This window comes from Shewanella fidelis ATCC BAA-318 (genome assembly GCF_000518605.1).
Classification (GTDB): Bacteria; Pseudomonadota; Gammaproteobacteria; order Enterobacterales; family Shewanellaceae; genus Shewanella; species Shewanella fidelis.
The window spans coordinates 230685-271737 of the sequence record NZ_JADX01000011.1 but is presented as its reverse complement, the minus strand read 5'-3'; the positions used below and the strand labels follow the sequence as shown (position 1 = coordinate 271737).

Sequence of the window (41053 nt, the reverse complement as noted above, 5' to 3'; positions counted from 1 at the left end):
CCTATTGATAACGCTGCAGTAGCAAACTATTACTGCCCAATGCACCCTGAAGTAACCAGCCATGAGCCCGGTCGCTGCCCTGAGTGCAAAATGTTCTTGGTAAAAGAAGAGGAAGAGGAAACTGCTAATAATCAAGCACAAGCCCTTTCTGCTCACTCCACTGATGAACATGCAGGCCACAATCATGGCGTTCAATCAGCAAGCAGCGATACTGCGGATAGCATCTTAAGCCAACCTAAGCCGGAGCTCATGCCTACGGCTAAGAACACTGACGATGGCGGTGTCAAATACGTCTGCCCTATGCATCCACATGTGGTATCTGACGTACCAAGCTCTTGCCCAATCTGCGGCATGGATCTTGAAAAAGTGGTTGTTGGTGGTGCCGCCGAAGAAGTGGTTGTCGGCGTATCTGGGGGAATGCAACAAGCGCTAGGCATGCGCAGTGAACAAGTCAACAAAGGTACCTTATGGAAACTGGTCAAAACCATAGGCACGGTTGAGTACAATGAAAACAATATCGGCCACAATCACACCCGTGTTAACGGTTGGATCGAAACCTTAATGGTGCATAACGTCGGCCAACGGGTGAAAAAAGGCCAACTGCTTTATGAGCTGTACTCGCCAGAACTTATCAATGCACAAGACGACTACATGCAAGCCATGGACTATCTCAGCCAAGATAAAGGTCGGGGTAAAGATCTGCTGCGCAAAGCACGCTTGCGTCTAGAGTTATTAGGTGTCGACTCTGCCACCATCAAACAACTAGAGCGCACCGGCAAAACCATTTACCGAGTGCCTTTTTATGCTGAACAAGATGGCTTTGTCAGCAAGCTTACCGTACGTCATGGTATGTATGTGCAACCCGGCGACACCCTGTTTGAAATCGTCGATTTAACTAGTGTTTGGGTTATTGCTGACGTATTTGAAAATGAGCAAAGTTGGTTAGAAGTTGGTCGTCCCGTTGAAGTCACCTCTGCCGCTCAAGGCCTGTTTGATTTAGAGTCAAATATTGACTACATCTATCCGGAGCTCGATCCGGTAACCCGTGCCATGCGAGTGCGTATCAAACTTGATAACCCAGGTAAACTACTTAAGCCTGGCACCTTGGTCGATGTAAAACTGTTTGGCGGCCCTAAACGTGACGTGCTCTCAGTTCCAACTGAGGCGCTTATTTTAACCGGCCGCGAAAATCGCGTGGTTGTACAACGGGACAACAATCAGTTTGCCTCTGTACCTGTTAAAGTTGGCATGATAGCCCAAGGTAAAGCTGAAATTATTGAAGGCTTAAACCAAGGCGATAAAGTTATCGTATCGGGTCAGTTCCTACTGGATTCAGAAGCGAGTATCCAAGGCAGCTTACAACGCCTCAGCGGCAGTAACAGCAGTGATGATTCAAGCAACGATCCACACGCGCATCACTAAACGGAGGTCGTTATGTTAGCAAAAATTATTAGCGCCTCTATTAGACAGCGCGCTATGGTGTTAGTGCTCACTGCCGTGATCGCCCTAATCGGTTATCAGGCAATGCGCATGACGCCACTGGATGCATTACCCGATCTATCTGACGTACAAGTTATCGTTAAAACCTCTTATCCGGGGCAAGCGCCGCAACTTGTAGAAGATCAGATCACCTATCCACTATCAACGGCAATGCTCGCGGTTCCCGGTGCGAAAACCGTACGCGGCTTTTCGATGTTTGGTGACTCATACGTCTATATCATTTTTGAAGATGGTACCGATATATATTGGGCGCGTTCACGAGTTTTAGAGTACCTTTCGCAAACTCAAGGTCAGCTACCTGAAGGCGTCACCCCAACACTTGGGCCTGATGCTTCAGGTGTTGGTTGGGTATTCCAATATGCTTTAGTCGATCGTAAAGGCCAGCATGACTTAGCCCAGCTTCGTTCGCTACAAGACTGGTTCCTCAAGCTTGAACTGCAAAGTGTTTCAGGGGTGTCAGAGGTTGCCACAATCGGCGGCATGGAGCAGTCGTATCAGATCATTGTCGATCCCCACAAATTGGCACTGTACCAAATTGATTTGATGACGGTGAAAAATGCCCTAGATAACTCCAATAGCTCTACCGGCGGTTCAGTCATTGAGATGGCTGAAGCAGAATACATGATCACCTCAACGGGTTACCGGCAAACCTTAGCGGATTTTGAAGAGATCCCACTAGGTATAGTGTCTGAAGCTGGCACGCCAGTACTAATGAAAGATGTAGCACAGCTGCGCACAGGCCCTAGCGCACGCCGCGGTATCGCCGAGCTCAATGGCGAAGGTGAAGTCGTTGGTGGCATTGTGGTTATGCGCTACGGTGAAAACGCCCTTGCCACCATTAACAATGTAAAACAAAAACTAAGCGAAATCGAAAACGGCTTACCTGACGGTGTAGAGTTAGTGATCACTTACGATCGCTCGCAGCTGATCCTTAATTCTGTCGACAACCTCAAGCACAAGGTGCTTGAAGAGATGCTGGTTGTCGGCGTGATTTGTCTGATTTTCTTGCTGCATGCACGCTCGACACTCGTCGCGATTATCTCGCTACCGATCTCAATTTTAATCAGCTTTATTATCATGAACCTGATTGGGGTTAACGCAAACATCATGAGTTTGGGCGGGATTGCCATTGCCATAGGCGCAGTCGTCGATGCCGCAATTGTGATGGTAGAAAACACCCACAAACACTTGGAGCATTATCGTGAACAGCACAACGGCGCAACACCTACTGGAGAGGCGCACTGGGACTTAGTTCGTAAAGCATCGATTGAGGTGGGGCCGGCACTGTTTTTCAGTTTGCTGATTATCACCTTAAGTTTTGTACCCGTTTTTGCCCTAGAAGCACAAGAGGGACGGTTATTCCATCCTCTGGCCTACACTAAAACCTTTGCAATGGCAGCCAGTGCCATATTAGCAATCACCCTTATTCCGGTGTTATTAGGCTATTTTGTTCGTGGCAAAATCCCTGATGAACGTAAAAATCCAATCAGCCGTTTATTGATTGCTATTTATGAGCCGACACTACGCATGGTGCTGCGCTTCCCTAAAATCACTATCTTGTTGGCGATGGTGACGTTAGCAAGTGCTATATACCCTATGAGCAAAATGGGTAGTGAGTTTATGCCAGAGCTTGAAGAGGGGGACTTACTGTATATGCCAACGACGTTACCAAGCGTCAGTGCCGGTAAAGCCGCTGAGATTTTGCAGCAAACCGACAGGCTAATTAAGACTATTCCCGAGGTAAAACGGGTTTTCGGTAAGGTTGGTCGTGCGATGACCGCCACAGATCCGGCGCCGCTGACCATGCTCGAAACCACCATTATGCTTAATCCACGAGAGACTTGGCGTGAAGGTATGACGTTAGAGGGCATCATTGCCGAACTACAAAAAACGGTCAAAGTTCCGGGGATGACCAACGCTTGGGTGCAACCAATTAAAACCCGCATCGATATGCTGTCTACAGGCGTGCGCACGCCTGTGGGGATCAAAATATCCGGCTCAGATATCGATGAGTTACAACGCATTGGTACAGAAATAGAAGCTGTAGTCAGTAAACTCCCTGGAACGGCATCGGCATTTGCGCAGCGCACCTCTGGTGGGCGTTATATAGACATTGAGCCAGATCTTAAAAACGCAGCTCGTTATGGTATGACGCTGAAAGATATTCAAGACGTTGTGCAAATGGCGATAGGCGGCATGAAAGTTGGTCAATCGATTCAAGGGCAAGAACGCTACCCAATTAACATCCGTTATCCACGAGAACTGCGCGACAGCATCGAAAAGCTGGAAGACTTACCTGTGCTAACCAAAACCGGGAAATACTTACCTTTAGGGAATCTTGCGACCATCAGCATTAGCGACGGTGCCCCTATGCTCGCCAGTGAGAACGGTCGCCTGATCAGTTGGGTATTTGTCGATTTAAAAGATATCTCAATTGGGGAATACATCTCTACGGCAAGAGCAGCCCTTGATGAGCAAATAAACTTGCCACCACGCTATAGCTATACCTTTGCGGGTCAATATGAATATATGCAGCGGGTCGAAGCTAAGATGCAATTAGTGGTGCCTTTGATGTTAGCCGTGATTTTTATGCTACTAATGATGACTTTTAGCTCGTTCACGCAAGCCTCAGTTATCATGCTAAGCCTGCCATTTTCATTGGTCGGCAGTGCATGGTTATTGTTCTTGCTAGACTTCAACTTCTCGGTCGCGGTCTCGGTCGGAATGATCGCGCTGGCAGGAGTCGCCGCAGAGTTTGGCGTAGTCATGCAAGTTTACCTAAATAACAGCATCAAAGAGCGTAAAGAAACGGGTCAATACCATCAGCGCAGCGACTTAAAAGAGGCGCTGGTTCATGGCGCGGTTATGCGTATTCGCCCTAAAGCGATGACAGTTGCCACCATTTTCTTTGGCTTGCTGCCTATTATGTGGGGTAGCGGCACGGGTAACGAAGTGATGCAAAAAATTGCTGCACCTATGGTGGGAGGGATGGTCACAGCACCATTGCTGTCATTATTTGTGATCCCAGCTATTTACCTACTGATTTACGGTAGAAAGCTCAGCCAAGATAAGTAGGCCACTGCAAATAAAATGGGTAGCCAATTAGCTACCCATTTTTATCTACACGCCCATACGCAGCTCTATTATTGAAAACAAACCACCGTCGGGATCGTTAATCACAGCAAACCGCCCCACATTAGGTATGTCGGTTGGTGGCACGCACACCTTACCACCTAGCTCATTGACCTGCGCCGCTTTGGCGTCACAACTCTCCACAGTAAAATACAACATCCAATGCGCAGGCATATCACCCCACTCTTCAGTCATCGCCATCATGCCACCAACATCTTGGCTACCAACTTGCCATTCGGTATAGGTCATTCCTTGCATATCGCTATCGCGGTGCTGCCACCCTAATACATGGGAGTAAAATTGTTTAGCTTGTTGTGGTTGACGACAAGCTAGCTCTACCCAGCACATGGTGTGCGGCTCAGCAGCACGTTTGGCACCAATATGATTATTGGCCTGCCACAGCGCAAACCGAGCTCCTTCGGGATCTTTTATTACCGCCATACGCCCAGCCTCGCCCACCTCATGGGGGCCGATGATCACTGTGCCACCTGCGCCGGTAATATCCACCAATGCTACATCCAAGTTTTCTACAGCAAAATAGATCGTCCATTGGGTTGTTTCACCGTTTTGCGCCATCTCGTCGGGGATCTGATACATGGCTCCGATATCGTCATCAGCAATCGTCAGCATGCTATATGTGCCCTCAGGGATCGGCATATCGACAATATCCCAGCTAAATAAGCCTCGATAGAATGCTTTACTACTGGCGATATTCATTGAACCCAATTCCGCCCAACACGGCTGGCCTTGGAAGTACTGATCAACTTTCATCTCAATTACCTTTTAAACCATATTGCATTGAGTTAAGACCGAGATCGCCAAGCTGTCCAACCATAATCTTCAAATCGTAATAGCGCTTTATAAGACAACAACCATTATTGCAGCTATTCGCCTTGAATTCGTTTGCCCAAAATCGCGCAGAATAGTGCAAATTCTTATACTGTTCCGTATATAAGTAAGCAAAATAGCCACCCTGCAATCAAATACAAAAATAGCCCCAAAAGGGGCTATTTTTAAGCGGGCTCACTTGCAAGTTTGCTCGCACATTTACTGCAAACTAGATGCTGTAGAAGTAGTAGATTTGCGATTTCATTCGAATAACAATCCCGCGAATAACATCTAGGAATGCCAAGAACTCAATCGGCTTAGTGCCCGAGATCCACGCCAAACCTACCGACCCTACCGGAATGTCATAATCCGCAGACTCATTGAGCTTTAACCTAACAAAATGGTGCTTATTATTTAAGTTCTGCCCTGTGGTTTGTCGAACATTATCATCTATTGCTAACAGCCTACCTTGTGACTCCCCGGTAGCCTCTACAATTCCTTCAACCTCAGCACTAAACACTTTGCCAGGGTACACTGCGGAAGCAAACTCTGCTTGCTGGCCAACTTTAACGTTACGAATGGCCTGATGATTAACCCGCATCAACACATACTTTTCATTAGTGTACATTTGCATGCGTGGTGCCACCCCAACATACTGACCTTCTCGCATAATAAAGTTGGTTACATAGCCGTCTGCTGGTGCATATACCTTAGTGTTATCTAAGTTCCATTGTGCCTGCGCCACATTTTCATGTTCGCTATTTAAATCAGCCTGACGACTCTCTACCGCTAACCGCGATTTTTCAATATTCAGTAACGCGGTATGCTGCGCCATCTGCGCCTTTTCGATTTGCGTTACATAGGTGTTTACCTGTGCTTGAGCAAGATCAACCGCTGTTTGCTGCTCGTCCAACTGGCTTTTAGTTATGGTATCTGGCACGACACGGTTTTGTTCGATATAACGCGCTAACGTGGTTTGTTTCCACTTAAGATCTTTGTTAGCCGCATCAAGTTGATTATTGGTAATCGTTACATCTGCAACGGCGACTTCATGCTGCTTTTCAGCTAACTTAACGTCTTCGGTCGCCACAGATAAGCTCACCTCAGCGCTTTGCTGTGCCACTATCGCTTTGTTCAATGCTATTTGATAAGGCTCAGGATCTAAGTCATAAATCAACTGACCTTTGCTTACTTGCTGGTTAGGTTGAATATAAATATTGTCAACTTTACCTCTGATCTGTGAATTCGCCGGTCGCAACTGAATATGTGGTGACTGCACTAACGAGCCACCGGAAAGATCCATAGGAGTGTAGTTAAGCAGTCCAACCCAAACAAACATTAACCAACCGGTGCCACCTAAGTACGCAAAGGCTTTACTATAGGTATTCCACGGCATGCCTACTAAACGTAATAGGTAAATAAACAGTGCCCAAACTGCTAAGCCTTCAAGCATTATTAGTCTCCTCAGTAGCCGAAGCTTGGTTTACGTTGCTTTCTTTTTCACGCCAAACGTCTCTAATTCGCCGCAGTGCTTTTTCGCCATCAACAAAAGCCACCATTACAGCTATCACCCATACCCAATGCCATATAAAACCAATCCAAGTGAGCGCGGTGATCAGCCCTATTTGATGATGCTGCTCCTTATGCGCTTTATTGATTGGCATTTCATGGATCTTCCAAAAACCAAATGCCGCAGCAGCAACAGAAAGCACCATGACCACAGTGGCCACACCATGCAGAGCTGTGTCTACACTTGAATCCACGAACGGCATACTGAATAAACTCATAGGTTGCGACCTCGAAAATTACTATGGGGAGCGCTAGTCTGCCTTGAAGTTGATTTAGAACAAGAGCAAATACACTTATGTATCATATAGGCGTCATTTATGATTCAATTAGGTATGTTGAAATAGAGAGGAATTCGGCCTATGTTGCTCAATACTGCTTTTATACGTTCTTGCTATGTTGCACCTATTTTCGCAGGCATTGACGCGAAGTATGGCATTAGTATCGATGATCTCGAGATCCCTGAACTACTGATCCAAGACGGCATGATGCTCATTCCATTCACTGAAGTATCACAATGGTTTGAGCGAATCGAACAGCTAACTGGTGATGCTGATTTTATGGTGAAAATTGCACAGCATCTAACCTTGGCTAGATTAGAGATCCCAGGGAACTGGTTTTTAAGTGCTCCCGATTTAGCTATCTCTTTTAGACGGATTAATCATGGGGTCAATTGCTTTCAATCTGGAGCCAGTTACTATGCCCAGCAGTCAGGTAAAATTTTGAAGTGGTGTTACAGCAATGATTTTGCCATAGGTAAAGCACGCTCGCATGATTCGCTTAGAGTTGCATTTACCCTGTTTAACGCCATCAAACATTATGTTGGCAATGAACACAACCTACTCAAAGTCAGACTAAGCGGCGCGCCTATTCAGCAACAAGAAACCGAAAAGTTATTTGGCTGTCCAGTGGTATGGAACGCGCCTCAAACTGAGATCTGGCTGAGTATTGATGACTTATTGATGGCAACAGATGATTACACGTATGAACCTGAACCGCTAACAGCTTCAATACCGGCATCACAGCTAGAAAAGTTTTTAAATATTCCCCAGCCTACCGATACGCCCAAAGTACTCTACGAAATGGTGAACTATTCACGCTACTACGGATTACCAAACGTAGACAAAGTAGCTGCTCTATTTGGGATCTCACGACAACAGCTGCAAAGACGATTGCAAAAGCTCGGCTTCACCTTCACCTACCTTTCTGGGTATATTCTTTGTAATCAGGCGATTAAGTATATGCTGGAAGGGAAAAGCCTCGATGAAATCGCGCTGCTTTTAGGTTATAGCAATAGCCATAGCTTTAGTCGCTCGTTTACCCGTTTTCGCAGGCAAACCCCGACTCAATATCTTGCCAAGCTTAACCTTAAAAGCAAAAAGCCTCTTTTATAAGAGGCTTTTATCACAAACAGAACTGCAAACCTAACCGTAAACAGGCAGTATTTTTGCCATTGCGAGTAAATGGCAAGCGCCTGTTAGCAAACCAAACAAAATCACAATTGCAATTAATGGTGTACCGCCTGGCACTCTAAAACTATCGCTATTAGCAAACATCTGACGCGACTTATACGCCATCATAGCTGGTACGATTGCCGCCCAGATAGTCGCAGCTAATGCAGCAAAACCAATCGCAATTAAGAAGCCGTTAGGGAACAAAATCCCAAGCACTGTGGGTGGAATGAAAGTCACTGCAGCCGTTTTAAAACGACCAGAACGTGACTCATCAAAGCCAAATAGGTCAGCTAAGTAATCGAATAAACCTAAGGTAACCCCTAAGAACGATGAAGCAACGGCTAGGTTAGCAAATAGGGTCAACATGGTATTGAGCCATGAACTTGCCATCACATCAGACAAGGCACCCACTAACACGCCCATATTACCGCCCTGAGCAATAATATCGATAAATTGACTACGTGGGATATTGCCCATAGTTGCAACTAACCAGCAACTATAGATAACAAGAGCAATAAAAGTACCAATAAACAATGCCTTAATAATTGTCTTTGGCTCTTTACCGTAATACTTTACTAAACTCGGCACGTTACCGTGATAACCAAAACTTGCCAAGCCAAATGGCAAAGCAGCCAATAAATACGGTGCATAGCTTGGCTCACCATCAGGCATAAATAGCTTAGTGGTATCGATATCAATTAACAGATTACCGACAGCAAGGAAGAAAGTGATAATCATACCGCCAAGCATCACGGTAGTAATTCTATCTACCGCCTTAGTGCTAATCACCACAATGGCTGCAAGCACACCGGCAAACACTAAGCCTGCAATGCTCTGAGGTAGATTAATCCCTAAGCCTTCTAGACTGTGATTGACAATTGAGCCACCGCCACTGATATAAGCATAAGTCAAAATATACAGCACGAAGGTAATCGATAAGCCGTTCACTAAGCGCCAAAACTGACCTAATGTTTCTTTAGTTAACGTATCGAAACTAGCACCAGGCTCAAAATGTAAATTGGTTTCAAGCAGCATTAAGCCCGAAACCAACATACAAAACCAAATTGCAGCCAGCATTAGCATTGAATAACCAAACCACATACCAGCACCAACAACAGGCAACGAGAACATCCCCGCTCCCACAGTTGTACCAGCAATGATCATCGCACCGCCTAATAGCGACTTACCTGCAGCTTTGTTTTTCGCTGCATTCATATGATTTGCCATTAAGCTTTTTGCTCCGCATGAACACTATCGACGATAGTTTGTCTTACTGACGAGCGTAACAACAAGTTGGCTCTTTCTTTAATTCGTTTGATATCTGCACACCCTTCGCTATCAACTAGGTAACCTAGTTCTTTTAATTTAACACTCAGCGTAGCGTATAGCTTCTTGTCGTAAAACTCTGGTGCAGTAATACCGTGAAGCGCGCCCAATCTTTGCGCTAGACGGTGACTATCTTTCTCTAACTCTGAGCGTTCAATATTTGGATTAACTTCTAGCAAGTTAAACAAAATCGCATAACGCTGCATCGTTTCACTAATCGTGCCCGATAACAGTAATAATTGATTAATATTGTTATCAACAACTTCAAAGTGCTCAGCTTCAACCACTAAACCTTGAGCGACAAATATATCTAAGATCTTGCTAGTGTATTCGGCAGGATCATCTATCCCCATGAATAACTCTGCTTCAAGCAATGGATAAAAATCATTCACAATACTGATCACATCTTCACGACTGCAGCTTTCTTTGCGTAGTAAACAAGCCGCTATCAAAGATGGTAATACCATTAAGTGTATGATGTTATTGCGATAGTAAGTCATGGTGATGGCAATACTTGGATCGATAGAGATAATATCGCCTAATGGATCACTTTCAATCTGTAACTTTTTAAGCTCTAAACCTTGCGAAACTAAATCGTGGCCAGTCCCTTCTGGCACAGAAGTGTAACTGGTATAAGGCTGCTCTTTTAAAATGGTTAAGTACAGATCTAGCTGTTTATCAAGCTGAGTTCGCTCTAACGCATTTTGTTCTGATGCCAATAACACCATGCTAGTTAACGTTACAGAACTCACCGCCGCGGCATCGTTAATATTGGTCATAACCTTATTCGCAAGATTATTCACAACAGGTGTTAACCAGCTTGGCTTAGCGTCAGGTTCATTTGCCAACTCTTCGCGCCAATTTGGTGCTTGCTCATTAAGGAAACTATGCAGGGTGATTGGCTCACCAAAGTTAACATAACCTTGGCCAAAGTTACCCAACTTACGGATAGCACCAAATACTTGCCAAACAGACTCTTTCTTTTTCTTCTTACCACTTAGCTCTTTATGATAGGTCGCCACTTCCATTACGTGGTCGTAACCCAAATATACCGGTACTAAGGTGACTGGACGCTCAACACCGCGCAGAACACTGTTCAAGGTCATAGCTAACATACCCGTCTTCGGTGCTAACAAACGCCCGGTGCGAGAACGACCGCCTTCAGTGAAGTACTCCACTGAATAACCTTTGGTAAATAACTGATCTAAATATTCACGGAACACGGCTGTATAAAGTTTATTACCACCAAAACTACGACGAATAAAGAATGCACCGCCACGGCGGAATGCCGGGCCTGCAGGCCAGAAGTTAAGGTTAATCCCCGCCGCAATATGTGGCGGCACCATGCCTTGATAATAAAGAATGTAAGACAATAACAGGTAGTCCATGTGACTACGATGGCATGGAACATAAACAATTTCATGGCCGTCATGATGCAACTGTCTAATCTGCTCAGCACCTTTGATATTGATGCCTTTGTACAGTTTATTCCAAAGCCATGTTAAGAAACGCTCAGCAATACGCACTAAGCTATCAGAGTAATCGGCTGCGATTTCATCTAAGTACTCCATCGCTTTCGCGCGAGCTTCCGACTCAGAAATCTTCTTGCTTGCCGCTTCTTCTTTAATAGCCTTGGTAATAGAGTCAGATTTAAGTAACGAATGGAATAAAGCTTGGCGTTTAGGTAGCTGTGGTCCCGTCATCACCTTACGCTGACGCTGGAAATGCACTCTTGCGACACGAGCAAGTTTTTGCGCGATACGTTTATCAGTACCGTGCTCATCGGCCATATAGCGCAATGACACAGCATTAGAGAACTGTACAAAGTTATGACGACCTAAAAACAAAATCATCAAGCACTTACGTAACCAAGTTGGGTTTTGGCGCTCCAGTACTGCAGCGCGCATAGTGTCATCCTCTTTACCTGGAGTACGCCCCCAGTAAAGACTAACCGGCACCAATTGAATATCTAATTCGCGATTTTGCTTATGCACACTAAGTAAACGCTTGAAGCAATCAAGATAAGGCTCACCACCTTCGCGCTGACCAAATAACGGCTTGCTCCCCTCTAAACAAACAACTCTAGGTGCTTTAATACCATTAACTTCTAGATCTTCATAAGGACTCGGTAACCCTAGCTTAGTTGTCATTTCGCTTAATGCAGCAATGTCACTGACAGACTCAGTTTTCATTACGTAAGCTAGCGGTTTACTCGGATCAAGATTGAGATCCTCAAATGGATCGTGAGGCACCACAATCGTGTGCACTAATTTGCGCTGTATCCAGCGTAAAGATTTAAACCAAAGAGAGTCTTGTTTGGACATGTTTATATGCAATGTTAGTCGCTTCTAATAAGGCGCTAGAATACCAGAAATTTAAACGCTTTGCGCTATTCTATTGCAGCGAGCCACAATCATAGCTGTCTACATATAGAACAATAACTTACAGCGTTATAACGCGATAAATCTATTATTCACTAGGATTAAATTACCTTCATATCAGTTTAATCTTCAATATTAATCTCGACACTAATAAATTCAGATTTAACTTATATTTACAATATAGCTGGTTAATACTTGCACTCACAGAAATACTGTATATACTGACAGGTACTGTATAGAAAGACAGGGTTAACCATGAGACCACTTACACCACGCCAAGCTGAAATTTTAGAGCTAATTAAACGCAATATTGCTGACACTGGCATGCCACCTACCCGTGCCGAGATCGCAAGACGTTTAGGCTTTAAATCTGCCAACGCTGCCGAAGAGCACTTAAAAGCACTGGCTAAGAAAGGCTGTATTGAAATCATGCCGGGCACTTCTCGCGGTATAAAGTTAACCCAAGAAGAGACTGAAGAAGCCGAATTAGGTTTACCGCTTATTGGTCAAGTCGCCGCAGGTGAACCCATTTTGGCGCAAGAGCATGTTGAACAGCACTACCAAGTTGACCCAGCTATGTTCCGCCCTGCTGCTGACTTTCTATTGAGAGTTCGCGGTGACAGTATGAAGAACATCGGTATTCTTGAAGGTGACTTACTCGCCGTACACAAGGTTGAGCAAGCACGAAATGGACAAGTCGTTGTCGCCCGAGTTGAAGATGACGTTACCGTTAAGCGTTTTGAGAAAAAGGGTAATAAAGTTTTCTTACATGCAGAAAATGAAGATTACTCACCTATTGAGGTAGATCTCGCAAACCAGAGCCTAAGTATTGAAGGGCTAGCCGTAGGCGTGATCCGTAACGGAGATTGGCAATGAACAAACTAATTGGCACGAGCCCGCGTCACCCTGGACTTTGGCAAGATCTGCCATCGACTACCATGGCAAACAACACGATAAATGATATCACCACCATGAGCAGCCAAACTCAAGGTCGTGACGAGCTAAAACAGATTAGCACTCAGTTGTCGCAGTTAAGTCAACAGGGGCGCTGGATCGTACTAATTAGCCCGCCTAATATCGGTTATAAGCAAATGCTTGCAGCAGCAGGTGTACGCATGGACAGAATTTTATTAGTCCATGCCAAAGACGAAGTAGAAACATTGTGGGCCATGGAAAAGGCACTGATGAGTGGTACTTCCAGTGCCGTTATCACTTGGACTTCAGCGTTAGATGCCCGTGATAGTAGACGCTTACAAATTGTCGCTAAAAGTGCTCGCGCTGCAGGAATAATTATTGAAAACACCACTGACAATAACCATGAAAATGTAAATGGTCACTTACCAAGCAGCGCAATTAACATACAGGATAATGCTTTTTCACAAGCGTCACTGTTTGGAGGCATTCACTAGTCATTATTAGTGGCTGTTATGCTAATTCATTCTTTCTAGTACAGAAATATTGCTATAAAAAAGCTCTCGCATGAGAGCTTTTTTATTTCCCCCTTTCGGCAAATCATTTGAAAAGTGATCTTGATCAATATTTAAACACCAAGTAGTGTTAGAGCTATAACAACGATATTTTGTTATATCCGAACGATTTAGTAGTCAGTCTTTATTGATGGGTAACTGTTACCTGTAACAGCTTATATAGACTGAAGTCGGCCTGATATATTTCAGCCGTAAGTGCCAATGTGGTGACACTAACCAGTAACCAATACTGAATAAACAATAGTCGATTCCGTAACTCAAATCGTTATCGAGAAATTGACATACCACTCGCGCACTTTGAAGTCATCGTTGCTTTTTTGGGAACTGAAGAGTTTACATAGAGCAGAGACTTACTGTGTGACTCTTCTTTGTCTTGTTGACAGAGGAGAAGTCTAGTGAAGCAATTGTTGTATTGTGTGCTGGTGTTATTATTTTCACCCGCGCTTGTTGCATCAGAGATGCCACTTAACATGACGCAAGGTGTGACTGATATTAGTGAGCAGGTTTATAACCTGCACATGATTATCTTGTACATCTGTTGTGCTATTGGTGTCGTCGTATTTGGCGTAATGATTTACGCCATGATTAACCATCGCAAATCCAAAGGCGCAGTCGCCGCCAATTTTCATGAAAGTACCAAAGTTGAGATCCTGTGGACGGTCGTGCCATTTCTTATTCTTATCGGTATGGCAATTCCTGCTACCAAGACCTTAATCGCAATGGAAGATCCAAGTAATGCGGATCTCACCATCAAGGTAACAGGCTCACAATGGAAGTGGCATTACAGCTATTTTGATAAAGACATTGAATTTTTCAGCCTACTGTCGACGCCTAGAGAGCAAATAGATGGCCAACAAGCTAAAGGCGAACACTATCTACTTGAGGTAGATAAACCACTGGTTTTGCCGATTAATCGTAAAGTACGCTTTTTAATGACATCTGATGATGTGATCCACTCTTGGTGGGTACCTGCATTTGCGGTTAAAAAAGATGCTAACCCCGGATTTATTAACGAAGCTTGGACTAAAATTGATAAGCCGGGTGTATACCGTGGCCAATGTGCGGAACTTTGCGGAAAAGACCATGGCTTTATGCCAATTGTGGTTGAAGCACTATCAGAAGAAGATTTTGATGCTTGGTTAGTTGCACAACAGTTAGAGGCAAGCAAAGCCGAAGCAGAAGCCCAAGCAGCACTATCAAAAACGCTCACCATGGATGAGCTAATGACTCAAGGTGAACAAGTGTATTTAGCCCGCTGCGCGGCTTGTCACCAACCTAATGGCGCAGGTCTACCAGGCGTATTCCCATCACTCATTGGCAGTCCATTAATTAAAGGGCCTGTCGCTGGCCATATTGATATTGTCGTTAACGGCAAGCCCGGTACTGCCATGCAGGCATTTTCACAACAGCTTACTGCAACTGAAATAGCAGCAGTAGTGACCTATGAGCGTAACGCTTGGGGTAATGACTCTGGTGATGCTGTACAAGCGGCAGATATCAACAGTAATGCCGCCTCAGACTCTGACGCTAATTCAAATAACAGTGCAGCCACCGATAACAGCACAAGCACAGCAACTACTTTGCCTGCAACGCTTCCTGCGACCGAGCAAACCGAAGCTGTCATCAAACCTGCCGTCGTATTAGATGACTTAACTATGGATGAATTAATGACCATGGGCGAGAAAGTCTATATGACCAGCTGCGCCGCTTGCCATCAGGCAACTGGAACCGGCTTACCACCAGCATTCCCTTCACTCGTTGGCAGCCCAATAATCAAAGGACCTGTGACCGATCACCTTGAGATGGTGATTAACGGTAAACCTGGCACTGCTATGCAGGCTTTTGGTCAACAGCTAACGCCACAAGAGATTGCAGCGGTGATTACCTTTGAGCGCAATGCTTGGGGCAATAACTCTGGCGATGCTGTACAAGCAACCGATGTTGATGGTCACGGAAAGTAGGGGGTTAACATGAGCACAATGACACAAGATCCATCTATCGCTCAAAATGACCATGATGACCATCATCATGGTGCGCCGAAAGGCCTAATGCGCTGGGTTTTAACCACTAACCATAAAGATATTGGTACGCTGTATTTATGGTTTAGTTTTATTATGTTTTTAACTGGTGGCGCCATGGCTATGGTGATCCGCGCCGAGTTATTTCAACCGGGATTACAACTTGTAGAGCCCAACTTTTTTAACCAAATGACCACAGTCCATGGCTTAATCATGGTATTTGGCGCTGTAATGCCGGCCTTTACCGGCTTAGCGAACTGGTTAATTCCTATGATGATTGGCGCACCAGATATGGCGCTACCACGTATGAATAACTGGAGCTTTTGGATTTTACCTTTTGCTTTTTCAATCTTACTAAGCTCACTGTTTATGGAAGGTGGCGGACCTAACTTTGGTTGGACCTTCTATGCGCCACTGTCGACAACCTATAGCCCTGATAGTACGGCTCTGTTTGTGTTTGCTGTCCACATTATGGGTATAAGCTCGATTATGGGGGCGATTAACGTTGTAGTGACTATCGTCAATATGCGCGCACCGGGCATGACATGGATGAAACTTCCGCTGTTTGTTTGGACTTGGCTGATTACCGCATTTTTATTAATTGCGGTAATGCCTGTGCTTGCGGGTGTAGTCACTATGGTGCTTACCGATAAGTACTTTGCCACCAGCTTCTTTGATGCAGCCGGTGGTGGTGATCCTGTGATGTTCCAGCATATTTTCTGGTTCTTCGGCCACCCTGAAGTCTACATTATGATTTTACCGTCATTCGGTATCATCTCTGCGATTGTACCGGCCTTTAGCCGAAAACCATTATTCGGCTATGCGTCAATGGTTTATGCCACAGCAAGTATCGCCATTTTATCCTTTCTAGTATGGGCTCACCATATGTTTACCACGGGGATGCCGGTATTTGCAGAGCTGTTCTTTATGTACTGCACCATGCTAATTGCCGTTCCAACTGGCGTTAAAGTCTTTAACTGGGTAGCAACCATGTGGCGTGGCTCAATTACCTTTGAAACCCCTATGCTATTTGCCGTGGCATTCATTATTTTATTTACCATAGGTGGCTTCTCCGGCTTGATGCTAGCGATTACTCCGGCTGATTTCCAATACCATGATACCTACTTTGTCGTGGCACATTTCCACTATGTATTAGTGAGTGGTGCTATCTTCTCGATTATGGCCGCAGCATACTACTGGCTGCCCAAATGGACAGGCCATATGTATAGCGAGACCCTTGGCCGCTGGCATTTTTGGTGTTCGGTAATTTCAGTCAATGTTCTATTCTTCCCGATGCATTTCCTTGGGCTTGCTGGTATGCCTAGACGTATACCTGACTATGCTATCCAATTTGCCGATGTAAACCAGATTGTCTCTATTGGCGGGTTTGCCTTTGGCTTATCACAACTGATTTTCTTAGCTGTGGTGATCAAATGTATTCGAGGTGGCGAAAAGGCACCGGACAAGCCTTGGGAAGGGGCTGAAGGTCTTGAATGGACAATTGCCAGTCCTGCGCCGTATCACTCATTTACAACACCACCTGAGGTGAAGTAAAGATGACTGAGCTTAAGCGCAAATCCAACAAACAACTGATCATACTGCTTTTCGCGAGCGCTGTAGGCATGTTCGGCTTTGGGTTTGCGCTTGTGCCTTTGTACGACGTACTTTGCGATGCTTTAGGGATCAATGGCAAAACCCAAAGCACTGCAAGTACCTATCAACCGGTAACTATAGACAAAAACAGAACCATTACAGTGGAGTTCTTATCGCAAGTTCAAAGCGATATGCCTTGGACGTTCACCCCACAAGTCAATACCATGCAAGTACACCCCGGTGAGCTAATCCGTACTCACTTTGTAGCAAGTAACTTGTCGGCAAACTACCTTGTGGGTCAAGCGATCCCTTCTGTATCACCGGGCCAAGGCGCGGCCTATTTTAATAAAACTGAATGCTTTTGTTTTAATCAGCAAGCGTTAAAGGCAAATGCCCAAGCAGATCTTCCACTGATATTTTTTGTGGATCCTGAATTACCGGATTCAATTTCAACCTTGACCCTCTCTTACACCCTCTTCAACATCACCGACAAAGGTTATGTCGAAAATGTTGCTGAGTAGGAGCTGCAAGATGATAAATGAATATAACCAACCAAATGATATAGACCTAAAAAGCTCTGTTGTTTTCACAAACGTTGGTGCGCAGGAGCGACAACATGACAACTGAAAATAAACATGAAAATTACTATGTACCCGAGCAAAGTGCGTGGCCAATAATAGGTGCTATTGGCCTGTTTCTAATTGCATTTGGTGCAGGCAGTTACGTTTCCGAACTCAATAGCCAACAAGGCAGCGGTGGCATCATTTTGCTCGCTGGTATTGCGGTGATTATCTTTATGATTTTCGGCTGGTTTAGAGCGGTTATTGCCGAATCGATGGCTGGGCTTTATTCCAAGCAGATGGACCGTTCGTTTAGGCAAGGCATGAGTTGGTTTATCTTTTCTGAGGTCATGTTCTTTGCGGCATTTTTCGGCGCACTATTTTATGCCCGTATGATTGCTGTGCCTTGGTTAGGTGGTGCATCAAATAATGCTATGACCAATGAAGTGCTATGGCCAACCTTTGAAGCTGTATGGCCACTGGTAACCACGCCCGATGGCACCACCACACAAGCAATGGGCTGGATGGGCTTACCGCTATATAACACACTGATCCTACTCACCTCCTCCGTGACGCTGCACTTTGCCCATGTCGGATTAGAAAAGAATAAGCGCAAAGCTCTCACAGTATGGTTGGGGCTAACAATTATACTGGGGATCGCCTTTTTAGCATTGCAGGTAGAAGAGTATATGCATGCTTACCAAGAGATGGGGCTCACCTTAGATGCGGGGATCTACGGCAATACCTTTTTCTTGTTAACCGGTTTTCACGGTATGCACGTTACTTTAGGCACCGTATTTTTAATTGTATTGTTTTTCAGAGTGTTAAAAGGTCACTTCACCCCAGAAAAACATTTTGCTTTTCAAGCTGGGGCTTGGTACTGGCATTTTGTTGATGTGGTATGGCTGTGTCTATTTATCTTTGTGTACGTGCTTTAAAAGCATCTCGCTAGTAGGGTCTGGAGTTAGGTGTAATGACTCCAGATCCAAGTGCAGCGACCAGTAATAACACCACCAGCACCGAAAATAGCACTCGACGACCTAAGTATTGACTCATTGGGGCATCACCTTGCCCTTTCACCATAATGAATAATGCACGCGCTAAATTAAATAGTATGAATAGCAGTAATAGTACTAAAACGACTTTAAAGATAAGCAAAACCGACATGGCGCTCCCTCGCGTTAAGATTAAACTTGCTTGGTTATTTATTGTACTTATTACTGTGATAGTGTTTTCCACTTTGGTCAAGCTAGGTTTTTGGCAACTTGAAAGAGCACAGTTCAAAGCCCAATGGCAACAAGAACTTAATAATAGGCAGTCTTCGTCGGTACTTAGTTACGATGAACTATTAAAGCTCGCTACTGATGAGCCTGCGACCGGCTTTAAATTACAGGTAATGGTAACCCCGCAATCAGAGCAAATATTTTTGCTCGATAATCAGATCTATAACGGTCAAGTTGGCTACCTTGCTTATCAAGCATTAACCGTAAATGAAAACACACCTTGGCTGTTGGTTGAGCTTGGCTTTATTGCCGCGAGTTTAGACCGCTCGCAGCTGCCTGAAGTACAAACAATAATGCAGCCACTGTTGCTACAAGGACGAGTCTACCAAAAGCAACTCAACCCCATGAGCTCTGAGTTAATGGCCGAAGAGGGCCAGCCTACACGCATACAAAACCTTAATTTGCCGCAACTAGCGCAACTAGTCGGTCAGCCTTTAGCACCTGCTGTATTACAACCAAACAATTTGAATAATCCCTACCCTCACCCTTGGCAGCCCATTCCATTGGCATCACAAAAACACCATGGCTACGCAGTGCAGTGGTTTTCAATGGCATTGGTATTTGCTGTCTTGATGGGTTATTTGGTATTGCGAAAGCTAAAAAAAACAGAAACAGAACATAGTCATAAGCCTATTGCCAACAATAGTGAGACACTGTAGGTTAGAAATTAAGCGACCTAGCCGTTCCGGGAAGCTCGATGTTAATCAATCATTTTGATGCATAGCAATCTCTATAAGTTAACCGTCAACAAAGTTGATGATTGAACGAAAAGAGATCCAAACAAGCAAGAGGAGCGGCAATGAACTCCCTACAAAGCAAAGGTAGAAAAAACCTGATCCTATTATTACTGGCATTTCTGCTACCAGTAATCGCTGCAAAATTAGTGCTTAGCTTTAATTTATATAATGGCGGGGTCACCAATAAAGGTCAGCTTTTAAATAGCCTCAGCTACACAACACTGGCCATGGCTAACCCTAAACCCCAAGAGTGGCAATTGGTGTATCAGCTTCCACAGCATTGTGATGCCACCTGTGAAGACAGGCTCTATATTTTGCAACAGAGTCATATTGCACTGGGTCGAAATCAAGATCGAGTTCACCCGATTGTTATGGTCAGTCAGCAAAGCGATGTTGCTGCCTTAGCCAATTTTGACTTTATCACTGCCACACCGTCGGCAGCGCTAAGTCAGCAACTTAACATGCAACAATTAGTGATTGTAGATCCCCTTGGTAGCCTTGTAATGAGCTATCCACAAACACATGATCATCAAGCGCAAATTATGCAAGGCAAAGCCTTAGTCGCTGATCTACGTAAACTGCTCAAGCTATCGCGAATAGGATAAGGAACACCTATTTATGCAGATAAATACCTTACTTAAAATCACCTTAGTCTTTACCTTATGCGTTATCTTAATGGGTGCCTATACGCGACTAGCAGATGCTGGACTTGGCTGCCCTGATTGGCCAGGCTGTTATGGCATGTTAAAAGTTCCCACTGCGGCACATGAACTAAATCAAGTTCAGCAAAGCTTTCCCGGTCATACCGTGGAAGCCGATAAAGCTTGGCTGGAGATGATCCACCGCTACATTGCCGGCACGCTCGGTTTGCTCGTGTTACTTATCTTAGTGCTTTGCCTCAAATCTCGTGATACCCCAAAAAAACTGCCGATATTTATTGCTGCGCTAATTATTTTCCAAGCCGCTTTAGGCATGTGGACGGTCACAATGAAATTGATGCCGATAATTGTGATGGCGCACCTATTAGGCGGCTTTGCACTATTTTCATTGTTATTACTGCTGTATTTACGTAATAAGCCACTTCGCATTCCCGGCGGCGATCCTCAAGCGCGTAAGCTCGCAGGATTGGCTGCTATTTGTATCTGTGTATTGCTATTGCAAATCATGTTAGGTGGCTGGACATCATCAAATTATGCCGCTCTAGCTTGTACAGCTTTACCTATTTGTGAAGGTAACTGGGTCGACAACCTCAGTTTTGCCGCTGCTTTTTCTCCCTTTCAAGGAGAACACGCCAGTTTCGAATTTGGCGTATTAGATTATTCAGCTCGAATGACCATTCATGTTGCTCACCGCATCGGTGCCATCGTTACCAGTGTCATGCTGTTATATCTCGCTTTCAAACTAATACGCACCGCAAATTCAAGCATTATGCGCAATGCTGCTTGGCTGCTTGTGCTTTTGGTCATACTGCAAGTCGCACTGGGGATCAGTAATGTTGTGATGCATTTACCGCTTGGTATTGCGGTATCCCATAACGGTGGTGCTGCTTTGCTGCTGCTGACTTTAGTATTTATTAACTACGCCTTGTGGCGTAAAGCATAAAGGGCAGAGCAATGACAATAACTAACGCCCAATTCTACGCGCAAAAAATGATGAGAGGTTTCAACTATGGCTAAACCAATCGCACTGTCTCAAACCGCTACAAGCTCTGGGTTTCAATGGCGCGCCTATTATGAAATGACTAAACCTAAAGTCGTTGCACTAATGTTGCTCACGGTTTTGGTCGGTATGTGTTTAGCCTTACCCGGTGCGGTACCGGTAACACCGCTTATTGCTGGTATGCTGGGGATCGGTATGATGGCAGGCTCTGCTGCCGCATTTAATCATCTAATAGATCGCCGCATCGATGGCTTAATGGCGCGTACTTACAACCGTCCACTGCCCAAAGGCCGGGTTTCGATAGTAAAAGCATTAACCTTTGCTTTTGCGCTTGGGATCTTAGGTTTTATCATTCTATACGCCTTAGTTAACCCACTCACCGCTTGGCTAACATTTGCCAGTTTAATTGGTTACGCGGTGATCTATACCGCTTACCTAAAACGCGCAACACCACAAAATATTGTGGTCGGCGGCCTAGCTGGTGCAATGCCCCCTTTACTAGGTTGGACGGCAGTTACAGGCGAGTTTCATGGCAACGCGCTACTGTTAGTCATCATTATTTTTGCTTGGACTCCACCGCACTTCTGGGCTCTAGCCATTCACCGTAAAACTGAGTATGCCAAGGTAGACATCCCTATGTTGCCAGTAACCCACGGTGTTGAATTCACTAAAACCTGTATTTTCCTCTATACCATTTTACTCGCTATTGCCTGCTTACTGCCGGTATTAGTCGGTATGTCTGGTCCGGTTTATTTAGTCGGCTCGACGCTATTAAGCGCCGCTTTTATTTATAAAGCATGGCAGCTTAAATTCCATGAAAAACCAGGCTTAGCTATGAACGTGTTTAAGTTCTCTATCTACCAACTAATGTTGCTATTTATGCTGCTATTAGTTGATCACTATCTTTAATCGGCACACGGCTGCTATGAGTTTAATCTTAGCTGGAATACAGGTTCATATAACAGAGGATGACAGATGAAATTCACTTGGATAATCGCAGCTATCCTACTCGTAGCAGCAGGCGCTTACGCCAGTATACAACTCAAACAACAACCATTAGCGCTACAAACCAGTTTTGAGTATCCAGCGCCTATTCCGCTGGCCCCGTTTAGTCTCATAGATCAACAAGGTAACCGTTTCAGTAATGAAGATTTAAAAGGAAAATGGAGCCTAATTTTTATCGGCTATACATCCTGCCCCGATGTATGTCCCACGACTATGGGTAAACTAACTTCAGCTTACACAAGCCTAAACCAAGAGTCTGATCTGCAGGTCATTTTCATGTCAGTTGATCCTGAGCGGGATAGCACTGCCAAATTAGACAGCTATATGAACTTCTTTAACCCTGAGTTTATCGCACTGACCGGAGAACATAAGCAACTGTTTCCTGTCACCCGTAGTTTGGGCTTTGTGTATGCCATGGTTGGCGAAGGACCAGATTACCAAGTAGATCATAGCGCTTCATTTGCTTTAGTGTCCCCTCAAGGTGAGAAGATCGCCATCATCAAACCTAAATCGCATAAGACAGGTCAACTACCACAAATAAAGAACAGTGAACTGATCCATGACGTTAACGCTATCATCGGCAAATATTCTGGTTAAAGCTTGCGACTAAAAAAAGCGCCTGAGGCGCTTTTTAGTCATTGTTTTATAGCATTTATATTATTCTGCTATCCATTGTCCGTTAGCTTTAGGCCGCACCCACGGCTGAGAAAACCAGTAATAACTACCTTTAGTTTTGCTCGGCGCGGTACAGTTATAACGTGAGCGTCCGGCAGGCAAATCTAGCTCAGCCTGAATACTAAATTGATTGTCACTAAGCCAGTTTGGTTTTTTAGCACCTTGACCTTGAATAAAGCACATTAGCTGTGAGGCGTTGATATCACTCATGTCTAAGGTCACTTTAATCTCTGGTCGCCACTCACCTTGTGCCAATTGTGGATTGCTATTAGTTTGGGCAATCACTGGCATATTCAAGCTGTGTAATTTCACTTTTAGGCTATTAAGATCAGCATACACACCGGCTACAGGAAACCGAGGTAGCGCCGTCAGTGGTGAGTACGGGCCTGCTGCACCCGACTGCTGGCCAAAGGCAACAAAACCATGTTTTGCAAGCATAGCTTCAATTTGCTGATTGTACTCACCATATGGATAAGCCAACATCTTCAAGTTTTGGCCTGTGGCTTTAGCGATCTCAGCTTCTGTACGTAAGATATTATCTTCGATTCGCGCTAACCATTGCGCCTCAGTTTCATTGCCTTCTTTGCGGATTAGATGTTCATGATTCCAGCTATGATTGGCAATTTCAGCGCCTTCATTTGATAAGGTCACTAACTGCTGCCAACTCATCATCTCTCCATAAGCCTTTTGAATTGGTTGCACCGAGACAAAAAGGGTGTAGGGAAAATTATATTGCTTTAAAATAGGGTGAGCAGTATTTGCGATACTGCGGTATCCATCATCAAACGTAATCGCGATTGTCTTCTGTGGCAGTGTCTTCTTTGCCTTAATAGACTCCACAACAGTTGAAAGTGGTACAACATTAAAGTTGTTATCCGCAAGGTACTGCATCTGCTCTTTAAACTGAGCAGGCGTCACGCTTGTTATTGCAGGCGTGCTATCCGAAACATGATGATATTGAAGGATCACCGCTGCGTGAGCCGAAAAACCTGTCAGCGCTAACAGCGCTAGCAACACGTTTTTAACCATAAATATTAGACCTCTAAAATGATTGCCTTATTGTTAAACCCACAAAAAAATCGTCAGTTACTCGCCCTCGCGCTACCGATGATTTTATCGAATATCACGGTACCGTTATTGGGGCTGGTTGACACTGCCGTCGTTGGACACCTTAGTAACGCTTATTATTTAGGCGGCGTGGCAGTTGGGTCAACGATTATAACCTTAATTTTGTGGTTGCTTGGATTTTTACGCATGGCAACCACCGGATTAGTCGCACAGGCCTATGGCGCTAACGACACGCAGCAACAATTTAAGCTATTAATCCAAGCAGCGAGTTTAGCATTAATGTTCGGTATTGCCGCGATTGCGCTGCAATTACCGATTTTAAACTTAGCCATGGCTATGTCTGATGCCAGCCTGGAAGTTGAACGTTATTGCCGTGAGTATTTCCAAGTCAGGATCTGGTCAACTCCCTTTGCCTTAATGAATTTGGTGATGCTTGGCTGGCTACTCGGTCGTCAGCAGCCCAAAGCAGCAATGTGGCAACTGATTATTGCTAACCTAGTTAATATTGTGCTCGATGTACTATTTGTACTGGTCTTAGGCTGGGGTGTTAAAGGCGCAGGCTTAGCCTCTGTTTTTGCTGATATCGCAGGCTTTTTAGTCGCGTTAACTATGGTACGCAGCCAACTAAATAAGCTAGGTGGTTTTAAGTTATTTACCTTAGTTAAACAGCTCTCATTGCAAAGCTACACCAAGTTAATCAGCCTAAATGCCGACATTTTTGTGCGTAGTCTATGCCTGCAATTATCGTTCGCCTTTATGACGTTCTACGGCGCTGGGCTTGGTGACAATACTGTCGCAGCCAATGCGGTATTGCTTAACTTGTTGATGTTAATTTCATACGCCCTCGATGGCATCGCCTATTATGCAGAAGCGGAAGTAGGCCGCGCTTATGGCCAAAGAAACAGCCAGCTAATGCAAGATTCAGTTACGCTTGCGTGGGCTTGGTCAGCGATTGCCGCCCTTGGATTCACCCTATTCTTTGCGATTGGGGGCTCACAAATCATAGCCATGCTCACCAGTATTAGTGAGGTTCAAGCCGTTGCCGAAGAGTACCTAATCTGGGTGATATTTATTCCATTACTTGCTTTTGGCTCATATCTATTTGATGGCGTATATATTGGTGCAGCTAAAGGTAAAGTGATGCGTAACAGCATGATTTTATCGACCTTCGGCGTGTTCTTCCCTGTATGGTATTTGCTGTCAGAGCAAGGCAACCTCGCCCTATGGGCAGCGATGAGCTGCTTTATGTTGGCTCGTAGCGCATCATTATCTTTGCACTACTGGTTTAGATTAAGGCTGACGCTTAATACCAATTAGTATAAGAAGTTGATCTACTCAGAGCGGTTTTGGCAATCTAATTCAAGGCGAATAACTGAAAGAATGGTTGCTCCCTTGTGAAGTTATTCAACGCAGAAGTAGGCAGCCAAAAACGCTCCAGAATGGCGATTAAATCTTTACACTCATTGGTATAACCCAAAAAAAACGCGACTCTAGGTCGCGTTTTTATTTGACTCAATCAAGCCAATTACTGGTAAGAGTGCTCACCATGTTGGTGCTCAGTCACGTCTTTAACGCCTGTTAGCTCACCAGGGAACATCTCTAATAGTTGCTTTTCGATACCATCTTTTAGGGTAACATCAACCATAGAACAACCGTTACAACCACCACCAAACTGCAGCACTGCAACACCATCTTCAGAGATCTCAACTAACATGATGTTACCACCATGACTTGCTAGTTGTGGGTTGATTTCAGACTGGATCACATACTCAATGCGCTCTGCTAGTGAAGCATCATCAGACACTTTACGCATTTTAGCATTAGGTGCTTTTAGGGTTAGCTGAGAACCGAGTTGATCAGTTACAAAGTCGATTGTCGCTTCTTCAAGGAAAGGAGCGCTCTTTTCGTCAACCATGGCACTAAAACCATTGAATTCTAATTCTGTGTCATCTGCTTCTACTGCATCTGGTGGGCAGTAAGACACGCCACACTCAGCTTGCGCAGTGCCAGGGCTGATAACAAATACTCGAATATGAGTTCCTTCAGGCTGATCTGATAACAATTTAACAAAATGCGCCTGAGCTGCTTCGGAAATGGTAATCATGAAAACATGCTCCGTCAGGGGTAAACCTGAGTGTTTTAGTAAGAATTAACCCTATAATACTCTTACTCAGCACTGCTTTGTAGCCCCTTAGGCTCACAGATCAATAATAAATCCCAAACTGATCACAGTTTTTTATCTTAACCTAGAGTGGTTTTGTCGCCGCTGAGCTGTTAATTTAACAACAATATTATAAATATAACGAAATATTCCATGCTTAGAATTGGTCTTGCTTTTTTATGCGCTTTTTTGATCTTGCCAGCTTTTTTCGCTGCAGCAAGTAAGACTCGGCTAACCGATAACCCTCTTTATGGCGTCACAACGACCAGCCCAGAAGCCTTTTTAGGATATCCACTCGGGGAGCGCCTTTTACGTCATGATCAAATCAATTATTACCTGAAACAAATCGCCAGCGAAAACCCTAGAGTATCACTTGAACAGACTGGTCAAAGCCACGAAGCGAGGCAACAATTAACCGCTGTTATCACCTCACGAAATAACCAAGCTAAGCTGGATCAGATCTTGGCGCAGCGTCAGCAAATTAAATATCAAGGCAAGCAACAAGGGCCTATGGTGATCTGGTTAGCCTATTCGATTCATGGTGATGAAAGTAGTGGTGCCCACAGCGCTATAAAACTCAGCCATAGGTTAGCCACCAGCGAAGAAAAATGGGTTAAAGAGTTACTCGATAACGCAGTAGTACTGATCACGCCAACCCAGAATCCAGATGGTTTTGACCGCTTCTCAACATGGACTAATGGCTACGCTGGCAAAATTCCTGTTAGCGATCCAAATCATAAAGAACATAAACAAGGCTGGCCAAGTGGCCGGAGTAATCACTATCTAGCAGATCTAAACCGTGATTGGCTGTTCTTACGCCACCCAGCATCCCAAGGCCGAGTGGCGCTTTTTCATCGCTGGCAGCCGCATTATGTTGGCGATTTTCACGAAATGGGCCATAATCAAACCTATTTCTTTCAGCCCGGTGTGCCTGAGCGTACTCATCCATTAACCTCGAGTGAAAATCAAAAGATCACCGCTAAACTGGCAGCTTATCATCAAGCCGAACTGGATAATAAAAAGCAACGCTACTTTAGCCGCCAGCTATTTGATGACTTCTTCTATGGTAAAGGCTCAACCTACCCTGATATAAATGGCGCAGTGGGCGTACTGTTTGAGCAAGCTAGCGCTCGCGGTCAACAACAAGACTCTGTCAACGGCCTAGTGACATTTCAAGAAGCTATCGATAACCAATACGCGACGTCGATTTCTAGTCTTAAAGGTGCGCTAGCATTGAAGTCTGAACTCGAAGCATATCAAGCAAATTTCTTCAAAAATAAACATCAACAAGCAGCGAAAAAGCAACCTCGCCAAGCAGGGCTTCTGGTCAGTGCCAATCACGACAGCGGCCGCATTAAAGCGCTAACCTCGCTGTTAACACAACACAAAATCGCCTACTACTACCTCACCCACACGCTCTCGCAAGGTGGGCTTGATTTTGAGGTAAACAATAGTATTTTCATTCCTAACAAGCAGGCACAATCATCGCTGCTGAAGGCGATGTTTGATAATAGAACCGATTTTATCGACCCTACCTTTTATGATATTTCCACTTGGAACCTAGAACATGCTTTTGGACTAACCCTAAGACGTAACGTCAAACTAGAGCTAAGCGTGTTAAGTCAAACTCAACCGACATTTGCCAACGAAAAACTGAATGATAGCGCGGTTGCTATATTGATTGACTGGCGACAAAGCCAAGCTACCCCATTACTACAGCAGTTACTTGATCGCGACATACTGGTTAAGTTTGCCGCTAAGCCATTTAGCATGCAGCTCAACAACAAAGATGTAGACTTTGTTGCCGGTAGCTTACAGATCCCATTAAAACAAGATAACTACCAAGCAAACGAGCTTGGCAATATAGTGAGTCAATTGGCAAGCGAGCACAAAGTGAAGCTCGTGGCGGTGAATACCAGCGCGGCAAGTAGCGGTATTGATCTCGGTAGCCCTGACTTTGAACTAATTAAACCGATCCGGCCGCTGCTCATTGGCGGTAAAGGCACTTCAACATCTGAGGTTGGTCAGCTTTGGTACTATCTCGATAACGTGCTAGGTGTTGCCACGACACTCGTTGATATCAACCAACTCCCATCAATCAACCTCAGCGATTACAGTCATGTGTTATTAGCCGATGGCCGTTACCAGACCTTAGATGAGCGTTTCGCTCGTAAACTCGGACAGTTTGCCAATGACGGTGGCGTGATTATCGCCCAAAAAGGCGCGCTAAACTGGCTAGACAAGTCGAACTTACTCAAGGCCAGTTTGCGTAGTGATCGCTTTTACAAACAATTATTTGATGCTGATGGACTGACTTTTGACGAGCGTTCAGCGTTTAAAGCAAAACAAGCCATAGGCGGTGCAATCGTAGAGTTAAAGCTAGATCCAACACATCCAATCAACTTTGGTCTCAATGGTGACAGGCTACCTATATTGAAAAACAAAGTCCTTGGCTTTGCCCAAAACGCTTCACCTTTTAGCATTGCAGCTAAGTATGCCTCGCAGCCATTATTAAGCGGTTATTTAGCGCAAGAGTACCAAAGTAGTTTTAGCAACTCGCCAGCGATTATTGTCGAATCACGCAACAAGGGCGCTATTGTAGCCTTAGCTGACAACCTATTGTTTAGAAATATCTGGTTAGGCAGTGAAAAACTCTATGCTAACGCGCTGTATTTTATTCCGGCGTTAAATTAGCCACAACCTGGTGCTTCGGCGCGAGCCAAGCACCACACTTGTACTTGAATATGCGCCGATGCAAACAGCTTAGCAATCTCATTAACGGTCGCGCCAGTGGTAACAACATCATCAACCAACGCCACTCGTTGCACGTTTATCTCCGTTGATAACTCAAATGCATTGTGCAAATTTTTGCGACGCCTTTTTCCTGATAATCCGGCCTGTGGCTCTGTCGCTCTTGTACGGTACAAGCAATCGTCTAGTAGTGGGATATTGAGTTTGCTAGATAATGCTTTGGCAATTAGCCATGCTTGATTAAAGCCGCGCTGCTGCAATCTTTGCTTATGCAACGGCACTGCAATCAAAGCTTGGGGTAACACCAAACACTCTTTGCTGACCAAGTCGTTTATTCGCACAATCAAAGCATCAACAAGCACATCAATCACGGCAAACTGAGTTTGATATTTTATCTGCCCAACCCAATGACCTAACCCCTGATGATAGCTACACGGGGCCACAACTTTTAGCTTATTACTCAACATGCACTTACCACAAAAAGCCATAGCTAATTGCAAGCTGCGCCCGCAGCCCAAACAAATATCGCCTTGATAAATAGACGCCTGCAAACAAACCGCACAAATACCGCGATTATCAGAACAGATATGTTGATGGCACATCAAACAGCGATTGGGTAACATAGCCGCCAGCCATCTATGCCAAGGTATTTTGTTAATAGGTGAAATCCTTTTCAACTCATTAGTTAACTTAGCGAGATCGATATGAATCTACAGCAGCTACACATTGAATCAATTGGCCAAGGGCCTGATCTCGTCTTGCTCCATGGTTGGGGAGTGAACAGCGCAGTGTTCTCTCCTTTAACAACTGCCTTAGCTGAGTATAGAGTGCACTTTGTCGATCTGCCGGGTTTTGGTTATAGCCAAGCTGTTGATGGCAACATTCACAACTGGCTAGCAGCCATTATGGAGCAAGTTCCAACCAAGGCAATTTGGACTGGCTGGTCGCTAGGTGGTTTAGTCGCAATGTTAGCAGCTGTGCACTACCCTGAGCGAGTGAGTGCACTGTGCACCATCGCCTCATCACCTTGCTTTATGGCTCGTGAAGACTGGCCGGGGATCCCCGCCGATGTGCTTGGGCAATTTGCCAGCCAATTAACTGAAGATCTCGATAAAACCGTAGAACGCTTTTTAGCGATCCAAGCAATGGGAAGCCAAACAGCAAAAGCTGACATAAAACACTTACGCGAGTTAGTACTCGCTCGCCCACGGGCGCAAGCAAACGCGCTAGCGCAAGGTTTAGACATGTTAGAAACCGTAGATTTACGCAGCCAAATTACCGAGATTAAACAACCGTGGTTAAGGGTTTGGGGAAAACTAGATGGTTTAGTTCCCCGTCGCGTGATTAAGGCTATGCCGCAACTTGAACACAGCCAAGACTTGTTAATGGCAAAAGCGTCACACGCACCGTTTATTAGCCATACTAGCGAATTTATCCAAGGTTATCTGCAATGGCTAACTACTCAAGCTAAAAGCGTCAACGCCAGCTAAGCTGAGCGATATTCAGCAGTAAAACAGCCACTAATACTTTATTCTCACACCCAAATTGATTAATATTTAAACACAAATAGCCATCACCAATAAAGGTGGATCAATAAAATGTTAGTGGTTACCAACTATCCTAATGTGCCGATTGCAACAACCAATGCTGCAACCGATTCTGCACGCACGGATAGCCAACAACGACCACCTATCATCCCACCTCAGCAAGCCACTAAAGGCCATGAAGAGCGCGCCTTTAATCCGCAACATGAGCGCACCGCTGAGCACACACAAACCCAAGCCAAATTACGCGAGTCGGTGCAACAGAAGCAGCAAGGTCAATCTCAACAAGAACAATCAGGGCAAGAGTCTAGCCAAGAGAAGCAAAAACAACAGCAGGCACTTAATTTAAAGCAGCTATTAAGCCAGCGTGCACCATTAAAGCGTAGCGATATAAAAATCGTTGGTCAGCCAAGTAGCACTCAGGATAAATCTGAAAGCCAGCACCCGATGCCGAACGAAACATTACAGTTCTACCAAGCCTTTGGCGCCCGCATACAAGCCTTTTATCTGCAGCGCACTGAGCCAAATAGTCAACCCGAACTGCTGATCACAGCATAAAAAAACCGACAATGAATGTCGGTTTTTTTATCGATAAATTGACTTATTTTTTCAACTTAGCGAACGCATCTGCAAATGCGTTGCCCATAGCAGCGTTAGCTGGCTGCTTAGGCTTATGGCTCTTTTGCTGCGGTCGCTGGTTAGTGCCTTTTGCATGTTGATTAGATTTATTATGACTTGGACGAGCTGCGGTTTTCACCGCTTCACCGGCTTTATCATCTAAGCGCATAGTTAAACCAATACGGCGGCGCTCTGCATCCACTTCCATGACTTTAACTTTAACGATATCGCCTGCCTTAACGATTTTATGCGGATCATCAATAAACTTGTCGGTCATTGAGGAAATATGCACTAAACCATCTTGATGCACACCAACGTCAACAAAGGCGCCAAAATTAGTCACATTAGTCACTACGCCTTCTAGGATCATATCTAGCTTAAGATCCTTAATCTCTTCAACGCCTTCTTTAAAGCTAGCAGTTTTAAACTCACCACGAGGATCGCGTCCCGGCTTATCAAGTTCAGCCAAAATATCGGTTACCGTTGGCAAACCAAATTCACGAGTGATGAAGTCGTTAGCATCGAGTGCTTTTAGTAACTCTGAGTTACCAATAATTTCAGCAACCGACACACCTTTAGCATTAGCAATCGATTCAACCAACGCATAAGCCTCAGGATGAACAGCAGAGCTATCTAATGGATTATCACCACCTGCAATACGCAAGAAGCCCGCAGCCTGCTCGTAAGCTTTAGGGCCTAAGCGAGCCACTTTCAGCAGCGCTTTACGATTATTAAAACGACCTTGTTCGTCACGATGAGCGACAATGTTACGTGCTAGGGTTTTGTTCAGTCCCGCGACTTGTGCCAGTAGCGCAGCCGATGCCATGTTCACATCCACACCCACACCGTTTACGCAGTCTTCAACCACTGCTTCTAGTGAGCTTGATAGTTGGCTTTGGCTTACATCATGTTGATACTGACCCACACCAATAGCTTTAGGCTCAATCTTCACCAGTTCTGCCAGTGGATCTTGCAAGCGGCGCGCAATCGACACTGCGCCACGGATCGATACATCAATATCTGGGAACTCTTCAGAGGCAAGCTCTGAAGCTGAGTAAACTGACGCACCTGCTTCACTAACCATAATTTTAGTCAGCTTTGGCAGCTCAGCTTTAACTTGGCTAATAAGATCCGCTGCCAGCTTGTCAGTTTCTCGGGATGCAGTGCCGTTACCAATAGCAATTAGCTCAACCTTATGCATTTTTGCTAGATTGGCTAAGGTTCTAACAGACTTATCCCACTGATTTTGCGGTGCATGAGGGAAAATAGTCGTGTGCGCCATTAACTTACCGGTATCGTTCACGATAGCTACTTTAACCCCAGTTCTTAAGCCAGGATCTAAGCCCATCGTTGCTTTAGCGCCTGCTGGGGCGGCCATTAGCAAGTCACCTAAATTACGTGCAAAAACCTTAATCGCTTCTTGCTCCGCAGTTTCACGCATACGCCCAAGGAACTCAGTTTCCATCTGCAGGGCAATTTTGACTTTCCAAGTTGCTGCAACCACCGTCTTTAGCCATGTATCGACATTGCTATCGGTTAAGGCGAGTTTAAAGTGGTCAATAATAATCACTTCACAGTAGCTCGCTTGTTTCGCATCTTGATGAGGATCTGCATTGATACTCAGGCTTAACATGCCTTCATTGCGGCCACGCAACATGGCCAATGCACGGTGCGAAGGCACTTTTACCAGCTTTTCAGTGTGTTCAAAATAGTCTCTAAATTTTGCGCCTTCTTTTTCTTTGCCCTTTACCATGCGGCTTTCAAGTACTGCATTTTGCTCGACTTGAGTACGGATTTTTTGCAGCAGTTCGGCGTCTTCAGCAAAGCGTTCCATCAAAATAAAACGCGCACCATCCAGTACCGCTTTGCTATCGGCAAAGCCTGCTGCAGCATTGATATACTCCGCAGCGGCCGTTTCACAATGAGCTTGGCGGTTTGCCAATAACCAATCCGCTAACGGCTCAATACCCGCTTCTATGGCGATTAGGCCTTTTGTGCGGCGCTTAGGCTTATAAGGTAAGTACAGATCTTCTAGGCGGGTTTTACTATCAGCAGCATTAATGGCTGCTCTCAGCTCAGGCGTCAATTTACTTTGAGCTTCAATGCTCGACAGAATCACATTACGGCGCTCATTTAGGTCGCGTAAATAGCTAAGACGACTGCTCAAAGTACGCAATTGCGCATCATCTAGGCCACCTGTGGCCTCTTTACGGTAGCGAGCAATAAAAGGTACTGTCGCACCATCATCGAGTAATGAAATCGTATCGGTAACTTGTTGCTGACGAACATTAAGTTCTGTCGCGATGAGCTGTGCAATATTTTGCATAAATAGAGGTCGAGCCTAGTTGATAAAGAGGAATTTGCCAAAGATACCACAGCACATGGCTTTGGTTAATGCTAATACTAAGACAATTATGCTATTTGCGCCGCTAAATAGCGGCGCCAATGTCACTGCCTTGGCAGCGTTGCTTAAAACCCTGATAAGAGATACGTTGGCATCGTTACTCAAACCCTTGATAAGAGATACGGTTGATATACCAAACTTGTTCGCCTGCTGGAGTCTTAATCACCGCTTCGTCGTCCACTTGCTTTTTCAGTAGACCACGCGCCATAGGTGAGTCAATTGAGATGTAATCTTTACGGCCGAATATCTCATCATAACCGACAATTTTAAACTGTAACTGCTCACCATTATCGTTTTCAATTTCCACCCAAGCACCAAAAAACACCTTACCTTCTTGTGCTGGCGAGTAGTCAACGACTTGAACGTTTTCGAGGGTTTTACGCAAATATCTAACTCTACGGTCGATTTCTCGCAATTTACGCTTATTAAAAGTGTAGTCAGCGTTCTCGCTTCTATCGCCTAAACTAGCAGCCCAGCTGACTATTTTAGTAATTTCAGGTCTGTGTTCACGCCAAAGGTAGTTGAGTTCTTTTTGCAGTTTTTCGAAACCTTCACGGGTAACGATAGCGGTTCTCATAGCGGCTACTTTCTCAATAAGGGTTACAGGAATTATCGGCATTCTAACCGAGACAGCAAGCCTAACTCTAGCCTATTAGCTGCCTATAGGCGACTGGCCACAATAATTGAGACAAGACACTGCTAATCATAGCTTAATTAGTAATATCGCCTCAATAATCGACAAAATCGCTATTTTGTTACAATTTTGCAAGCAAGCATGCTGCATAAAAAGCATTATAATTCATAACATTAAAACTATAGCATCCATTTATTCATGCTTAATTAGTGAACTAATTAAAATCTCACTAGTCATTTAATTGCCAAAGACGCTATATTAAGCAAGCACATAAGATTAATAACAAAGAAGCTAGGTAAGCGATAGTTAATCCGCATATCAATAGCGATAAGGGACCACAAGCATGGGACAAGAAACCTCAAAAATCCTCGTTGTCGACGATGACATGAGATTACGCGCATTATTAGAACGCTACTTGATGGAGCAAGGTTATCAAGTACGTAGCGCAGCCAATGCTGAACAGATGGACCGCCTATTAGAACGCGAGAACTTTCACTTACTGGTATTAGATCTGATGTTACCCGGCGAAGATGGCTTGTCTATTTGCCGTCGGTTACGCCAAGCTGGCAATCCAATTCCTATTGTGATGCTTACAGCCAAAGGTGATGAAGTAGATAGAATTATTGGTTTAGAGCTAGGCGCCGATGACTATTTGCCAAAGCCATTTAATCCACGAGAATTGTTAGCTCGGATTAAAGCCGTTATGCGTCGTCAGACTCCTGAAGTACCCGGTGCGCCAACTCAACAAGAAGAAGAGATCACCTTTGGTGAATTTTCATTAAACCTTGCTACTCGCGAGATGCATCATGGCGAAGAAAGTATTGCACTAACCAGTGGTGAATTTGCAGTACTGAAAGTATTGGTCAGTCACCCACGTGAGCCATTATCACGCGACAAACTGATGAACCTTGCTCGCGGCCGTGACTACTCAGCTTTAGAGCGCTCGATTGATGTGCAGGTGTCGCGCTTACGTCGACTGATCGAGAAAGATGCTGCGAATCCTCGCTATATCCAAACCGTATGGGGGCTTGGTTACGTGTTCGTGCCTGATGGTCAGTCACGTAAATAGTCTTATAAGCCGGTAACCGTGTCGTTAAACAGACGATGGTGGCAGCGTCTTCTGCCACGTAGCTCATTTAGCCAAACAGTCATGCTGATTGGCTGCTTACTGCTGACTAATCAGCTGGTTTCTTATATCTCTGTTGCGGTTTATTTCATTAAACCTAGCTATCAACAGATCAACCAACTCATCGCGCGCCAGGTTAAATTGCTATTTGTCGATGGCGTAGATATTGGCCGCGAGCACCTGACCATGGTTGATGCTCTCAATGCAAAAGTGCGTGACGACACCATGCATTTTTATAATCAAAAGCAAGCTCGTGAAGCTGGTATTGATCGCGCCACCTACTACAGTTTTTTGTCGTCTCAGATGTCTGAATATTTAGGCGGTCAAGCTGAGGTTCGTATTGCGCAAGGCGAGGAGTTTGAGATTTGGATCCGTCCGCCACAAGCGCCGTCTATTTGGATTAAAGTACCGTTAACTGGCCTAAATGAGAAAAATCTATCACCACTCACCCTCTATTTAATGGTGATTGGCGCGTTAAGTGTCGCAGGCGGTTGGTGGTTTGCTCGCCAACAAAATCGGCCTCTACGTCGATTGCAGAAAGCTGCAATTGCGGTGTCCCGCGGTGATTACCCTAAACCACTACCTTTAAGTGGCTCAACTGAGATTGTTGAGGTAACCAATACCTTCAATCAAATGTCTCATAGCATGAAACAACTCGAGCAAGATCGCGCCCTGTTGATGGCCGGGATCTCCCACGATCTGCGCACTCCGCTCACTCGGATCCGTTTAGCCTCAGAGATGATGGTTGAAGAAGATCAATACCTTAAAGATGGCATCGTCAATGATATCGAAGATATGGATGCCATTATTAATCAATTTATCTCGTATATTCGCCAAGACCAAGAAGGTAGCCGCGAACTAGCACAAATTAATGATCTCATTAAAGATGTGATTCAAGCAGAATCAAACCGCGAAGGCACAATTGACTCCGAGCTAAGCCAATGTCCTGCCATCCTGATGCAAGATATTGCCATTAAGCGCGTGTTGAGTAATCTGGTTGAGAACGCCTTCCGCTACGGGCAAGGCTGGGTAAAGATCAGCTCACAATTCAATGGTCAGTTTGTTGGTTTTAGCGTCGAAGACAATGGCCCGGGGATAAAAGAAGAGCAAATTCCAAAACTATTTCAGCCATTCACACAAGGTGATACTGCTAGAGGTAGCGTAGGTTCAGGCTTAGGTTTAGCTATCATTAAACGTATTATTGATAGGCATCAGGGTAAGGTTATTCTCACTAATCGCAACGAAGGTGGCCTGCATGCTCAAGTCTGGCTGCCAATTGAATAATGATTATAATTCACTGTTTCCTGTAATTTTTTTGTAACTCAAATGCCATATTCTAACGCCAAATAAAAACGACTGGCGTGCAATATGAAAATCTCCACTCTCTCTTTATCAGCCTCAGCACTGCTGTTATTCATTGCAGCATCACTTGCAGCTGTTGTCTTTTGGAGTACAGATAAACGTCAGTCTATTGAGCAGCAAACGCTACAATTACAGCAAATCCAAACCCAATTTTTAGTCGAGGTAAGACGTGATCTCGACAGTTATTTATCCAATGGTGATGCCGGTCAACTAGAACGTGCCAAACTCAATTTAATTGATATTCAGAATAAAATTGCCCAGCAGCAAGATTTAGATATTGCCGAACTGCAAACCACAATCGCGAACTTTATCGGCGACTTAGATAAAGATTATCGTGCAGCAGGCAAATTAGCAGGTAACCCACGGCAACTATTAGCTCACGCCGAGTCAGAGATGATAGATAACAATCGCCGCCTTGCTGAATATGCATTTCAAGGCCAGAGTGAGCAACCTTATCTAGCCGAACTATATTTAGCGCTCACCTCGCAACTACCACCGATTATTTATGAGCTTTCTCAAGTCACAGAAGGCTACTTAATTAGCAAAGAACAACGACTCAAATCTATTTTAGCCAGCCTTATTGGAGAACTTGAAGCTTGGCACGATAAACTTGATGCACTGGTGTTGATTGGCATATATGAAACCATTGAAGCCGATGAATTTGCTCTAGGTGATGATGAAGAAGAGCGTATTGAAGTCGGCGAAAACTATCGCAATGAACTACTCAGTTTAAGCAAACGCTATAACAAAGAGGTTGCCAATACTCACGCTCTTTTAATCGAAAACCAGCGTACACAACAAGCGTTAATTGAAGATGTTGCGGTAATTGAACAGCAATTGCTTGAACTCGGAAAGCAACAAGCTGCTCAAAATCAGCTACTCAAACAAGAATTGATGCTCGCCATCTATACCATGGTATCGATATTAATTATTTTTGCCATTGGCTACTTAGTGTTGCAACAACGACGAGTGATTAAGCCCCTAAAACATCTTAATACGGCTTTTTTAAAGCTAAGTGAGTCTAATAGCCGAGAACGCTTGACCATCCAACGCCGCTGCGAAACCGGGCAAATAGCCGGTCACTTCAATCAATTGCTACAGCGTTTTGAACAAGAAGATGAACAACAAAGACAGCAAATAGCTCAAGTATCGCAGTCACTGTCACAACTAGTTGAGCGCATCAGCCGTATCTCAGCCAGTACCGAACAGACCCAAAGCATTGTACTTACAGCGCAAAGCCAAACTGAGCATATTCGTGCCCTTGCAAAAGATGTTAGCCAAACAACAGAGCAAGTGGAAAAAACAGCTCAACAAACCATGGTGCAAATGCAGCAGAGCCAACAGGAGTCTCAGGCCGTACTCGATGCCACCGCAGAAACCCAAACTGCAGTGGAGCATTGCCATCAGTCACTAGCAAGTCTAACGACATCAGTTAGCGATGTATCACAAATAATTGATGTTATTGGTAATATTGCCGAGCAAACCAACTTACTTGCGCTTAATGCTGCAATTGAAGCTGCTCGAGCTGGCGAGCAAGGGCGTGGTTTTGCTGTAGTAGCCGAAGAGGTACGAAATCTATCTCAGCGCACACAGGTTTCACTTACTGAGATTATGCAAATCTTGAATCAACTGACCCAAGCGAATAATGATCTTGAGCAACGAGTACAAGGTATTGAAACCGCCACCCAAGCACAAAAGTCTCGCGCACAAAGCCTATGGCAAGTCGCGCAAAGTGTGCAAACACAAGCGAGTGAAATGGTACATACCGCTCAACAAGGTGCCAGCAGTACGCTTGAGCAAGTCACCCATTTAGATGACTTTGTCAGTGCAATGCAAAGCCTGAAAGAGCACGCTCAAGCATCGTCGTCTCAAAGTGACGTAATCGCTAAAGAGGTGCAACAAAGCGTAGAGAATATTGAAATAAGCTTGGGGATAAATAGTATTAAGTCAGCGTAAAGCCAGTGATACTAATCAGTATAAGAAAGGAGCTACATAGCTCCTTTTATCATTATCAGCAAATAGCTCTGCAATATCATGGTTAACCATACTATCTTTAATCCACTGAATGACTGAATCCTCGATAGTTTTTGCTTTGTTGAACTATTCGATTCGCTTGGTCATACGTTCAGTCACTATAAATTGGTAATTGAATTCCCGATAATCACAAACCACCATCCAATAGGTACTTTTAATTATCTAGCATAGTAGTCGCCGCGTACTCTTTTATAATCCACTCAACAATCTTCATAATACGGGCGTCTCTTTTTCTCGAAGACTTATATGCAATTGAATATGTCCATCCAGTGTAGCAATGCGGTAAATCTAACTTGATCAGGTTCCCAGAGTCGACTTCAACTTGTAATGTTTGCTCTAACCCAAGAACAATACCTTGCCCAAAAATAGCCGCCTGAACAGCTAACATATTATGGTTATAAATAAACTTCCGCTGTAAAGGGCCTACGCCCACTTTATTAAATCTAAACCACCCTTCCCAATCCACACCGTAGTCTTTATGTTTAGAATAAAGCAATGTTTGCTCATGGAAAGTTTCCAATGACACATTAGGATGTTTATCTAGGTAGTCTGGACTGCAATATGCTACGAGTTTTTCTTCAACTAATGGAATAATGGTATAACCATCTTGGCACTCACGAGTTATGATAAAAATATCCGCAAGCATGTCACTCATTTCTACATCATCTTGAAACATGCCCACATTGATGTTGAATTCTGGATGCAACTTTCTAAATTCAGCCATCTTTGGCACTAACCAGCGGGCTGCTAACGAGTTATAAGAGTGAACCCGAACCTCATTTGACATGTCAGGTACTAGGCTGGCGCAAACACTATTTAAGTCATAAAAAACAGGTGCTAACCTTTGACGCAGCTCAAGCCCAGATTCTGTTAACGTTATCTTTCCTGCATTACGGTGAAACAACTTTTCTAAGAAGTAATCCTCAAGCAACTTTATTTGTTGTGACACTGCGCTTTGAGTTATGCACAATTCATTCGCAGCAAGAGAGCAACTTTCTAATCTTGCACATGATTCGAAGACCTGTAATGCTCTTAATGGAATGTTATTATTCATAGTGTTATACGCAAAGTTTAAATATATGATTCGCCAGATTAGCACAGTGTTTTAAACTAAAAATGTAACTCTGAGCACATAAAAATAGGAATTACCTGCTGTTTATAAACTAGTTCATAATTATTCGAATAAGCTCACGAAACTGCCTATTTTGTGAGCATCAACTAACGTTGAATTACTTTGGTAATATTTAGATCTCTAGTAGATCTTGCTTAATTTCATCAAGAAACTCGTCAGCTTGATCAAACACACCTAACATTTTAATAAATCCGTGAATTACCCCTTCAAAACAATGATATTTCACTTTAACTCCAGCAGCTTTTAACTCTCGTGCGTAAAGAAAGCCGTCATCACATAAAGGATCGAATTCAGCGGTATAAATAAAAGTTGGCGGCAAATCTTTATGACTCTGTGCATTTAACGGAGAGCAATAGGGGTTTTGTGCATCAGCTTCACTGCGTAAATAATGCCCCCAGTAATACTTCATACTCGCCTGCTGCAATAGGTAACCTTCAGCGTGAGCAATGGACGATGGGGTCTGGCAACCATACTGCACTGCGGGGTAGACCAAAACCTGAAACGCTAATTGCGGCCCTTTTTCATCCCGTAACCTCAAGGTGACAGCCGCTGCAAGGTTTCCACCAGCACTGTCTCCCAAAATACCGATACGCTTTGGATCCAATCCCAGCAAGCTTGCATGCTCAAAGATCCATAATGTCGATGCATAGCAGTCATCCATTGGAATAGGGAACTTATGCTCAGGTGCCTTCTGGTAATTAATTGCTACCACAACAGAACCTGTGCGATTGGCAAGCGCACGACTAAAATGATCATTGGTCTCGATATTCGATACCACCCAACCACTACCATGAATAAAAATGATGGCAGGCTGCGGTTCATCATTAGCGCAGACTGTTGGACGATAAATTCGCACAGGAAGATCGGCTGTGGGGCCGGGAATAAAGCTATACTCAATCGCAGCAACGCTCTCAAGCACTCTATCTGCCCTGGCTTTAGTCAATTCATTCATATCGAGACGTCTTGATTCCGCCGGGGTCATATCTTCATAGGCCTTGGCACCGGATTCTCGTAC

The 41053-nt window shown here is 44.5% G+C and carries 34 protein-coding genes (1 of these 34 running past the window's edge); 21 read left to right on the top strand and 13 right to left on the bottom strand.

Going from position 1 to position 41053, the window contains the following annotated elements; all coding sequences use genetic code 11:
* Positions 1–1422 (top strand): efflux RND transporter periplasmic adaptor subunit (locus L884_RS21850; RefSeq protein ID WP_037410535.1); only part of this gene is annotated, 1422 nt, incomplete at its 5' end.
* A gap of 12 nt (positions 1423–1434) precedes the next feature.
* Positions 1435–4575, top strand: coding sequence for an efflux RND transporter permease subunit (locus L884_RS0107175; RefSeq protein WP_028766856.1), 3141 nt, complete (start codon positions 1435–1437; stop codon positions 4573–4575).
* Between the two features lie 45 nt (positions 4576–4620).
* On the opposite strand, the gene L884_RS0107170 is transcribed toward L884_RS0107175, so the two are convergent.
* From L884_RS0107170 to L884_RS0107160, 3 genes are all read right to left on the bottom strand, one after another.
* Positions 4621–5403: a VOC family protein gene (locus tag L884_RS0107170; protein ID WP_028766855.1), complete on the bottom strand. Its 783-nt coding sequence runs from the start codon at positions 5401–5403 to the stop codon at positions 4621–4623.
* Positions 5404–5689: 286 nt separating this feature from the next.
* Positions 5690–6913 carry an HlyD family secretion protein gene (locus L884_RS0107165; protein ID WP_028766854.1) on the bottom strand — a complete coding sequence of 408 codons (1224 nt, stop codon included), beginning with the start codon at positions 6911–6913 and terminating at the stop codon, positions 5690–5692.
* Positions 6906–7247 carry a hypothetical protein gene (locus tag L884_RS0107160; RefSeq protein ID WP_028766853.1) on the bottom strand — a complete coding sequence of 114 codons (342 nt, stop codon included), beginning with the start codon at positions 7245–7247 and terminating at the stop codon, positions 6906–6908. The genes L884_RS0107165 and L884_RS0107160 overlap by 8 nt, the downstream gene beginning before the upstream one ends.
* 141 nt (positions 7248–7388) lie before the next feature.
* Between L884_RS0107160 and L884_RS0107155 the strand changes: the two genes are divergently transcribed.
* Complete coding sequence (locus tag L884_RS0107155; protein ID WP_028766852.1) at positions 7389–8420, top strand: AraC family transcriptional regulator; 1032 nt, start codon at positions 7389–7391, stop codon at positions 8418–8420.
* 30 nt (positions 8421–8450) lie between these two features.
* Here L884_RS0107155 and mtr read toward each other — a convergent pair whose 3' ends face one another.
* Together mtr and plsB are read right to left on the bottom strand one after the other, a co-directional pair.
* Complete coding sequence (gene mtr, locus L884_RS0107150; protein WP_028766851.1) at positions 8451–9707, bottom strand: tryptophan permease; 1257 nt, start codon at positions 9705–9707, stop codon at positions 8451–8453.
* Entirely contained in the window at positions 9707–12130 is a 2424-nt protein-coding gene (plsB, locus tag L884_RS0107145; protein ID WP_028766850.1) for a glycerol-3-phosphate 1-O-acyltransferase PlsB, read from the bottom strand. Before plsB ends, mtr begins: the two co-directional genes overlap by 1 nt.
* Positions 12131–12442: 312 nt before the next feature.
* Between plsB and lexA the strand changes: the two genes are divergently transcribed.
* From lexA to L884_RS0107110, 6 genes are all read left to right on the top strand, one after another.
* The gene (gene lexA, locus L884_RS0107140) at positions 12443–13063 is read left to right on the top strand and encodes a transcriptional repressor LexA (protein ID WP_028766849.1); all 621 of its coding nucleotides are present in this window, start codon (positions 12443–12445) and stop codon (positions 13061–13063) included.
* Positions 13060–13596 carry a cell division inhibitor SulA gene (locus L884_RS0107135; protein WP_037410519.1) on the top strand — a complete coding sequence of 179 codons (537 nt, stop codon included), beginning with the start codon at positions 13060–13062 and terminating at the stop codon, positions 13594–13596. The genes lexA and L884_RS0107135 overlap by 4 nt, the downstream gene beginning before the upstream one ends.
* Before the next feature lie 473 nt (positions 13597–14069).
* Positions 14070–15635, top strand: coding sequence for a cytochrome c oxidase subunit II (coxB, locus tag L884_RS0107130; protein ID WP_028766847.1), 1566 nt, complete (start codon positions 14070–14072; stop codon positions 15633–15635).
* Positions 15636–15644: 9 nt separating this feature from the next.
* Positions 15645–17246 carry a cytochrome c oxidase subunit I gene (gene ctaD, locus L884_RS0107125; RefSeq protein WP_028766846.1) on the top strand — a complete coding sequence of 534 codons (1602 nt, stop codon included), beginning with the start codon at positions 15645–15647 and terminating at the stop codon, positions 17244–17246.
* Positions 17247–17248: 2 nt separating this feature from the next.
* Positions 17249–17806, top strand: a complete 558-nt coding sequence (locus L884_RS0107120; RefSeq protein ID WP_028766845.1) for a cytochrome c oxidase assembly protein — start codon at positions 17249–17251, stop codon at positions 17804–17806.
* 95 nt (positions 17807–17901) lie between these two features.
* Positions 17902–18783 (top strand): cytochrome c oxidase subunit 3, encoded by an 882-nt coding sequence (locus tag L884_RS0107110; RefSeq protein ID WP_028766844.1) that lies wholly within the window; start codon positions 17902–17904, stop codon positions 18781–18783.
* 10 nt (positions 18784–18793) lie between these two features.
* Here L884_RS0107110 and L884_RS0107105 read toward each other — a convergent pair whose 3' ends face one another.
* Positions 18794–19012: a DUF2909 family protein gene (locus tag L884_RS0107105; protein ID WP_028766843.1), complete on the bottom strand. Its 219-nt coding sequence runs from the start codon at positions 19010–19012 to the stop codon at positions 18794–18796.
* Here L884_RS0107105 and L884_RS21845 point away from each other — a divergent pair.
* The 5 genes from L884_RS21845 (at position 19011) to L884_RS0107080 (ending at position 23126) form a co-directional block, all read left to right on the top strand.
* A complete protein-coding gene (locus L884_RS21845) occupies positions 19011–19787 on the top strand; it encodes an SURF1 family protein (RefSeq protein ID WP_051435564.1) in 777 nt (258 codons plus the stop codon). The two genes, L884_RS0107105 and L884_RS21845, sit on opposite strands and share 2 nt — an antisense overlap.
* Before the next feature lie 140 nt (positions 19788–19927).
* A complete protein-coding gene (locus tag L884_RS0107095) occupies positions 19928–20470 on the top strand; it encodes a hypothetical protein (protein ID WP_028766842.1) in 543 nt (180 codons plus the stop codon).
* Between the two features lie 13 nt (positions 20471–20483).
* Positions 20484–21467, top strand: a complete 984-nt coding sequence (locus L884_RS0107090) for a COX15/CtaA family protein (RefSeq protein ID WP_028766841.1) — start codon at positions 20484–20486, stop codon at positions 21465–21467.
* A 66-nt stretch (positions 21468–21533) separates the two neighbouring features.
* Positions 21534–22433, top strand: coding sequence for a heme o synthase (gene cyoE, locus L884_RS0107085; protein WP_028766840.1), 900 nt, complete (start codon positions 21534–21536; stop codon positions 22431–22433).
* Positions 22434–22499: 66 nt separating this feature from the next.
* Positions 22500–23126 carry an SCO family protein gene (locus tag L884_RS0107080; protein WP_028766839.1) on the top strand — a complete coding sequence of 209 codons (627 nt, stop codon included), beginning with the start codon at positions 22500–22502 and terminating at the stop codon, positions 23124–23126.
* A 60-nt stretch (positions 23127–23186) separates the two neighbouring features.
* On the opposite strand, the gene L884_RS0107075 is transcribed toward L884_RS0107080, so the two are convergent.
* Entirely contained in the window at positions 23187–24233 is a 1047-nt protein-coding gene (locus L884_RS0107075) for a polysaccharide deacetylase family protein (protein WP_028766838.1), read from the bottom strand.
* A gap of 18 nt (positions 24234–24251) precedes the next feature.
* Here L884_RS0107075 and L884_RS0107070 point away from each other — a divergent pair, with 18 nt between their 5' ends.
* Positions 24252–25589 (top strand): MATE family efflux transporter, encoded by a 1338-nt coding sequence (locus L884_RS0107070; RefSeq protein ID WP_028766837.1) that lies wholly within the window; start codon positions 24252–24254, stop codon positions 25587–25589.
* A gap of 208 nt (positions 25590–25797) precedes the next feature.
* Here L884_RS0107070 and nfuA read toward each other — a convergent pair whose 3' ends face one another.
* On the bottom strand, positions 25798–26376 hold the full coding sequence (gene nfuA / locus L884_RS0107065) for a Fe-S biogenesis protein NfuA (RefSeq protein WP_028766836.1): 579 nt from the start codon (positions 26374–26376) through the stop codon (positions 25798–25800).
* 210 nt (positions 26377–26586) lie between these two features.
* On the opposite strand from nfuA, the gene L884_RS0107060 reads away from it, so the two are divergent.
* Positions 26587–29127 (top strand): M14 family zinc carboxypeptidase, encoded by a 2541-nt coding sequence (locus L884_RS0107060; protein WP_028766835.1) that lies wholly within the window; start codon positions 26587–26589, stop codon positions 29125–29127.
* On the opposite strand, the gene L884_RS0107055 is transcribed toward L884_RS0107060, so the two are convergent.
* The gene (locus L884_RS0107055) at positions 29124–29807 is read right to left on the bottom strand and encodes a ComF family protein (protein ID WP_156925665.1); all 684 of its coding nucleotides are present in this window, start codon (positions 29805–29807) and stop codon (positions 29124–29126) included. The two genes, L884_RS0107060 and L884_RS0107055, sit on opposite strands and share 4 nt — an antisense overlap.
* A gap of 81 nt (positions 29808–29888) precedes the next feature.
* Between L884_RS0107055 and bioH the strand changes: the two genes are divergently transcribed.
* Complete coding sequence (bioH, locus tag L884_RS0107050) at positions 29889–30674, top strand: pimeloyl-ACP methyl ester esterase BioH (RefSeq protein ID WP_028766833.1); 786 nt, start codon at positions 29889–29891, stop codon at positions 30672–30674.
* Positions 30675–30782: 108 nt separating this feature from the next.
* Positions 30783–31286, top strand: coding sequence for a hypothetical protein (locus L884_RS0107045; protein WP_028766832.1), 504 nt, complete (start codon positions 30783–30785; stop codon positions 31284–31286).
* Between the two features lie 43 nt (positions 31287–31329).
* Here L884_RS0107045 and L884_RS0107040 read toward each other — a convergent pair whose 3' ends face one another.
* Complete coding sequence (locus tag L884_RS0107040; protein ID WP_028766831.1) at positions 31330–33672, bottom strand: Tex family protein; 2343 nt, start codon at positions 33670–33672, stop codon at positions 31330–31332.
* A gap of 175 nt (positions 33673–33847) precedes the next feature.
* The gene (greB, locus tag L884_RS0107035) at positions 33848–34327 is read right to left on the bottom strand and encodes a transcription elongation factor GreB (RefSeq protein ID WP_028766830.1); all 480 of its coding nucleotides are present in this window, start codon (positions 34325–34327) and stop codon (positions 33848–33850) included.
* 400 nt (positions 34328–34727) lie between these two features.
* Here greB and ompR point away from each other — a divergent pair, with 400 nt between their 5' ends.
* The 3 genes from ompR (at position 34728) to L884_RS0107020 (ending at position 38828) form a co-directional block, all read left to right on the top strand.
* Entirely contained in the window at positions 34728–35453 is a 726-nt protein-coding gene (gene ompR, locus L884_RS0107030; protein ID WP_028766829.1) for an osmolarity response regulator transcription factor OmpR, read from the top strand.
* Between the two features lie 18 nt (positions 35454–35471).
* Entirely contained in the window at positions 35472–36794 is a 1323-nt protein-coding gene (gene envZ / locus L884_RS0107025) for a two-component system sensor histidine kinase EnvZ (RefSeq protein ID WP_037410511.1), read from the top strand.
* A gap of 84 nt (positions 36795–36878) precedes the next feature.
* Positions 36879–38828, top strand: coding sequence for a methyl-accepting chemotaxis protein (locus tag L884_RS0107020; protein WP_028766827.1), 1950 nt, complete (start codon positions 36879–36881; stop codon positions 38826–38828).
* 232 nt (positions 38829–39060) lie between these two features.
* Here L884_RS0107020 and L884_RS0107015 read toward each other — a convergent pair whose 3' ends face one another.
* On the bottom strand, positions 39061–39960 hold the full coding sequence (locus tag L884_RS0107015; RefSeq protein WP_028766826.1) for a LysR substrate-binding domain-containing protein: 900 nt from the start codon (positions 39958–39960) through the stop codon (positions 39061–39063).
* 190 nt (positions 39961–40150) lie between these two features.
* Positions 40151–41053: the 3' portion of an alpha/beta hydrolase gene (locus L884_RS0107010; protein WP_245603084.1), read on the bottom strand. It continues 99 nt past the right edge of the window; only the last 903 of its 1002 coding nucleotides appear in the window; its start codon lies off the right edge, out of view — the gene reads right to left on this strand; its stop codon occupies positions 40151–40153.

Excerpts from the sequence above, each read along its gene's own strand:
- L884_RS0107175 (WP_028766856.1), top strand. The coding sequence starts at position 1,435 with ATGTTAGCAAAAATTATTAGCGCCTCTATTAGACAGCGCGCTATGGTG.
- L884_RS0107170 (WP_028766855.1), bottom strand. The coding sequence starts at position 5,403 with ATGAAAGTTGATCAGTACTTCCAAGGCCAGCCGTGTTGGGCGGAATTG.
- L884_RS0107165 (WP_028766854.1), bottom strand. The coding sequence starts at position 6,913 with ATGCTTGAAGGCTTAGCAGTTTGGGCACTGTTTATTTACCTATTACGT.
- L884_RS0107160 (WP_028766853.1), bottom strand. The coding sequence starts at position 7,247 with ATGAGTTTATTCAGTATGCCGTTCGTGGATTCAAGTGTAGACACAGCT.
- L884_RS0107155 (WP_028766852.1), top strand. The coding sequence starts at position 7,389 with ATGTTGCTCAATACTGCTTTTATACGTTCTTGCTATGTTGCACCTATT.
- mtr (WP_028766851.1), bottom strand. The coding sequence starts at position 9,707 with ATGGCAAATCATATGAATGCAGCGAAAAACAAAGCTGCAGGTAAGTCG.
- plsB (WP_028766850.1), bottom strand. The coding sequence starts at position 12,130 with ATGTCCAAACAAGACTCTCTTTGGTTTAAATCTTTACGCTGGATACAG.
- lexA (WP_028766849.1), top strand. The coding sequence starts at position 12,443 with ATGAGACCACTTACACCACGCCAAGCTGAAATTTTAGAGCTAATTAAA.
- L884_RS0107135 (WP_037410519.1), top strand. The coding sequence starts at position 13,060 with ATGAACAAACTAATTGGCACGAGCCCGCGTCACCCTGGACTTTGGCAA.
- ctaD (WP_028766846.1), top strand. The coding sequence starts at position 15,645 with ATGAGCACAATGACACAAGATCCATCTATCGCTCAAAATGACCATGAT.
- L884_RS0107120 (WP_028766845.1), top strand. The coding sequence starts at position 17,249 with ATGACTGAGCTTAAGCGCAAATCCAACAAACAACTGATCATACTGCTT.
- L884_RS0107110 (WP_028766844.1), top strand. The coding sequence starts at position 17,902 with ATGACAACTGAAAATAAACATGAAAATTACTATGTACCCGAGCAAAGT.
- L884_RS21845 (WP_051435564.1), top strand. The coding sequence starts at position 19,011 with ATGGCGCTCCCTCGCGTTAAGATTAAACTTGCTTGGTTATTTATTGTA.
- L884_RS0107105 (WP_028766843.1), bottom strand. The coding sequence starts at position 19,012 with ATGTCGGTTTTGCTTATCTTTAAAGTCGTTTTAGTACTATTACTGCTA.
- L884_RS0107095 (WP_028766842.1), top strand. The coding sequence starts at position 19,928 with ATGAACTCCCTACAAAGCAAAGGTAGAAAAAACCTGATCCTATTATTA.
- L884_RS0107090 (WP_028766841.1), top strand. The coding sequence starts at position 20,484 with ATGCAGATAAATACCTTACTTAAAATCACCTTAGTCTTTACCTTATGC.
- cyoE (WP_028766840.1), top strand. The coding sequence starts at position 21,534 with ATGGCTAAACCAATCGCACTGTCTCAAACCGCTACAAGCTCTGGGTTT.
- L884_RS0107080 (WP_028766839.1), top strand. The coding sequence starts at position 22,500 with ATGAAATTCACTTGGATAATCGCAGCTATCCTACTCGTAGCAGCAGGC.
- L884_RS0107075 (WP_028766838.1), bottom strand. The coding sequence starts at position 24,233 with ATGGTTAAAAACGTGTTGCTAGCGCTGTTAGCGCTGACAGGTTTTTCG.
- L884_RS0107070 (WP_028766837.1), top strand. The coding sequence starts at position 24,252 with ATGATTGCCTTATTGTTAAACCCACAAAAAAATCGTCAGTTACTCGCC.
- nfuA (WP_028766836.1), bottom strand. The coding sequence starts at position 26,376 with ATGATTACCATTTCCGAAGCAGCTCAGGCGCATTTTGTTAAATTGTTA.
- L884_RS0107060 (WP_028766835.1), top strand. The coding sequence starts at position 26,587 with ATGCTTAGAATTGGTCTTGCTTTTTTATGCGCTTTTTTGATCTTGCCA.
- L884_RS0107055 (WP_156925665.1), bottom strand. The coding sequence starts at position 29,807 with ATGTTACCCAATCGCTGTTTGATGTGCCATCAACATATCTGTTCTGAT.
- bioH (WP_028766833.1), top strand. The coding sequence starts at position 29,889 with ATGAATCTACAGCAGCTACACATTGAATCAATTGGCCAAGGGCCTGAT.
- L884_RS0107045 (WP_028766832.1), top strand. The coding sequence starts at position 30,783 with ATGTTAGTGGTTACCAACTATCCTAATGTGCCGATTGCAACAACCAAT.
- L884_RS0107040 (WP_028766831.1), bottom strand. The coding sequence starts at position 33,672 with ATGCAAAATATTGCACAGCTCATCGCGACAGAACTTAATGTTCGTCAG.
- greB (WP_028766830.1), bottom strand. The coding sequence starts at position 34,327 with ATGAGAACCGCTATCGTTACCCGTGAAGGTTTCGAAAAACTGCAAAAA.
- ompR (WP_028766829.1), top strand. The coding sequence starts at position 34,728 with ATGGGACAAGAAACCTCAAAAATCCTCGTTGTCGACGATGACATGAGA.
- L884_RS0107020 (WP_028766827.1), top strand. The coding sequence starts at position 36,879 with ATGAAAATCTCCACTCTCTCTTTATCAGCCTCAGCACTGCTGTTATTC.
- L884_RS0107015 (WP_028766826.1), bottom strand. The coding sequence starts at position 39,960 with ATGAATAATAACATTCCATTAAGAGCATTACAGGTCTTCGAATCATGT.